Genomic DNA, 57,671 nt, shown 5'->3' with positions numbered 1-57,671 from the left:
AACGTTTTCCGTGGATGGAATCCAGAAGGAAAATAAAACTATAAACAACTAATTAACAAATAGTTAAAACAACAAACACTAGTAAAAAAGCCTTTTTCTTTGGCAACGATTGCATAGATTTTTCTTCTATTTTACCGTTAAAGACCGTACACTTGTTTTACAATAACCAAGTATAATTTAACGTAGCAACTAATGAAACATTTAATAGGTCGTTTACACCCCCGTAAAGCAGCTTTAGCCTCTCTAATTTTACTCTCTGTAAGTGTTTCGATGGTAAGAAGTCAAACTTTACCAGTAATTAAGCAGGTTACATTTAAAAAAGATACTACAAGCATTGTTAATTTCGGTGCCAAAGGCGATGGCGTAACTTTAAACACAGTTAGCATAAATAAAACAATTGCAACGGTTAGTCAAAAAGGTGGTGGTGTTGTATTAATCCCATCGGGTTTATGGTTAACTGGCCCTATTGAATTAAAAAGCAATGTTAACTTACATTTAAAACGCGATGCGATTCTTCAGTTCACTGATGATTTCAATCAATATAAACTAGTAGAAGGCAACTGGGAAGGCCAGCCAGCCTGGCGCAATCAAAGTCCTATTTCTGGAACTAATCTCGAAAACATAGCCATTACAGGTTCAGGCATTATAGATGGAAACGGCGGCGCTTGGCGCATGGTTAAAAAAGATAAACTTACTGAAACACAATGGAAGAAATTGGTTTCTGGTGGCGGGATAATTAGTGAAGACGGCAAATTATGGTATCCATCTGCAAAAACTGTAAAAGGTTCTAAAACCAAAAATGCAGGCGTTATTGTAGCAGGCAAAACAGCCGCGGATTATGAAGATATTAAAGATTTCTTAAGACCAAACTTATTGGTTTTAACCAGCTGTAAAAAAGTTCTTTTAGAGGGTGTTACTTTTCAAAACTCGCCCGCATGGAACTTGCATCCACTAATGTGCGAGGATTTAACTTTGAGGAATTTACAGGTTAAAAACCCATGGTTTGCACAAAACGGGGATGGTGTAGATGTAGAATCTTGCAAAAATGTATTAATAGAAGGCAGCACGTTTGATGTTGGCGATGATGGGATCTGCATTAAATCGGGCAGAGACGAATCTGGCCGAAAACGAGGTATGCCAACAGAGAACGTGATCATCAGAAATAATGTTGTTTACCATGCGCATGGTGGCTTCGTAATTGGAAGCGAAATGAGTGGTGGTGCAAGAAATATTTGGGTTTACGATTGCTCTTTTATTGGTACTGATATTGGTTTACGCTTTAAAACAACCCGCGGTCGTGGTGGTGTAGTCGAAAATATTTATGTAAACAACATTAATATGATCGATATTCCAGGTGAAGCCATTCTATTTGATATGTACTATGCAGCTGTAGATCCAGTTCCATTAGCTGGTGAAAAAAGAGAGGCTATAAAAACGATAACGGTACCTGTTACAGAAGCAACACCTCAATTTAAAAATATGCACATTAAAAATGTAGTAGCCAATGGCGCCGAAAAGGCAATATTTTTTAGAGGATTACCTGAGATGAACATTAAAGATATCCATTTAGAAAATATAACTATTCAATCGAAAAAAGGAATTGAGATTATAGAAGCCTCTGGCATCTCCCTAAAAAATGTTAATGTAATTACTGAAGATACCAATCCGATTTTAAGTGTTCAAAATGGCACAAACATCAGCATCAATGGCTTAAAATATAAAAACGGGAGCGAGTTGCTTTTTAATATCAGTGGCGAAAAAACTAAGGGCATTAAAGTAAGTGGCACGGATGTTTCTAAAGCAAAAAAAACATCTGTATTTAGTGAGGAAGTAAATAAAACGGCATTAGAGATTTCTAAATAATATGAAAAAATTTATCATACAAGCCACTTCGATATTAACTGTTTTAACGGTTCTATGTACTGGCGTTTTTGCACAAAAAAAATTATCCGAGCAGTTAACCTTAACTGCAATGGAAACCCTGTTTCAAGATACAACAGTTCTTAAAGATGCCAAAGGCCCAAGATGGAGTTATGATATGGGCGTTGTTTTAGAAGGTGCCGCACAGGTTTGGCGCAATACTGGTAATGGCGATTATTTCAAATACATCCAATCTTCTATGGATGCTTATGTTGATAAAACTGGAAGTATTAGAACTTACAAAAGCGAAGATTTCAATATCGATAATATAAAAAATGGTCGATCTTTATTATTGCTTTATAAAGTTACGGGGCAACAGAAGTATTTAACTGCTGCTACTCAATTATACAATCAGTTGCAACAACAACCTCGCACAAAAGCGGGTGGTTTTTGGCACAAGAAAATTTATCCGAACCAAATGTGGTTGGATGGTTTATATATGGGCGAGCCCTTCTACGCAGAATACGCAGCATTAATGAGAAAAGATTCGGCTTTTAATGACATTGCCAATCAGTTTATTTTGATGGAAAAAGTTTCCAGAGATACAAAAACAGGCCTACTTTATCATGGTTACGATGAAAGTAGATTGGAGAAATGGGCAGACCCAACTACTGGTAAATCACCTAATTTTTGGGGTAGAGCAATGGGTTGGTACATTATGGCTCTTGTTGATGTTTTGGATAATTTCCCTAAAAACCATCCAAAAAAAGCAGAATTAATCGCAATTCTAAATCGTACGGCTATTGCAACAGTAAAGTATCAGGATTCGAAATCTGGCGTATGGTTCGATATTATGGATATGCCAACGCGTAAAGGCAATTATTTAGAGAGCTCTGCATCGAGCATGTTTGTTTATGGCTTGGCTAAAGGCGTTAGAAAAGGTTATTTACCACAATCTTTTATGGTAGCTGCAAATAAAGGCTATGCAGGTTTAAAGAAAGAATTTATAGAATCGGCAGGCGATGAAAGAGTAAATTTAACTAAAACGGTTTCTGTTTCGGGTTTAGGTGGAAAACCTAAATATCGTGATGGCAGCTTTGAATATTACATCAGTGAAAAAGTAATTACTAACGATCCGAAAGGCGTTGGTTCATTTATTTGTGCAGCGGCAGAAATGGAAATCGATGCTTTACCTAAACCTGGAAAAGGTTTAACTGTAACAGTAGATAACTTTTTCAATAATGAATATATGAATGGCCCTACCAGCGATAAAATTCCTTTTCATTACCTGTGGAATGAGGATGACAATAACGGCTTCTCTCTGTTTGGAAAAGTCTTTAACGATGCGGGCGTTAAAACCTCAACACTTTCAACTGCTCCAACTACTACAAATTTAAAGGGCTCGAACATTTATATCATTGTAGATCCAGATACAGAAAAGGAAACTGCAAATCCAAACTTTATGAATGCTGCACATGCAAAGCAGATTAGCGAATGGGTAAAAGCAGGTGGCGTTTTAGTGTTATTATTAAATGATGTTGGTAATTGCGAAATCACAAAGTTTAATGTTTTACCAGAAACTTTCGGCATCCATTTTAATGAAGATAGCCGCAACAAAGTACAAGGATTAAACTTTGAGCAGGGTGCAATAAAAATTCCTGCGGGAAACAGCATTTTCAAAACAGCAAAGAAAGTTTATATCAAAGAGATTTCTACAATTACCGTAAAAGCCCCTGCTGTTTCTGCATTGACAGATAATGGTGATGTAGTTATTGCTACTGCAAAATATGGCAAAGGAACAGTTTTCGCTGTTGGCGACCCTTGGTTTTACAATGAATATATCGATGGCAGAAAGCTACCAAAAGACCTTGAAAACTTTAAAGCAACCAACGATTTAGTAAACTGGTTAATTAAACAGGTTCCTGTAAAGAAATAGTAATCCACTACAACAATGAACAGATTAAAAACATTTCTCTTGTTTGCGTTAAGTATATTACTAACGTCTTGTTATGCACAAACGCCAACAGATTCTGTTGCTGATAAAATGCTGGCTTATCAATTAAGTAACGGTGGCTGGCCAAAGCAACTCGAAGATAAAAGTGTTGTGAACTATGGCGCCACCTTAACGCCCGAACTGAAAGAAAAAATAAAAGCAACAACCGATTTGCATGCAACTTTTGATAACAAAGCAACAAGTCGTGAGGTTATTTACCTGGTAAAAGCATATAAAAAAACGAACAATAAAGCCTATCTAACTGCTGCTGAAAAAGGTTTAGACTATATTTTAATTGCACAATACCCAAATGGTGGCTGGCCGCAATACTATCCTGATAAGGCTCTTTATCGTACTGAAATTACCTACAACGATGATGCGATGATTAATATTTTAAATATTCTTCAAGACATCGCCACAAAATCGAATGATTTTGATGTTGTAAATGCGAACTACATTAAAAAAGCCGAAAAAGCAGTTGCAAAAGGAGTTGATTGCATTTTGAAAACACAGGTTAAACAAAATGGAAATCTAACAATTTGGGGTGCGCAATATGATAAAGATTCTCTACTTCCAGCCAAAGCGAGGGCTTTCGAACCCGCCTCATTAAGTACAAGTGAATCTGCGAATATTGTTCGTTTCCTGATGCGTTTCAATAAACCATCAGCAGAGATAAAAAATGCGATTACTGCAGCCGTAAAATGGTTCGTAGATTATAAAATTACAGGTTACAGGTTTGATAGAGAAAAAACTTCATCGGGCTTAGTTGCTGATAATACGGCTACTTCCTGGGCTCGCTTTTATGATTTGAACAAGAACATTCCAATTTTTGGAGATCGCGATAATACCATAAAACTCAAACTTGAAGATTTAAGCCCAGAGCGCCGAAATGGCTATGCGTGGTATGGCAACTGGGGTCAAAAACTGATCGAAAAAGAATATCCGAAATGGTTAACCATGAACAGTACAAAATAATTAAAAACTCGTCGCAGACGGCAAAATGAAAAACAAATGATTTTAAGCAGAGAAAATTTAAAAAACATAAATGGGGAAAATGTTAAAGTACCTGCGGTAGAACTTTTAGAATTGCCTGAAAGAGTAATTCAATTTGGAACAGGTGTTTTACTTCGTGGCTTACCCGATTATTTTATTGATAAAGCCAATAGAAACGGTGTTTTTAACGGCCGCGTTTTAGTTGTAAAATCTACTTCTCAAGGCGGTGCAGATGCTTTTTCTAAACAAGATAATCTTTATACTCTTTGTGTAAAAGGAATTGAAGACGGCATAAATGTTGAAGAAAATACAATTAATTCTTCAATCAGTCGGGTTTTATCAGCAGCACAAGATTGGCCTGAAATTTTAAAAGCAGCACACAATCCTGATTTGCAAATTGTAATTTCAAATACAACTGAGGTTGGAATTGTTTTAAGTGAAGACAAAATAACGGATAATCCACCTCAATCTTATCCAGGTAAATTGCTTGCATTTTTACACGAAAGATATAAAGCTTTTAATGGTTCGGCAGAAAGTGGAATGGTTATCGTACCAACTGAATTAATAAGCGATAATGCAGATAAATTAAAAGACATATTATTAAAATTATCGGTTCAAAATAAGTTAAGCTGGGATTTCGAACAATGGTTAAAAACCTCGAATCACTTTTGCAAATCTTTGGTCGATCGCATTGTTCCAGGCAAACTTCCTGCAGCAGAACAAAAAGCAATTCAAACGCAATTGGGTTACGAAGATGAGTTGATGATTATGGCTGAGCCTTTCAGACTTTGGGCTATCGAATCATCAAATCCAAAAGTGAAGGAAATTCTATCTTTTGAAAAAGCAGACAAAGGAATTTTCATTGTTCCATCTATCAATAAATTTAAAGAGTTAAAGCTTCGATTATTGAACGGAACACATACGTTGAGCTGTGGCTTAGCCATTTTAGCAGGTTTTGATACCGTTAAAGAAGCAATGGCGAATGAGGCTTTTGCTAGCTATGTTTCCAACTTAATGCAACAAGAAATTGCACACTCTTTAGAAAACGACGACATTACTTATCAAGATGCAGTTGATTTTGCTTCAAGTGTAATCGATCGTTTCAGTAACCCATCTTTAGAACATAAATGGCAAGCAATTACGCTAAATTTCACTTCTAAAATGCAAATGCGTAATATGCCATTAATCAGAAAATATTATAGTCAAAAAAATGAAGTGCCACCACTTATTGCACTTGGTCTTTCTGCATATATTATCTTTATGAACACAACAAAAGACGGCGCAAATTACATTGCAAATGTAAAAGGTAAGGCTTATCCCATTCAGGATGAATTTGCCGAAATTTTATACGATTATTGGCAAAATCCTGAAACTGCAATTGATAATATTTTAGGCGACAGGCGTTTGTGGGATAAAAACTTAAACAACTATCCTGGCTTTAATGCTGCAATAAAAAATTACGTTGATTTACTACAAAACGCTGGAGCAGAAGAAACATTAAGTAACTTGCATACAGAAAGAACAATTTAAAAATGGTTACAAGAATTTTAAAAATTCACCCGAACGATAATGTGTTAGTTGCCTTACAGGATTTGGCAAAAGGAGAAACGATTATTCATGATGGGCATGAGTATACTTTACAGGATGATATTCAGGCAAAGCATAAATTTTTTATGCAGGATATGAATGCTGGCGATCACATTATTATGTATGGCGTGTTAGTTGGAAAAGCACAACACTTCATATTAAAAGGCGGTTTAATGGATACAGAGAACACGAAACATGCTTCTGATCCGTATGAATTTCGCCCCTATAATTACGAGTGGCACGCACCAGATGTTTCTAAATTCGAAGGCAGAACTTTCAATGGTTATGTCCGTAACGATGGTCGTGTTGGAACTGCAAATTACTGGCTTTTCATTCCAACAGTTTTTTGCGAAAACCGAAATTTAGATGTAATCCGTGAGGCTTTACACAATGAGTTGGGTTATGCTGTTACTGATAAATACAAATCATATACACATCAACTGGTTGATGCATACAAAAACGGCGAAAGTTTAGCTGAGGCAGATACAAGCGCCATCGGAAATGCAAATCCAGCTGCAAATAGAATCTTCAAAAATGTTGATGGAATCAAGTTTTTAAACCATCAAGGCGGATGTGGTGGTACACGCCAGGATGCAGCAGTTTTAAGCAAATTATTGGCGGCGTATGCCGATCATCCAAATGTAGCTGGTGTTACTGTTTTAAGTTTGGGTTGCCAGAATTTGCAGGTGCAAGATTTTATGGACGACTTAAAACACCGCAGTCCTAATTTCGATAAACCGCTTTTTATCTTCGAACAACAACAATCGCAAAGCGAAGAACAATTAGTTAAAGAAGCTATCCGTAAAACATTTATTGGTTTAACTGAAATCAACAAAATCGAGCGTCAGCCAGCACCATTAAGCAAGCTTGTTTTAGGCGTAAAATGTGGTGGCAGCGATGGCTTTAGTGGCATTAGCGCTAATCCAGCTGTTGGTTACACATCCGATTTATTGGTTGCATTAGGCGGAACCGTTTTACTTGCAGAATTTCCTGAGCTTTGCGGTGCCGAACAACAATTAATCGATCGTACAAAAGATGAAACTGCAGCTCGCAAATTTATCCAGTTAATGACTGCTTATAATCAGGCTGCGGAAAATGTTGGCTCAGGATTTTTCATGAATCCATCACCAGGAAATATTAAAGACGGTTTAATTACCGATGCAATAAAAAGCACTGGTGCAGCAAAAAAAGGCGGAACTTCTCCTGTAGAAGATGTTTTAGATTACACCGAACCTGCTACAAAACCAGGCTTAAATTTAGTTTGCACACCAGGAAATGATGTGGAAGCAACCACAGGAAAAGCAGCTTCTGGCGCTACATTGATTTTGTTTACTACAGGCTTAGGTACTCCCACAGGAAATCCAGTTTGCCCAACCATTAAAGTTGCAACAAACAACAAGTTAACCAAACGCATGGGCGACATCATCGACATTAATTGCGGACCAGTTATAGAAGGCGAAAAAACCATTGAGGAAATGGGAGCAGATATTCTGGAATATTGCATTAAAGCAGCCAGCGGTGAAGTTATTCCAAAAGCGGTTTTGCTTAATCAGGATGATTTTATACCATGGAAACGTGGTGTTAGTTTGTAAGAAAGCAAGCGCCGATGTATGAAGCAATCTTCCATAAAAACAGACTGCTTCATACTTCGTAATGAATAACCAAATAGAATATTAACAGATAGAATTCTTTATTAAGCACTATCTAAAACCTCATTTTAGAATGAAACCTTTCTTAGACGAAAATTTTCTTTTGCAAACAAAAACAGCTCAAAAGCTTTATCATGAATTTGCAAAATCAATGCCGATTATCGATTATCATAATCATTTAATTCCCGAGCAAATTGCAAACAATGTTCAATTTTCAAACATAAGCCAGGTTTGGCTTTATGGAGATCATTACAAATGGAGAGCAATGAGAGCAAATGGTGTAGATGAAAGATACATCACTGGAAATGCAACAGATTATGAGAAGTTTGAAAAATGGGCGGAAACTGTTCCTTATACACTTCGTAATCCTTTATACCATTGGACACATTTAGAATTACAGCGTTATTTTGATGTAAACGAAATTCTTTCTGGTAAAACAGCACAAAAAATTTACGATAACTGTTCATCAAAATTGCAAACTTCAGAATATTCTGTTCGTGGCTTACTAGCGAAAATGAATGTAGAAGCTGTTTGCACAACTGATGATCCTTTAGATAGCCTAAATTTTCACCAACAGTTAGCTGCTGAAGGTACAAATTTGAAAATGTTACCTGCATTTCGACCTGATAAGGCGATGAACAGCGATGATATTGATGGCTTAAATGAGTACATAAATAAGTTAGAAATAGTTGTAAATAAAACAATCGGCAATTTTCAAGATTATCTTGATGCTTTAAAAAGTCGCCACGATTACTTTGCTGCCAATGGTTGTTCAGTTTCTGATCATGGTTTAGAACAAATTTATGCTGAAGATTATACTGATGCAGAAATTACTTCGATCTTCGAAAAAATCAGGAATAAAAAAGGTATTTCTTATCAGGAAAATCTAAAGTTCAAATCTGCAATGTTAGTTTATTTTGCAGAATGGGATCATGAAAAAGGTTGGGTTCAGCAATATCACTTAGGTGCCTTACGTAACAACAACACGAGGATGTTAAGTCAACTAGGCCCCGATACGGGTTGGGATTCTATCGGCGATTTTAGTCAGGCAAGAATGCTTTCCAAATTTTTAAATCGTTTAGATACACAGGATAAATTGGCAAAAACAATTATCTACAATTTAAACCCAGCGGATAATGAATTGATCGCAACTATGATTGGAAATTTCAACGATGGTTCTGTAGCTGGAAAAGTTCAGTTTGGCTCTGCATGGTGGTTTTTAGATCAAAAAGATGGCATGATAAAACAGCTGAATGCATTATCAAACATGGGGCTTTTAAGTCGCTTAGTAGGTATGCTTACCGATTCTCGCAGTTTTCTTTCTTTTCCTCGGCACGAATATTTCAGAAGGATAGTTTGTAATCTCTTTGGAGATGACGTAGAGAATGGAGAATTGCCGAACGACTTAGAATGGATTGGCAAAATTGTGCAGGATATTTCGTATTTTAACGCAAAAAATTACTTTAAATTTTAACAAAATCGGTCTTTTTAATGGAAAATGATTGGAATCAAATCGTTTCAATCGTTTTCCTTTGGTTTTCTGCCTCGAATTAAAAATAAGCAGAAAAATGCCAGTTCAACATAAAAATGAGCAACCAGATATTACCACAATCAGAAAATAGAAAAAAAGTTTTAAGCTTCGGTGAAATTCTTTTACGCATTTGCCCAGATATGGATGGCGAATGGCTTAAAGAAAATAAATTACCCTTTTATGTTGGCGGTGCAGAACTAAATGTAGCTACAGCTTTGGCACTTTGGAATGTACCATCTGCTTACCTTTCGGCCGTGCCCGATAACTCAGTTACTAGAGAAATTATTGATTATCTCGATAAAAGAGATATTGATACATCGCATATGGTGTTCCATGGCGACCGCTTGGGTTTATATTATCTTCCGAAAGGAAAAGATTTGAAAAACGCCGGAGTAATTTACGATAGAGCAAACTCTGCCTATGCAGATTTGAAGGTTGACCAAATAAACTGGGATGAAGTATTTGAAGATGTTAGTTGGTTTCATTTTAGCGCAATCTGTCCTGCAATCAATCAATCAATCGCCGATATTTGTGTAGAGGCTTTAAAAGTAGCCAGCTCAAAAAACATTACCGTGTCATTAGATCTTAATTATCGAGCGAAGCTTTGGAAATACGGGAAAGAGCCTATCAATATTTTACCCGAATTAGCCAAATATTGCACCTTAATAATGGGAAATGTTTGGGCTGCAAATAAAATGCTTGGAACAGCGCTTCATGATGATTTAAAACCAACAGAAGGCTACGCAAAGGAAACGTTACTGCAACAAGCTACTGATACTTCGAAAGAAATATTAAGTTTGTTTACAGCATGCAAAGCTGTTGCAAATACTTTCCGTTTCGATAATGGAAAAGGTATAAGATATTATACCACAATTTATACAAATAACGAATTAACGGTTTCAGAAGAATATGTTTCTGACGAAATTTTAGATAAAGTAGGCAGTGGAGACTGTTTTATGGCAGGATTAATTTACGGTTTCTACAATCAATTACCTGTTAGCGAAACTTTAAATTTTGCTACCGCAGCAGCATACGATAAATTATATATTCCAAGTGATGCAACAACAAGTACGGTTGCCGAAATAGAAAAAAGAATAATAAGATGATAAGCAATAAGCATAAAATTTTAGATGCCATTTTAGAGCAAGGTATGTTACCACTTTTTTACCAGGATAGTGAAGAAGGTAGCGTGGAAATCCTTCGTACTTTATACAAAGCAGGTGTACGTGTTTTCGAATATACCAACCGTGGTAAATCGGCATTGCCGAATTTTAAAAAGTTGAAAGAAATCCGCGATGCGGAAATGCCTGATTTATATTTAGGTATAGGAACCATAAAAACACCTGCTGATGCAAATGCTTTTATTGAAGCTGGCACTGATTTTATTGTTGCACCAATTGTTAATCCTGCGGTTGCAGAAATTGCAAATAAAATTGGAATGCTTTGGATTCCTGGATGTATGACGCCAACTGAAATTAGTGTTGCGCAAGAACATAAAGCTATGCTAATTAAAATTTTCCCAGCAAATATTTTAGGCCCAGAGTTTATTTCATCAATTAAAGATTTATTTGCAGGACAGCTTTTTATGCCAACGGGCGGCGTTGAAATTAACTTGGAAAATTTAAAAACCTGGTTTAAATCGGGGGTTTGTGCAGTTGGAATGGGTAGCAAATTAATCAGTAAGGATGTGATGAGCAAAGGGCTTTATGACGAATTATTTGACAACACAAAATTGGCAATTGACTTAATTAAGCAGAGTAAGTAAAAGATTTTAATAACCTAACCAAATGAACCAACCAAAAACAAGCAAATACAGATGGACAATATGTTTACTCTTGTTTCTTGCTACTACGATAAATTATTTAGACAGACAAGTACTATCCTTAACATGGACTGATTTTATTAAACCAGAATTCCATTGGGATAACAACGACTACGGAAATATTACGGCCTTGTTTTCTATTTTCTATGCAATATCGATGCTTTTTGCAGGTCGTTTGGTTGATAAACTTGATACAAAAAAGGGTTTCTTGTGGGCAATTGGCGTTTGGTCAGTTGGTGCATGTTTACACGCTTTCTGTGGCATTGCAACAGCAGGGATAATAAATGGAAACTGGTTTTTAGGCTTTGAAGGTGCCAAAGAAATCATTTCAAAAATTAACAACACAGGAATGGTAGTTTCTGTTAGCGTTACCTTATTTATTTTCGCCCGATTTGTTTTAGCCGTTGGCGAGGCTGGAAATTTCCCAGCTGCAATTAAAGCAACAGCAGAGTATTTCCCTAAAAAAGATAGAGCTTTTGCAACAAGTATTTTTAATGCAGGTGCAACCGTTGGTGCATTAGCAGCACCAATTACAATTCCTTTCATTGCTAAAGCATATGGCTGGGAAATGTCCTTTATCATTATTGGTGCATTGGGTTTTGTATGGATGGGTTTATGGGTTTTTGTTTACAACAAGCCTGAACTACATAAAAGAGTTAGCGCTGAAGAATTAGCTTACATTCAGCAAGATGTTATTAACGATAGAAAACTTGTTGATTATGTAGAGGAAACTACAGAAAAAGTATCTTTTGTTGATTGCTTTAAATTTAAACAAACCTGGGCTTTTGCTTTCGGAAAATTTATGACTGATGGCGTTTGGTGGTTTTTCTTATTCTGGACACCAGCTTATTTAAAATCTGTTTATGGGATGGACTCTACTCAGAGTGCATTGCCATTATTTGTACTTTATATGATTACGCTATTATCAATAATTGGCGGTTGGTTACCAACATACTTCGTTGATAAAAAGGGCATGAATCCTTACGAGGGCAGAATGAGAGCGATGTTAATTTTTGCTTTTTTCCCGCTTTTGGCGCTAGCTGCGCAACCATTAGGTCACATTACTTATTGGATTCCAGTAATTATTATTGGTATCGCAGGTGCGGCGCACCAAGCCTGGTCGGCAAATATATTTTCTACTGTTGGCGATATGTTTCCGAAAAAAGCAATCGCAACCATTACTGGAATTGGCGGTATGGCTGGCGGGATCGGTTCATTCATCATCAATAAAGGATCCGGATTACTATTCGATTATACTGGTAAGAACAAAATTGTTTTCATGGGCTTTAAAGGCGAAGAAGCAGGATATTTTATCATATTCTCTATATGTGCGGTTTGCTACTTAATCGGGTGGACAGTAATGAAATCATTAGTACCAAAATACAAAGTTATAGAACTAAAATAATAAAGATTTAAAACATTTGGGGCTTATCGCCAGGCTCCAAATGTTAAATCAGTTTACATTAATACAATAAATCTATACTAAGACTATAGATTTACCTAACTATAAACCCTTTAAAACAAACCAAATTGAGCACAACTTTAAATCTCGAAGGTATTTTCGTTGATGAAAGCCAGATTCCTGAGGAATTCAGGCTCAAGGAAGAAATCAATCAAAAGGAATTTCTTTCTAACGGAGAAATGAAAACCTGGAGCGGACCTTTTAATGAAGTGTTTTCTCCAGTATGCGTAAAAACAGCAGATGGCTTGAAACGAAAGCGCATTGGTAGTTTCCCTGTTTGTACAGAAAAAGAATCTACTGAGGCTCTAGATGCTGCCGTAGCTGCGTACGACAATGGTCGCGGGCAATGGCCAACCATGAGTGTTGCCGACCGTATTACCTGCGTAGAAAATTTCACGCATAAAATGCTTGAGCAAAAAGAAATTGTTGCCAAACTAATTATGTGGGAAATTGGCAAGTCGTATGCCGATTCGCTTAAGGAATTCGATCGTACAGTTGAATATATTTATGCAACCATCGATGCCTTGAAAGATATTGATCGTCAATCTTCACGTTTCGAAATTGAGCAAGGTATTGTGGCGCAGGTTCGTCGTTCGCCACTTGGCGTTGTGCTTTGTATGGGGCCATTTAACTATCCGTTAAACGAAACTTTTACAACATTAATTCCAGCCCTGATAATGGGCAATACGCTTTTATTCAAACCACCAAAACACGGTACTTTATTGCATTATCCTTTGTTAGAAGCATTTCGTTCTAGCTTTCCAAAAGGTGTTGTAAATACAATTTATGGCCGTGGAAATACTATTGTTCCAGGCTTGATGAAATCAGGAAAAATTAATGTATTAACGCTTATTGGTTCGAGCAAGGTAGCCAATGAGTTAAAAAAACTACATCCAAAAGTTAATCGTTTACGAGCAATTTTAGGTTTAGATGCAAAAAATGCAGCCATCATTACAAAAGATGCTGATTTAGATTTAGCAGTTTCTGAAACAGTTTTAGGTTCGCTTTCTTTTAACGGTCAGCGTTGTACGGCAATTAAAATTGTTTATGTGCACCGCAGTTTAGCACAAGAGTTTTTAAAACGATTATCTACTGAAGTTGAGAAATTAAAATTCGGTATGCCTTGGGAAAAAGGAGTTTCCTTAACCCCTCTTCCTGAATTAAATAAACCTGAATACTTAAAAGAATGTATTGATGATGCAGTTGCTCATGGTGCAAAAGTGGTGAACAAAAACGGAGGGCAAACCTTAGAAACTTTTGTTTATCCTGCTATTGTTTACCCTGTAAACAGCAACATGAAATTGTATCGAGAAGAGCAGTTTGGGCCAATTGTTCCAGTGGTTCCTTTTGATGATTTGGAAGAACCAATTGAATATTTAATCGGCTCACCACACGGACAGCAAGTAAGTATTTTTAGCAATAATGCAGCTGTTATTTCATCGCTTATCGATCCTTTAGTCAATCAGGTAAGTCGTGTAAATATAAATTGTCAATGCCAGCGCGGTCCTGATGCATTTCCATTTACAGGCAGAAAAGACAGTGCAGAAGGAACGCTTTCTGTTGTAGATGCACTGCGTTCGTTCTCTATACGTTCGTTGGTTGCAACTAAACTTACCGAAAGCAACAAGAAATTATTAAACGAAATTGTTAGCGATAACGATTCGAATTTCTTGAGCACGAAGTATATTTTTTAAAATTATATCGCCTTTTCGACTGGAGTAAAGCGAAACGGAGAAATTTTTTCAAGTGGTTAATATCTACTTAAAAATTTCTCCGCTTCGGTCGAAATTACGATTCATATTATAAACTATAATGCTGAAACAGGTTTAGCATGACGAAAGTTTTTACTTCAATTTCTTAGCAATACCAAGTTTACGCTCTTTAATTCCATCTACAACCAAAGCCGCAATTTGCTTTGCTCCTTCTGGACTTAAATGTGTATCGTCTTTTTTTCCAGTGGGATAATTTACATTTCCCGAATCTACATAGTTAAATAATTTTATTGATGGCAAATCTCCAAGTTTGGTTAACAAGTTTTCGGTTTTAACCAACATATCGATTAAGGGAACCTTTAAAGAATCGGCGACTTTTCTGGTTACTTTGGGGTAATCGCCATGAGAATCTACTAATACCCCGTTCTTAAAACTTCTTCGGGAAATTGGCGTAAGTAAAACAGGTACTGCCTTTTTACTTCTTGTTTCATTAACGTAATTAATGAGATTAGTTTTAAACTCTGCTAATGATGTACCGATGCCTGGCTTCTCTATTTTTTCATCATTATGTCCAAACTCAATAAGTACGTAATCGCCAGGTGCAAGCTTTTCCAAAATAGGTTGCCATTGTTTTTCTGCTTTAAATGATTTGGTACTTCTTCCATTTAAAGCCCTGTTATCTACTACAATTTCTGAATTAAAAAAAAATTGCAATTCCATTCCCCAACCAGTTTCGGGATAAGCCTTAGGCTGTTTATTTGCCGCTGTAGAATCGCCGATAATATAAATTGTAGATTTCTTTTGGATAAAGGTAAATGATGCTAAAATACCTGACAACACGACCAAAGCTAAAAGCAGTTTTCTTTTCATTTTAAGTTTTTTATTTAAACAACTTCAAATATTATAAATAACAGAATCAGTTTTTAACAAAGAAAGGGCGGATAAAGTTATCGCCCTTTCTAAATAAATAGTTGTTTGTATTAATATATTTCACCAATTAGTAACCATACCACTGACCACCCAATTTTGGATTCGCATCGATAACTGTTTGAGGCAATGGCAATAATTCGCTTTTATTTGGTGTAAAGGCTACGGCATAATAAGCTAATAAAGTGCTGTTTATTGTTGCTGCGTTTACCCAAGCCACACTTGCAGAACCTGTTGGCGCTGCCGGAGATGCAGTATAAAATGAATTTAGCCAAACTACAGTTGTTTGATTTGGTGTGTAATACATCGTTGCTGGTAAAGTAGCATAAGGAGCAGCTTTTGCAGCCATTAATGCTAAATTCGCTTTAGTTTCGGCAATTTTAGAAGCCAACATATTCCATCTGATTAAATCGTACTTTCTAATACCTTCGCCACCAAATTCAAATTGACGTTCTTTTACCAAAGCGTTAAAGAAACCAGTATAATCAGAAGGTGTAGTACCTATCAAAGATGCAGTACCACCAAAACCTCGGGTTCTAACTTGTTCAAAAGCACTTTTCGCTGCTGCAGTTGGTCCAGAGCTTAGCTCATTATCAGCTTCTGCAAACATTAATAACACATCGGAGAAACGAATAACTGGCCAGTTAACACCAAAATATTGTGCAGCACTTGTTAAAACTGAAGGACTTTGCCAATCTCTTCTAAATTTACCATCAAGCATGGTAACCATACTACGTGGGCGTAAGGTTAAATCCAGGTTATTATCGTAAGGAGCACAAGTAACATCACGGCGTTTATCATTCGCATCAAATGCATAGAAATAAGTTGGAAGAATGGTTAAGGCTGCATTACCAACCGCTGTTGTTCCTGGTGTAGCAACCGTAAACTGACGTGGTCCATTATAATAACCTAATTTACTATCTCCAACACCCGAGCTGCCACCCGTCATACCAACTTCCCATAAAACCTCGCCGTTAGCTTCAAATTTGTGTGCATTAACCCCATCTTTAAAAACAGATTGGAAACTCGGATTAAGTTTATGATCAGCCCTTGCCATAATAATTGCGCACTCATCTTTAGCAATTTGATAAAATGTTTTGTAATCTGCATTACGCTTCATTGTTTTATCTTGTCTCAAAGAATATCCGCCTCTAAACAATGCATATCTCGCACGCAAGGCTCTGATAGCACCCTGACTAAGTCGATCACTGGTAACTGATGATTCTGTACGCCAAGGCACTAAAGGCGCTGCTACAGCTAAATCTCTAATTATATGATTGTAAATTGTATCTCTATCGGTTCTTGAATTGTAAGGATCGCTTACATTTATAGATGAAGTAAACTGAGCAGGAACATCGCCCCAGTTTCTAATTACTTCAAAATAAAACTGAGCTCTTAAAGCCAAAGCTTCACCATAAAGACGTTTCAGTTCTTTTTGATCAGCTGTACTACCATTTGTATAAGCATCCATTTTCGGAATGTTATCTATACAAATATTCGCACGTTCTATACCTACGTATAACTGGTTAAACGGACCTGCAAGCTGCGTATTTGCTGGCTGAACATTAAAGTGAGCAATGTCTCTACGTTCGTTATCTGGATAAGGCGTTCCGCCCTGCCCCATCATTTCATCATTATCGTAAGGATAATACATGCTCAATCGAATGCCATAACCCTGATCTCCGCCAAGCGATGAATAAACACCTAACAATGCCTTTTGCGCATTGGTAACATTACTAAAAACGTAATCGTTACCAAAAGATGAAATTGGTTCTACTTCTAAGAATTTCTTACACGAAGAAATTGTGAAAATTGATGCGGTGATAAAAATTCCGCCTATAATTAATTTTAAATTAGTTTTCATTCTTGCTCTAATTAGTTTATAGCGTAAAATTGATACCGAAAATAAATGCTCTGCTACGTGGATATGCCGAATAATCTACACCTGGAGTGGTACCTGTTGCACGGCGTGTATTTACTTCAGGATCATAGCCTGAATAGTTTGTAATTACCGCCAGATTATTTACAGTAGCATATAAACGCATTCTGTTTATTTTAAATTTCCTCAATAAATCTGCTGGTAAAGTATAACCAAGAGTAATATTATTGATTCTTAGGAATGAGCCATCTTCAATCGCGTATGAATTTACGAAGAAAGAACTATTACTGGTTAACGGACTCCAAAGTGTTGCATTTGCATTTAAGGCAGCTAGCTCTGTCGGATCTGTAACCACAACGCCCTGATCGTTTACATTTCTCCATCTTCCATTCATTGTGGCCAATAAGTTACCGTTTGCGGTATATCCGCTTGTAAATTCAAGTTTGTTTGCATTTAAAATATCGTTCCCAACCTGGAAGTTAACAAACACATTTAAGTCCCAGTTTTTGTAAGTAAACGATTGGTTAAAACCACCCGTAAATTTCGGATTTGCATCGCCAATTATTGTACGGTCGTTGGTAATATCAACAACACCATCGCCATTTAAATCTTTAAATTTAATAACCCCTGGTTTTGGCGTTAATGAGGTTACACTTGAATTATTAGGAACACCTGGTTTTAAAGTGTAAACACCGTTAGCATAATTAAAATCTTCTATTTTGTAAAAGCCATCGTTAACCAATCCGTACATTTTACCTACCGCTTGCCCTACTGCTACCTGATAATCTGCAGGTACGTTTGTTCCTGCCCATCCAGAATTAATTAAAAACGATTTTTGGTAATCGCCTAAGCTTTCAACTTTGTTTTTATTAAACGAGATATTGAAGTTAGTTGACCATGAAAAGTTTTTAGTTTGAACAGGTGTACCATTAATCTGGAACTCGATACCTTTATTGCTAGTTGAACCAATATTTTGCAACTGGAATGCATAACCACTAGTAGAAGGGAATGGGTTATTTACTAAAAGTCCTTTGGTTTTATTGCTGTAAACATCAAATGAGAATTGTAATCTGTTGTTTAAGAAACCAGCATCTAATCCTAAATTTCTAGAAACTGTTGTTTCCCATTTCAAATTAGGATTTGAAAGTTCAGTAGCTACTAATGCGGTTACCAAAGTGTTATTTATATCGTAAAATGCACTTGGTTTAAATTGGGTTGTATATAAGAAATCGGCGATACGATTATTACCTGCTTCACCATAACTTACTCTAAGTTTTAAATCATTTAAGCGAATAGTAGATTTAATTTTATCCATAAATTTCTCATCAGAAATTCTCCAGGCCACAGACCCAGATGGGAAGTAGCCCCATTTATTTCCTTCGGCAAATTTTGATGAACCATCGGCACGTACACTTAACGTTAACAAGTATTTCTTATCGAACGAATAATTAAATCTACTAAACACTGAAAATAATCTTGCGGTTAAATCGCTCGAAGTTGCTGCACCCGCTGGTGTAGTACCTAAAGCCATGTTTGCCAAAGCGCGTTCGGCAGTAATCCCGATTGGAAATAATCTGTTTTCGATATAATAGGCCTTAACTCTATCCTGATAAAGTTCCTGCCCGATTAAGGCATCGAAACTGTGGTGTTTGCTAAATTCTGTTTTTGAACCAGAGTTTGAATATGAAATAACGTTAGAATTATTTAGCGTTTGCCTGTTACTGGTTGCAATAGAAGCAATTGGTTGAGAAGAACCAACTAATCTGGATTCGTTCGTAATGATATCGTTAAAAACATCAGAACGGTTATTGCTAAAATCTAACCCCAATGTACTTTTAAATGTTATGCCTTTAAAAAGATTATAGCTAAAATAACCATTAAAGTTAGTTACGTTGGTAAAAACCTTTTTGTACTCTGCATCATTCAATAACAACGGATTAACTAGTGAAAGACTATTTCCATTGGTTTCACTTGCGTAATCAGGGTCGTAAGCATAAATATCTTGTCCTTTAACCAGTAATGGTCTATATTTAACGGCCTGACGTAATCTGTTAAGCGAAGAAGAACCCTCGCTACTTGTACCAGCACCGTTTACAACCGTGTTATTGTATCTAACATTAAAACCAACTTTTAATTTATCGTTAAACTTGTGGTCGAATTTGAAGTTGATCAACTTTCTATCAAAATCCGAAGCTAACATTACGCCATCTTCTGTATTCGATGTAACACTTAAGTTAAAAGTCGATTTTGCATCGCCACCTGTAACGCTTACATTATGAGTTTGCATTAAAGCATTTCTGCCGAATAATTCTTCCTGCCAATCTACAAAAGGAACGCTTTTAAAGCTTTCCAAATCACTAAAATTACCGTAATAACCTGAATACAAACTTTCTGCTGTAGCATTACCACGACTGGCTTCATATTGATATTTAACAAAATCGTAAGGATTCATCACTTCCAATTTGTTAGCCAATTGTCTGAAACCGACTAAGCCATTATAGTTAATTTGGGTTTTCATTTCCCTTCCGCCTTTGGTAGTAATTAAAACCACACCGTTAGCGCCTCTCGAACCGTAAATTGCCGTAGCTGATGCGTCTTTTAAAACATCAATACTTTCAATATCCTGAGGAGATAAAACAGATAAAGCATTTTCTACCTGAATACCATCTACAACATAAAGGGGCGTATTGTCTTGTGTAATTGAGCCGCCACCACGCACTCTAATTTGAGCGCTTGCATTTGGCGTACCTTCTGAAACTGTAATCTGAACACCAGCCAAGCGACCAGCGATTGATTCTGCCAATGAATTATTTGGAATATCTTTTAATTGTTTTGCACCTACAGATGAAACAGATCCAGTTAAATCTCTACGGTTTACAGTAGCGTAACCGATTGCAACCACCTCATCCAAATCAGTTGAGTTTGATGCTAAACTAACTTTAATATTGGTTTGATTTCCTACTGAAACTTCTTTTGTTTTATAGCCAATGTAGTTAAAAACCAAAATGGTACCAGGAGCTACCGAAATCGAAAACCTTCCATTATTGTCTGTTTGCGTTCCTGTTTTGGTTCCTTTAATTAAAACGCTAACGCCTGGGATAGACTCGCCTCCTTCTTCTGATACAGTACCTGTTACTTGTTTGGTTTGACCCAGTGCTGTACTGAAATAAAAAGCGAATACACTAAAAAAGAGTAAAATTCTGCTCATAACTGTTCTTTGTTTGAATATTTGGTTTTATAGAAACGTGTACAAACGCTTACTTTTAGAATATTATTCTTAGTTATAGAAATATTCTTGGTTAATATTTGGCTACGTTGATGTAACAATTTTACAAACTAAAAACCGTTTGAATACAGTTTTAACTAAAAATCTGTGCAAACGTTCCCAAAAACGTAGTTTCAACGTTTATTAAAAATCGTGTTCAAAACGGTCAGGAGATATATTTTTCGTAACTTGGGGGGCAAGTACAAAAAATGAGATTCGAAACTTCAACTATAAAAGATATTGCAAAAGCTTTAGGACTTTCTACTTCTACAGTTTCCAGAGCTTTACGAGATCGTTATGAAATTAGCGAAGAAACTAAAAAAACAGTTCTGGCTTATGCCGAAAAGGTAAATTACAGAGCTAATCCTATTGCCCGAAGCTTAAAAGAAAGAAGGAGTTATTCTATCGGGATTATTGTAAGTGAAATTGCAAATAATTTCTTTTCGCAGGTAATCAATGGTATCGAATCCATTGCTTACGCTAAAGATTATCATGTAATCATTTCTCAAAGCCACGAGTCTTACAAGCAGGAAAAGCTGAACGTTGAGCATCTCGCATCCCGTTCTATTGATGGTTTATTAATTGCACTATCATCAGAAACACAAGACATCGATTACCTACGCGATTTATATTCAAAAGGCTTACCAATTGTTTTTTTTGATCGTGTTCCCGATAATTTCGAAACCCATAAAGTTATTGCCAATAATTTCAAGGGCTCTTTTGATGCTACTGAACATCTTATTTTATCAGGAAAAAGAGTTATTGCGCATTTAACCAATTCAGAAACGCTTTCGAACACTAAAGAAAGATTAGAAGGTTACAAAGCCGCTCTAGCTAAATACCATATCGAATTTAGGCCCGAACTCGTTAAATATTGCCAGCATGGCGGCATGCACAGCATCGAATTAGAACAAGCTGTTAAAGAACTTTTACCTTTGAAGCCTGATGGAATTTTTATATCGAGCGATCGCTTAACAACAGGTTGTATTATGGCCTTAAGAAAAACAAATCCAGAAGTGGCCCATAAAATTGCTATTGCTGGCTTTACCAACTCCAATCTTGTCGAGTTGTTTAGCCCATCCTTAACAACAGTTAAACAACCCGCATTCGAAATCGGTCAGGTAGCAACAGAATTACTAATTTCTATGATTGAAGCCAAAAGGCCAATTACCGAATTTGAAACAAAAGTTTTGGATACAGAACTCATCAGAATGCAAAAACAATTGGGAAACAGGTTTTTGTAAAAAGCAATATATTTTTACTGAACGCATCAGGTCTCATCTGCCGAAGACTTGCAAGAAATAAATTATTACCTTTGCGCTATGGTAGAAATCGTATTAAAAAAGGGCAAAGAGAAAGCAGCATTACAAAGGCATCCCTGGGTATTTTCGGGCGCTTTAGAAAAAGTTAAAGGGAAACCAGAAGATGGAGATGTTGTAAAGTTATTTGCTTTTGATAATGAATTTCTTGCCTACGGTTATTACAATAGCAATTCTCGTGTTGCCGTTCGGCTTTTAGAATGGGATGAAGAACAAACTATCGATAAAGAATGGTATCAAAATCGCTTGCACCAGGCTATTGCATCTCGTCAATTTATTTTATCTGATAAAACGAATACTTGCAGATTAGTTTTCAGCGAAGCCGATTTTCTACCTGGCTTAATCGTTGATAAATATGCCGATTTTCTTTCATTACAAATCCTGAGTTCTGGTATTGAAAAGGTAAAGAATGATATTGTTGAGATTTTAAAAGCAGAATTACAACCCAAGGGGATTTTCGATAAAAGTGATGCAACGGCTCGTGGTCATGAAGGTTTAGCGGTAGAAAATGGCTTGTTGTGGGGCGAAAACCCGCCAGAATTTTTAGAGGTTAAAGAAAATGGAATTGCCTACAACATTAATATCGCCGAAGGACAAAAATCTGGCTTTTATTGCGATCAACGCGATAACAGAAGTATTTTAGCAAGCTATACTAAGGACAAGAAAGTTCTAGATTGCTTTAGTTATAGCGGAGGTTTTAGCTTGAATAGCTTAGCTAATGGAGCGAGAAGTATCACCAGTGTAGATAGCTCGGCCTTAGCCCTTGAAACCCTAAAACAAAATGTAGGATTAAATAAATTCGACTCCGACAAAATTACAGCTATACAATCTGATGTAAACAAGCAATTACGAGCTTTCAAAGAAACGGGCGAATTGTTCGATATTGTGGTTTTAGATCCACCAAAATATGCACCATCACGTTCTGCATTAGATCGTGCTGCAAGAGCATATAAAGATTTAAATCGCCTAGGAATGCTGCTTTTAGAAAAAGGCGGCTTACTTGCAACCTTCTCGTGTTCAGGTGCTGTAGATATCGAAACCTTTAAACAAATTATTGCCTGGGCAGCATTAGATGCAGGTAAAGAAGTTCAAATTATTAAACAATTCTGTCAACCAGAAGATCATCCAGTTCGAATTTCTTTCCCCGAAGGAGAATATTTAAAAGGATTACTATTAAGAGTTTTATAATTTAGATTAATCATTTATACCCTGTCAGTCTGAGCCTGTCGAAGGACTTAAATTTGAGAAATTTTTCTTCTACAAGCTCAAATAGGACTATGTATTAACTAAATTTCTTCAGAATTTTCTGGGAGTTTTTCATATTCGCCCTTCCAGGCGTAGAATCCAAATATCATTAAACCCAGGCAAATTGGGAAGAAAATGAACAGAATAATGCTCCATTGTAAAATGGTATTTGTTCTTTCTATGCTGGTGTGGGTTAAGCCTATTTTATCTATCGCCTGAATAAATAAAAAAGTCATGGCTAACGGCCCTAAAACCATCCAGGCTAAACCTAAAGTTTTCTTTAACGCATTCATAATATTTAATCGTTAATGTTTTCGTCTCTTTTGTTTGATAAATAAACCGTTCCAATAATTAAACTTAGTGCTGCAATTCCTATCGGATACCAAAGTCCTGATAATGGCGTAGATCCACTAAAACTTGCGATTAAGGTTGCGATAAATGGTACTAATCCACCAAAAACACCATTACCTATATGGTAAGGTAACGACATTGAAGTATAGCGAATTTTAGTTGGGAAAAGTTCTACTAAAAATGCAGCAATTGGTCCATAAACCATTGTAACCAATAAAATCTGGAAGAAAATTAACCCCACAAATTTCCAAAAAATTGGATTTGGCAGCACTTTGTCTTTAATTAAATCTTTAGCGCTTAAAATTCCTTTCGAAGTTGAAATCGTATCGGTTTGAACTTTGGTATAACTTGAACCATTTTCAAAAGCAAATTTGTTTTCTACTGTTCTTAGCGTATCACTGGTATTTGCGATAGCCGTAAATTTAGGTGAACCAACAACAGAAGATGTTTGCTTTGATTGATTGAAGTTTTCAATACTTGTATCGTCTAAAAAAGTTTGATAAATCGGGCGGTAAAAAACAATTCCTAAAAGCATACCCGCAAGCATAATCCATTTACGGCCAACCTTATCGCTCCATGCTCCAAAAACAACGAAAAAAGGTGTGGCAAAAGCAATTCCCCAAAGCAAAATGTATCTCGAATCGTTAAAATCGAGTTTACAGGTATTTTCTAAAAAAGATTGCGCATAAAACTGGCCTGTATACCAAATTACGCCCTGCCCCATTGTTGCACCAAATAATGCCAGCAAAACCATTTTAAAATTTGCCTTATTATTGAAACTTTCTTTAAGCGGGTTTTTAGAAACTTTTCCTTCTGCTTTCAATTTGGAAAACATGGGCGATTCGTGCATTTTCATTCGAATGTAAATCGATACACCTACCAAAACAATTGATAACAAAAATGGAATCCGCCAACCCCAATCGCTAAAGGTCTCTGCTCCTAAAATATTTTTTGTAATTACAATTATGCCCAACGATAAAAACAAACCCAAAGTTGCAGTAGTTTGAATCCAGCTCGTAAAAAAGCCTCGCCTGTTTTTTGGTGCATGTTCGGCAACATAAGTTGCTGCGCCGCCATACTCTCCGCCAAGCGCTAAGCCTTGTATCAATCTTAAAATTAAAACTAATATGGGTGCAGCGTAACCGATTGTTTTGTATGATGGAATTAAGCCAATTAGAAATGTAGAGCCACCCATCAAAACGAGTGTTAACAAAAATGTATATTTCCTACCTATTAAATCGCCTAACCTGCCAAAAACCAATGCACCAAAAGGGCGAACAATAAAACCTGCAGCAAAGATTGCTAAAGTGTTAATTAGGGCTGATGCACCTGCATCTTCAGGAAATAACTGATGACCGATAATAACGGCAAGACTTCCAAAAATATAGAAATCGTACCATTCGATTAGCGTACCTAAAGACGATGCGCCAATAACTTTAAAAATATTGTTCTTTGGAAGAGCTTCACTCATAATTACTCGGAATATTTGGTTTTCTAAGATAAACATTTGTGTCACAAAACAATAAGATCAATTACACTGATTTAAATTGTTACAATAAAACATTTTCGCATTACTTTTGTATTTTCATACAGAAAACCGAACATATGCTTTTAGTACAAAACATTAGAATAAGTAGAATTTTAAGGAATACATGGCAAGTTGATCTTATTATGATTGCTTCTTGTACCGCAGCATACCTTGTTCGAGAATATTTAATAGCCCACCATTTCGAAATCCCAGCGATAATTCCAACGGTTTTAGGTACAGCTATTGCTTTTTTTATTGGCTTTAACAACAATCAGGCTTACGATAGATGGTGGGAGGCAAGAAAAGTGTGGGGCGCTTTAGTTAACGATTCCAGGTCGTTTACCAGATCTTTAATTAACTACGTAGATCATGATGATGAAAGTGTTAAAAAAATGGTTTACAGGCACATTGCTTTCTTGTATGCATTAAAAGCAAATTTACGTGGAACTGTTGATGAAATCTACACTAAATATTTATCGGCAGAAGATTTAGCAGAGATAGAAAAGCACAAGAACATTCACAACGCATTGCTAAATATTCAATCAAGAGATTTACAAAAATTATCGAAAGCAAATGCAATTGATGGTTTTAGGTTTATAGAAATTAATGAAATGCTTACCCGGTTTTCTGATTCGATGGGCATGAGCGAGCGTATAAAAAACACCATTTTCCCAACAACTTACACCTATTTAACCAAAGTATTTATCTGGTTATTTGTAGTTACTTTCACTTTGGTTATTAGCCAATCGGCTGGCATTGCATCAATATTTTTAGGCTGGATGATCGGTTTTGTGTTCGTATCTACGCAAATAAACGGAATGAGTTTGGTTAATCCGTTCGAAAATAATTCAGCAGGTGTTCCATTAAACCAGATTACGAGAACCATCGAAATTAACCTTTTACAGATGCTTAAAGAAGAAGATATTCCAGAACCTGTAAAACCAATTAACGAAGAATATATTCTCTAAGCTTTAGATTGCCTTTTTCCTGCGAAAATAAAGAGCACAGAAACAAGATAGAAAACAATTAGAATTATAAGCGTATTTAGCAGTGCTTTTGGATAACCTAACTTTACAACATTAATAAATGGGTAGGGATATTTATTAATCATGATTCCACGGACAATAATCATAATTATATAAAGCAATGGGTACAACAACCAGGTAAATGCATTCTTATATTCCAAATTAGATTTATTTGCAAAGAAGATCCAGTAAACTAAAACAAGCAGAGGATTTACCACATGTAACAACTCATTAGCAACGCTATGCCAACCACTCGGAACCTCTAATCCACGTAAAGCTAGATTATAAATTATTCCTACAATAACAATATAAACAGTTATTGCTGCTTTTGTAGATGATTTCTCAAAAAACTGCCCCACACTAGAATTTTTAAATAACAATATAACCGTTAAAGCTATTGCACATAAAATATTAGAAAGCACGGTAAAAAAAGATAACATTATTTTCAAAGTTGCCCATACATCGCCATTTAAAGTATTTAAACTCAAATTAAATTGAAGACCAATTGCAAACCACAATACAATTACTGCAATTGTTAAATAGACCTTTTCACTTAATGAAGATTTCATAACTAAATTTATGGGATGAGAAGCCTGATTATTATTAAGCAAAATAATACTTATCTAAAACTAAGATAAGCATATTTAAATTCTATATCGTTTACTAGAATTTTCTCTTTGAGATATTTTAATGCCTGCTGATGAATCTAATTCGAGCCTTTATTTATTTCCGCTTTAAGCTTTTCTTCAAAAACTAAGGTTTGTTCTTTTATTGATGGGATTTCATTATTAAAAGAGACAGCATTAATCGCTTTAATGATCTTACCATCTTTACCAATTAAAATATTTGTTGGATAACCGTGATTGATATTCAACTTCCTGATCTCATCATGAGTTAATGAAACAATTTCATATTTATAACCACTTTGGTTTTGAAACTTCTTGGCCGATTTAGGTAAATCATAGGTTATGGCAATGAAACGAACACCAGCTTTTCCATATTTATCTACCAGTTTATTTAGTTCGGGCATTTCCTTAACACAAGGCGGACAAGCCTCAAACCAAAAATTAATTACTACAATTTTACCCTTTAAACGGCTTGATAAAAATTGTTTATTATTTATGTTAGCCCCTTTGAAATCTGGCAAATCTTTACCTATTAATTCTTCAAAAAAGGTTTCTTGCGTAGCCCATTTAACTGGTTTTGTTTGTGCATTTGCAAAAGAAGCTGAACATAAAATAATAAGTAATAAGAAAGTTTTCATGGTAGGCTAAATATAAAAAAAGTCTTGCCAAAATTTTGGCAAGACTCTAATTTGTTTGGTTAAAATCTTTTATTTAAAGGTTATTGCACCATACTCCGACCTAATATTTATACTACCTCCGCTACCATTACCAACCTTACCCGAATATCTTTTAGTTTCATCATCATCGCTATTTTTAGTTGCAGAAACATTCGAACCGTATTTAAAACCAGCATAAGTAGTGGTAATATTAAAATTAGCGTTATAATTGCTTGCAAAGCCAATTCCAGCGCTTGCATATTCGCCATTAAAAATAAAGCTCTTACAAGCTGGTGTAAGTTCAGCAACGCTTAATCTGTTATAATCCATTTTAATGTTTGCATCGCCATTCAATGTACCCAAAGTAACATTCGTATATTCCGAATTAATCGAAAGCTTACCCGCATTTGCAATAGATAAACTTCCATAACCCTGTTTTATGACAGTATTTCCTTTAACACTATTGATATTTACTTTAGCATATTCGCTATTTAAAAGCAGGTTACCTGCAATAGAACCAACGGTTAAACCCGAACCATACTGGATCTTTATATTTGCCGATTTCGAAATCGTATTAACATTAACAGGAACATATTCTGCATCTAATTGTAAAGTACCAACCGATCCGATGCTTACGCCACCGCCATACTCGTGTTTTACCACAGCTGTGTTAATATCCTGAATAGTTGCTTTACCGTATTGTACATAAATGTAATTGTTACCGCTATTTAAGTTACCAGCCGTTAAATTTCCGTATTGAACTTTTAAAGATGTCGGACCAGAGTAATCAGCCAATTCGATATTGCCATATTGTTGTTGAGCCGTTAATGCATTTACTGCGGGCATATAAACTACGTAGTTTACCTTTATTTCTCTTCTCCACTTTGTGCTACCATTGGTAATTACTCTACCGTAACGACCATTTCTATCACTCATATTAGTTTTAACAGAAACCTGGTCGCCAGTTTTGTTCGCATCTATAGTAACTTCATCAATTAGTTTCTGAACATCACTATCCGAGTTGCTGTAGGCTTTGATTTCTACATCTACTTTAACTTCTTTCCTGTCCCAGGTTTTAATTACCATAGAACCATACTGGTTATTAAAACTAACTTTATCACCGTTATCAACACTAAAAGTTTTGCTAAACGACTTAGAACGTTCAGCATCGCCACCTGTTTGATTACTTACGGTAATACTTATTGGTGCATTTTTCGATGAACTAACTGAACTAGTGGTTATAGTGTTAACAGCATAATTTTCTGATGGGCTGCTAACCACAATGCCCTGTTGAGCGTAAGTTTTTACGGCGATTAAAGCCATAAAGGCTAAAAATAATTTTATCGTTTTCATATTATTAATTATTAAACACTTACCTGCTTAAATCCTGCCGACCGATTTTAAGCCCGATAAATGTGTTGAGCGCATGTTTCTAGTCTAAATCTGATTAACTTTTTTATAATCGTCAACCTGGTTTATAATCATTAATTGTTGTCTTAATAAATTCAGCTGAAGCTCTCTGTTTTTTACCATTGCCTTAACCAAAAAAAGTTGATTGGGCGTGCTAGGCAGCTCAGATTTTAATCTTTCGTAATCTTCATCAAGCTTTTTTAAATCTGCCGTAAATTTTTTATACAGCTCTGGATTTGCCGAAGCAAAAATGGCCAAGCTGTCTCTTTTATCGGTAATTAGATTCGTAAAATGAACTTCCTTTTGAGCCGCAGCCGCATTAACATCTGCTATTTCGATTGCCTCATTTTGCGTTCTTCCTGCGTATAACCAAACTAAACCGAAAACAACCACGATAGATGCTGCCGCACTCATCCATAAATACAGCTTTATCGACTTTTTTTCTTTTTTACCATCCAGTTCTTGTTCAATCTTTGCCCAAAGCCCTGCCGATGGCTCCATTACATCAAATGCCTTACGGTTATCCTTAACAAAGGTTTCTAATCTATTATTCATCTCTCATCCCTTTCTGTTCTAAAATACTTTTTAACTTTTTTTTCGCCCTCATGTATTGGGTGCGACTTGTGTTTTCACTAATTTTTAAAATATGCGATATCTCTTCATGGTCGTAACCTTCTAGCAAGTATAAACTCAGTACAACCCGATAACCATCTGACAGTTCGGTAATGGCTTTTCGAATATCTTCAGCCTGTAATTGCACCTCATATTCATCAAAACTAACCTCGTCGGGCACTTCGCTAATTTCATCCGTACTTACAAACTCCATTTTACGCTTACGCAAATAATTAATCGATTTGTTAATTACGATTTGCTTTAACCAAAGCCCAAAAGTGGTTTCCTGCCTAAAATCTATAATTCTTGTAAAAGCGTCTAAAAAAGCCTCCTGTAAAACATCTTCAGCTTCTTCTTCGTAATTTAAAATGCGCAACGCCACATTGTACATAGCCTTGGCGTACAATTTGTATAATTCAAACTGCGCTGCCCTGCTGCCCTGCATGCATGCTTTTACCAATTCCAGGTTTTTATCGACGTATACCGCTTCCAATTTTTTGATGATTCTGATTATAAGACATAAGAGATTTTAAAACGTTGCATCAAGGTATAAAAAAAGTTTATAACCCTTTAAAAACTACATGCTCTGAAAAGCACTTACAAAAGCTATTCGGTTACTTCAGTCCCGCTTTTCGTTTCAATCTTTTTAATAATTTACTGTCATGCTGTGGCACGAAGCTTCTGTTTCATCGGTTGCAGATGCTTCGTGCCTCAGCATTACGGCTTAATCAGGGTTGCTGCAAATTAAAAAGTATTTTCACTTCAATCGGGTTTAATATGGAAAGCAATCATTCTAATCATCATAAATTTGAAATCCCTGAAACAAACAATTAACTTCATACCATGGAAACCGATTTAATTATAAAAGAAATTGATGCAATACATAAGAAAGCAGATGTAGCTTTCGAGAATAAAAACATTTCAGATTACATTGTTCAATTTGATGAAAGTATCACATACAAAAATGCTGATGCCACCACTTTCGATAAAAAGGAATTGATTAATGAAACAGAAAAGTATTTCAGAAAAACAAAAGGCATAAGCACAACTTACTACCGCATAAAATCATCTGTAGAAAATGATATTTTCATAGAGAAAATCGCCCGAAAATCTATTATCTATATCAAAGGTTTATTATTTACAAAAAAACAAACCATCCAAACCGAAGAAATTTTTAACTGGAAAAAATTAAACGCACAATGGAAAGTTGTTGAAGTTGAAATTACTTTAGAGGAAAAATATTGAGATGAATGAAGATAATGATGATTTTGTAAAAGTACTTTTCAAATTCTACAGCGACGTTTTAGAAGAATGGACTGTAGAAACAATGTGGGCGGAAATCATTGATTTAGATAAAGGCTACTTCAGAATTGAGAACATTCCTTTCTACGCTTCATTTGCGTGTGGTGATATCATCTTCGCAGAACATGACTATGACGAAGAAATGCTTACCTATAGAGAATTAATTGAAGCTTCGGATAATTCGACAATACAAGTCGTAATCACCAAAAAGTCAACCCAAACAAATAATATTAGAGAAATCTTTAATCTCTTGGGTTGCGAATCGGAAAAGCTTTCAGAAGGTTATTTCGTAATTAATATTCCTGGAGAAATAAATTACGCACTTGTCAAACGTGACCTTTCGACATTGAAGCTGGATAAAATAATTGATTATGCTGAATCTTGTTTATCAGAAAAGCATAAGACCCAATTAAATTAGTATTTAAGCGCAAAACTGCTAGAGGACTTAATTATATGTTTTCAGTACTTCTGTGACTAACAAAATAGCAACATAAATTTCCTCGAATCTTCTATTCAAAAGTTTAAAACAAAATCGGTATTTTTGCCGCTCAATTTAGATTACAATATATGTTAAGAACAGTAACTTGTGGTGCACTAACCCTTAATAACTTAGGCGAAAGTGTAACCCTATGTGGTTGGGTACAAAAATCAAGAGATTTAGGCGGGATGACTTTCATCGATATCCGCGATCGTTATGGTATTACTCAGTTGGTTTTTAACATGGACGATAATCGTGAACTTTGCGAAGCTGCACGTGCGTTAGGTCGTGAGTTTGTAATTAAAGCAATTGGTACGGTTGTAGAAAGAAGCAACAAAAACCCTAAAATGTCAACTGGCGATGTAGAGATTAAAATCACTGCATTAGAAATTTTAAATGCTGCAAAATTACCTCCTTTCTTAATCGACGATGAAACAGATGGCGGTGATGAATTGCGTATGAAATACCGCTATTTAGATTTACGTCGTAATCCAGTTCGTAATAATCTGGTTTTACGTCATAAAATGGCGCAATCGGTTCGTCGTTATTTAGATGCCTTAGATTTTATTGAAGTAGAAACACCCGTTTTAATTAAATCTACACCAGAAGGGGCAAGAGATTTCGTTGTACCAAGCCGTATGAACGCGGGTGAATTTTATGCCTTACCGCAATCGCCGCAAACTTTTAAGCAACTGCTTATGGTTTCAGGTTTTGATAGGTACTTCCAAATTGTGAAATGTTTCAGAGATGAAGATTTAAGAGCTGATCGTCAGCCAGAATTTACTCAAATTGATTGCGAGATGTCTTTCATTGAGCAAGAAGATATTTTAAACACTTTTGAAGGCTTAATTCGTACTTTATTTAAAGAAGTTCGCAATTATGATTTACCAGAAGTACCACGTATGCAATATGCAGACGCCATGCGTTTATATGGTTCAGATAAACCAGATACTCGCTTTGATATGCAATTTGTTGAATTAAACGAACTGGTAAAAGGAAAAGGTTTCCCTGTTTTTGATAATGCAGAATTAGTTGTCGGTATTAATGCAAAAGGTGCTGCTAGCTACACACGTAAACAATTAGATGAGTTAACTGATTTCATAAAGCGCCCTCAAATTGGCGCTACTGGATTAATTTACGCTCGCCATAACGACGATGGAACAATTAAATCATCTGTAGATAAATTCTTCAACGAAGAAGATTTAAAACAGTGGAGCGAGGCTTTTGCAACTGAAAAAGGAGATTTAATTCTAATTCTTGCTGGCTCAACAGATAAAGTTCGTAAGCAATTAAACGAGCTTCGTTTAGAAATGGGTAACCGTTTAGGTTTACGCGATAAAAATAAATTTGCAGCACTTTGGGTATTGGATTTCCCGCTTTTGGAGTGGGATGAAGAAACAGAGCGTTACCATGCCATGCACCATCCGTTCACTTCGCCAAAACCAGAAGATATCGAATTACTAGACACTGATCCTAAAAATGTTCGTGCAAATGCTTATGATATGGTTGTAAACGGAACCGAGATTGGTGGTGGTTCTATTCGTATTCACGATAGAGCTTTACAAGCTTTAATGTTTAAGCATTTAGGCTTTAGTGCCGAAGAAGCTCAAAAACAGTTTGGCTTCTTAATGGACGCATTCGAATTTGGCGCACCGCCACACGGTGGTATCGCTTTTGGTTTCGACCGTTTAACTTCGATTTTTGCAGGTTTAGATTCAATTCGCGATGTAATTGCTTTCCCTAAAAATAATTCAGGAAGAGATGTAATGATTGATAGTCCGAGTACTATTGATGATAAACAGTTAAAGGAATTGAAAATTAAGACAGATTTGTAATTGGTTCAATGGTTCATCAGCCATTAACTCACCAATGGCGTTGAGCCTAAATAAAAAACATAAATCATAAGAAAGGCGTCCAAAAATATTTTCGGACGCCTTTTCTATATATTTTACTTTCGATGAAATTATTTAGGTTAAACACCCAAACAAATAAACCGATTCCTGGTAAATCTTCGAACTAAAATGTTTCACTATCGGGCGGAATGCCATAATCGACAAACTTTTTGTCCTTTTTCTCTTTTTTCTTGCCGAAAAAACCTTTAACTGAGTTAAAAATCGCAGAGATATGTTCCGCATCTAAAGATTTACCTACTTTGCCAGAAACTAAACCAACAGCTGCTTTAGTTAAAAAACCCGCACCTCTAAAAAGGGTTTTATTCATAAACATTGGCAAAAGCAAAGACATTGCTGTTCCACTTAAATTTAGTTTATCATCAACCTTAAAAAGATTACTCGGTGTAGCATATTTTTTAATTAATGCGCCTAAAGTAAATTGATGCAAATATGTTTTCGCATCAGCTTTAAGCATATTTTGCTTTAAGGTATAGTCTACTTTAAGCTCGAGTTTTTTAGCTTGTAAATCCGTGAGATTTCTGATGTTTTTATAACTTCTCATCATCTTCCTCCTTATCTGCTAGTTTATCAAAATACTTTCTGATAGCCACGTTAATAATAGCCTTTTCAATGTATTTATCTTTGGTTAAATAAACTATTACTGCCAATAAAATATAGAATAATGAAACGCAACCGAAACCACCAGCATAACTTCCTAAAACATCGGAAAGGTAAAGTGCAAGTGTTACAGACCCAAACAAAAATGCCAATATAAAACAAACAATAACTGCGGTACTGGTTACTAAATCGGCAAAAATTTTAGATACTTTTTCTACAAGATAAAGTCTGGTGTATTCTACCCTGGCTTCTAAAAAGCCCTTGGCATCATCTACCAAATCTTCAATACTCTTATCATTATTTTCCTGCATAATTCAGATGATATTTAACCAGATTCAATATGAATCTGGTTATTATTTATTTTTTACGCGTGCTCTACGTCGTCGCTATATTCTTCTTCTACACTTCTCAATTTGGTTTTAATCGAGCTTACTACTTTTTCTTTCAAGCTTGATAAATTGTTAATTTCATCAGCAGCTTTATCTCTTATCGAATCACCTAAATCTTTTAAAGATTGGCTTAATTTATCACGCGTTTCTTCGCCTTTTTCTGGTGCAAATAAAATTCCTAGTGCAGCTCCAGCCGCTAATCCCGCTAAAAGGGCAACTACAACTTTTGAGTTATCATTCATAATAATGTATTTTAAGGGTTTGACATTTACAAAATAATATTGCCAAATTATTTTTGTTAAGCTATAAATTATAACTCATTTTGCCCATTATTTGTTTTAATTCTTTCCAATCTTTCTGATGCCAGTGTACTGGTTTCATAAATTTTAACGAGCAAAATAAAATAAGATAACAATAGTGGACCAAAAACCAAGCCCAATATTCCGAATAAAGGGATACCAATAATTACGCCAATTACTGTAATTATGGGATGAATGTTACCTACTTTTTTCGCTATTATAAATCTAAGAACATTATCGATATTAATAATAACAACAAAGCCAAAAATTAACATGGCCCAACCCGCGAAATTATTTCCATTTGCAATTTGTAAAATAGCCGCTGGTACAAATACCACAGGGGGTCCTAAAACGGGCACAAACGATATAAATGTAGTAATCACGCCCCAAAAAACAGGATCCTTATATCCCAGGACATAAAATGACAAACTCACTAAAGAACCCTGAACCAGGCAGATTAATCCTTGTCCGATAACATTCGCATAGGTTGTATTTCTCATCTCATCGCCAAAACGCAAGGCATTTTGCTCTCTAAGTGGTGCATATTTTATTAGGGAATGTTCGAATTTTTTTCGCTCTATCAACATAAAGTAGAGTAAAAAGTACATCACCAGTAAACCTAGTATAATATTTACAGCACTCGAAATAAGGGAAGGAAAAAGCTGCGTTGCCCAATTTCCAATACGGTTCATGCCGTCTTGAATTAAAGTTTCATTTATTTTAATTGGTAGAAGATGCTGAAGCTTTACAAGCAGGTTTTTAAAGAAAATTTCGTTATTTCTCAGTTCAGATATTTTGCTAATCACCATGCTGCTTAAAGCATAAAAAGGCAAAACGATTAAAACAATACTAACCGCTATAATAAATAAGGCAGCCAGCCTCTTGTTCCATCCTTTAGTTTCGGCTAGATAAATGTAAACAGGACGCATAATCGTATACAAAACAAGTGTACTTAAAATAGCACTAAAAATACCTTGTAAAGAGTACGCAATTAATAGCCCAAGTGCTATAATAATTACAAGATTAATATTATTACGCTGCTTAAACGAGAATACCGACATAATTTAATTGCTTGGTATTCTTTTAAAGATAGAAAAGAGCTATTTTGTTTGAGTTTGCGAAAATTTTTTCTTTACCTTCAATTTTTTGTAAAGTGTTTTCGCTATCGATATTTGAAATTTGTGCTGCCTTCGTTTGATTAACGCTAATTTTACATGATATCTTGATAGCCTGCAGTAATGATTACAGCTGTTGTTGAATAATTTTCCTTGATTTTTATTAAAACATCCCGCCCATCGGTATCATCACATCTGTAATCTCAAGGCACCAGATCAAAAGTATGTGTCTTTATAATCGATAGCAGAATAACCAGTTATACTATTTTAAACTTCCAAACCATTTATGGTTATAAAGTTGGATAGTAAAAGTCATCGAATATCAGGAGAGAATTCAGGGTGCATAATTAGTAAAAAAATTCTATTGGTAAATGTGTTCTAAATTTTTTAAAATAAAACCTGAATTAATCAAACATAAATATTATTCTCCTGCAAAAATCGCTTTTCGTTTTTCTACAAATGCGGAAACACCTTCTTTAAAATCTTTGGTCTCAAAGCACTTTCCAAACTCCTCAATCTCAACACCATAGCCATCTTCATCATTTATTGAAGCGATAACAGATTTTATTGCAGCAGCAACCGCTAATGGCGCACGTTGCTTAATCACATTCAAAATCTCTTCTGCTTTAGAAATCAAGCCTTCTTGCGGCACAACATAATTTACCAGGCCTACTTTTTCTGCATCAACAGAGCTAATCATACTTGCTGTAGTGATCATTTCTATCGCTTTTCCTTTACCTACCAATTGAGTTAAACGTTGTGTACCGCCATAACCTGGAATTAGACCCAGTGTTACTTCTGGCAATCCTAATTTGGCATGCTCAACGGCCACTCTCATGTGGCAAGCCATAGCCAATTCTAAACCTCCACCTAAAGCAAATCCATTTATGGCAGCAATAAAAGGCTTTGGCGAATTTTCTATCGCATTGAAGACTTTTTCGTGCCCATTTCTCGCTAATTCCTCACCTTGTTTACCACTGTAATCAGAAAATTCTTTAATATCAGCACCAGCCACAAATGCCTTTTCGCCTGCACCAGTTAAAATTACACCTCTAACTTCGTCGGTTTTTGCAGCAAATTCAACTACATCAGCAAGTTCTGCCAATGTTGCTGCATTTAAAGCATTTAATGCCTTCTCGCGGTTTATGGTAACGTATAAAATGTTTTCTTTTACTTCTGATATTAAATTTTGATATGACATAGCTTAAAAGTTTCTGTTTTCTGTAACCCAATTTTGAATATATTCTACAATGCTTGCCATCGTTGTTCCTGGAGGAAATAATTCTCCAACACCAAGTTCAGCTAGTTTAGTCCTGTCTCCTTCTGGAATAATTCCGCCTCCTGTTAATAGCACATCATCCATCTGTTTTTCTTTCATAAAATGAATTATTTTTGGAAAAACCGTCATATGTGCCCCCGAAAGGATTGAAACCCCAATTGCATCAACATCTTCCTGCAGTGCAGTATTAACAACCATTTCGGGCGTTTGACGCAAGCCAGTGTATATCACTTCCATACCAGCATCGCGTAAAGAAGTTGCGATTACTTTAGCCCCTCTGTCGTGCCCATCAAGCCCAACTTTGGCTACTAAAACGCGTATCGGGCGGTTTAATTCTTTGCTCATAGTGAATATTAAGTTGATGTAAATGTATCGAATTTTCTTTTTAAAGGATTATGGAATTGGAAATAGAGAACGGATTGTGGGTTACATAGATTTGGGGAATTGAAAATAGGAAATAGATTGAAGGTTTAAGTCATTGAAAATTTTATTCAATCTATTTCCGATTCTCTATTCCCCCATTTCCTACCTCAAATTATTCTATTCACTATTCCTTATATAATTACGCTCAATCTTTTTACATTTGCATTCCTAATTTACAGGTTTTTATGAGTGAAGAAAAGTCATTGAACTTTATTGAAGAAATTGTTGAGAACGACTTAAATAGTGGTAAGTATGAAACTTTGGTTACGCGTTTTCCGCCAGAACCTAATGGTTATCTACACATCGGCCACGCGAAAGCGATTTGCTTAAACTTCGGACTAACACAAAAATACGGCGGGTATACAAACTTGCGTTTTGACGATACTAATCCAGTTACGGAGAAAACAGAGTATGTAAACAGCCAGCAAGAAGATATTAAATGGTTAGGTTTTAGCTGGAAAAACGAATTATTTGCATCAGATTATTTTGATGAATTGTATTCTTTTGCCGTAAAACTAATCGAAAAGGGCTTGGCTTATGTTGATGAAAGTTCTGCAGAAGAAATTGCAAACCTAAAAGGCACACCTACCGAACCTGGAAAAGATAGCCCTCATCGTAATCGCAGCGTTGAAGAAAACTTAGACATTTTCACTAGAATGAAAAATGGTGAGTTTGCGGATGGCGCTTATATTTTGAGAGCAAAAATCGATATGGCAAGTCCGAATATGTTAATGCGTGATCCGATTATTTATCGTATTAAACATGCAGAACATCACCGTACAGGCAACAAATGGTGCATTTACCCAATGTACGATTTTGCTCACGGCCAAAGTGATAGTATCGAAAACATCACCCATTCGATTTGTACATTAGAATATGTTTCGCATCGCGAACTATACGATTGGTTTATCGATAAATTAGAAATTTTCCCTTCAAAACAATATGAATTTGCCCGCTTAAACCTTACTTCAACCGTAATGAGTAAGCGTAAATTATTGCAATTGGTAAACGAAAATTTAGTTAGTGGATGGGATGATCCACGTATGCCTACAATTTCTGGCTTACGCAGAAGAGGTTTTACACCAAAAAGTGTTCGCGAATTTTGCGAGCGTATTGGTATTGCAAAACGCGAAAACCTGATCGAATTAAGTTTATTAGAATTTTGCATCCGTGAGGATTTAAATAAAACAGCTAATCGTGTGATGGCCGTTTTAGATCCAATTAAATTAGTGATAACCAATTACGAAAAAGGAAGTGAAGATTTAATCGGCGAGAACAATCCTGAAGCAGAAGATGGCGGAGGCACACGTGTTATTCCATTCAGCAACGAACTTTGGATTGAGCGTGAAGATTTCATGGAGGTACCTGCAAAAAAATGGTTCCGTTTAGCGCCAGGTGCAATGGTTCGTTTAAAATTTGCCTATATCGTTAAATGCGAAGATTTTGTTAAGGATGAAAATGGTAACGTGACCGAAATTCATTGTACTTACATTCCCGAATCGAAAAGCGGAAATGATACAAGTGGAATTAATGTAAAAGGAACCATTCATTGGGTTAGTGCAGCACATGCAAAAACTGCAGAAATTCGTTTGTACGATCGCTTATTTACTTCCGAAACGCCAGATGCTGAGGAAGGAGACTTTAAGGATTATTTAAATCCTGAAAGCTTAACCGTATTGCCTAATGCATACATCGAACCAGCTTTGGCTGATGCTGATTTAGATGGTCGTTACCAGTTCATCAGAAAAGGGTATTACTGCTTAGATAGAGATTCTACACCTGAAAAACTTGTTTTCAATAGAACAGTTACATTAAAAGATACCTTTAAGAAACCGAACTAAATAGTTTAGCTTTCTTAATAAACACGGATAGACCAGTTTTATCCGTGTTTTTTTATGCCAAGATTGTTGCCATAGAAAGTAATCTTGCAGATGATATGCGATGCTAATCCGCGATATTGACGGAATTTAAGAACATTCTATTATTCCGCAATCTCATTGGCTAAACGGCAAACCTATTTAATATTTTGTATAAACATTATACAAAACCAAAATATCTACAGGCGTTAGTTTTGGTTTTAGATCTGTTTGAATAAAATGACGCTTAAAAGCTATAATTGCAGCACCTAAATCACTTGTATCGTAGCCCATAAGCTTTAATGCATTAGTGGTATCGAAATCAACTGGTGGGTTTTGAAGTACATCATCGTACCAATACCCAAAACCCTTAACTGCTAATTTTTTCCATGGAAAATTGTTCGGGTCTGGTTTACGTTTTGGGGCAATATCTGCGTGCCCAATAAAGTTTGCGGTTGGGATTCCGTATTTCTTTTTCAGCGTTGTTAAAAGTTTTATCAAGCTGTTAATCTGTGCATCAGGCCAAATATCGGTTGTGCCGTTATTGTCTAACTCAATCCCAATCGATGAAGAATTCAAATCGGTATCTTTACCCCACTTACTTACCCCTGCATGGTTAGAACGAAGATAATCGTTAACCATCTGAACTACTTTCCCATCGCGGCTAACCACATAATGTGCACTAGTTCCTGCTTTTGTAGAGTGAAATGTTTTTATAGTTTGGGCTAAACTATCTTGGGCAGTATGGTGAATAATTACAAAATTAGGCTTACGAATGCCAAAATTTACAGAGCCAATCCATTGCTGGTTTGCAGCATTTACTGAATCATAAAGCTGACCTTCGGGCGGCGTTGCCAATATAATCTTTGAAAAACCCTTAACCTTTTCTTTATAAATTTTTTCGGTTGCAGCATACTTATTTGTGCTACAGGCAGAAATTAAAAAAATTAAAACAATTGAAAGTGATAAACGATTTTTTGTAAGACTTGTTAACAACATAATGTATTTTATTAATGCATCGAAGTTACAAAGTTAGGTTAAAGTTCATCCTTTACATCAAACTTTATACAATGCTTTTAAATTTTATTAATTTTGGCTCGATATAATTTAATAATGAAGAATTTATACAAAACAAAGATATTATTACCAGCTATTGCATTATCGGCAACACTGTTTTCAGCATGTAACAATGCTAATCCCCCAGCAGGCGACAAAGCGGCAGTTGTTATCCAAAAAGATAGTTTAACTGAATATGTTGCACAACGCCTACCCATTTACGAACGCGTAAAATTAACAACCAATATTAATCAGCTTAGTGTAAACGACCGTAAGGTTTTGCCTCTTTTAATTCAAGCGGCAGAAATTATGGATGAATTATACTGGAAACAAGCTTATCCGCAACGCGATAGTTTACTGGCAACCATTAAGGATGAAAAAACGAGAGATTTCGTTAACATTAATTATGGCCCATGGGATAGATTAAATAACGACAAACCTTTTGTTGCAGGAGTTGGGGTTAAACCTGAAGGTGCATCATTTTATCCTTATGGCATAACTAAGGAAGAAATTGAAAAATCGACACTGTCTGACAAATTTGGTGCTTATTCGGTAATTAAAAAAGACAGCACTGGAAAATTAAGCACAGTACCTTATCATGTTTTATTTGCTGCTGAGTTACAAAAAGCATCATCATTATTAAAACAAGCAGCTTTAATAGCAGAAGACGCTGGTTTAAAAAAGTACCTAAACCTACGAGCTGATGCATTGGTATCGGATAATTTTACCGCAAGCGATTATGCCTGGTTAGATATGAAAACCAATGGGCTGGACATTATTATCGGCCCCATTGAAAACTACGAAGACAAACTTTTCAATGCCCGCACAAGCTATGAGTCTTACGTTTTAATTAAGGATGCAGCATGGAGCAAGCGTTTGGCAAAATATGTAAAAATGCTTCCAGAATTACAGAAAAACTTACCTGTTGCTGCAAAATACAAAGCAGAAACACCAGGTACCGATTCTGAACTAAATGCTTATGATGTTGTTTATTACGCAGGAGATTGTAACGCTGGATCTAAAACCATTGCGGTTAATTTACCAAACGACGAGAAAATTCAACAAGAAAAAGGAACCCGCCGCTCTCAGCTTAAAAATGCAATGCAAGCAAAATTCGAGAAAATTTTAATGCCAATTTCTAAAGAGTTAATTGATGCGGAGCAACAAAAATATATCAAGTTTGATGCGTTTTTTGCAAACGTAATGTTTCATGAAGTTGCCCACGGATTAGGGATTAAAAAAACCATAACAGGAAAAGGCTTTGTTCGTGCCGCTTTGAAAGAGCAATACAGCTGGCTTGAAGAGGGCAAAGCTGATATTTTAGGCTTATATATGGTGACAGGTTTACTTAAAAAGGGCGAACTACAAGGTGATATTAAAGAGTATTACACTACTTTTATGGCTGGCATTTTACGCTCAGTTCGCTTTGGGGCATCAGAAGCGCATGGAAAGGCTAATATGCAATGCTTTAATTACTTTAAAGAAAAAGGTGCATTTGAACGTACACCACAAGGAACTTACAAGGTAAATTTCGATAAATTTGCTTCTACCATGAATGATTTAAGTGCATTTATCATTACCCTGCAGGGAAATGGCGATAAAATAGCTGTAGAAAAAGCCCAAAAAGAAAAAGCTAATATCTCTTCAGAATTACAAAAAGATTTAGATCGGTTAACCAGAAAAAACATTCCTGTTGACCTTGTTTTTGAGCAAGGTGTAGATGTTCTTGGCGTGAAATAATTTTAAAATTCGATATTTTGAGAAGGTTTGTAATGCAAAATGCTTACAAACCTTTTTTTATGGGTAGAATTTTTATTTAATAAGCCTGACAGCAGCGGAAATACTTTTTTTTTGCAACCACTGAATTGAATACCGCACGGAAAGATGGTGTAGACCATTTAATACTCCGCATTACCGAAGCCTAAAAAGATTGGAGCAAATGGCAGGGCTACATTAGCCATAACCTACCAACATTCACTTTCAAATTATGATTACATTAATGTTTTTATTCTTTTTTTGAAAACCTTGTAACCTTTTAAAAAAACGGTCGTCTTATTAATAACTAAACCACGGAAACCGTTCGTTTTCGTGCTAAACTTTAAAACAGGAAGGTAAAATTCTGGAAAACGTATGCACATACGTTATAGAAATCGTTTTGCCTAAATTTTTTAAATTATTAAAACCTAAAACCAATGAAAACTATCTACAAAATATCGTTATTAATAATCGCCACTTTTTCTTCGGGTTATCTCTTTGCGCAAACATCGTCGAAGGCAAACATTACAGGGACTATACTGGATGAGAACAAAAAACCTGCAGATTATGCAACTGTTGTTCTTTATAAGGCTGCAGACTCTAGCATAGTAAAAACTGGCTTTACAGATCCGAACGGTGCTTTTGGCTTTACGGTACCAACCAAAGGAAATTATTTCTATAAGGCCAGCAACATGGGCTATAAAACTTTAAAAAGTAAAGTTATTACCCTTGCTGAAGATAATCAGAAAGTAGATTTCGGTTCGGCGCAGTTGGTTTCTACAAGTCAGAATTTAAAAGAAGTTACCATTGCAGTAACTAAACCATTAATCGAAAGAAAGATGGATAAAGTTGTAATGAATGTTTCGAGTAGTGCGGTGATGACAGGCTCCAATGCACTCGAAGTTTTACAAAAAGCTCCAGGTGTTTCAGTCGATCAGAATGATAATATTTCTATGCAGGGAAAGCAAGGCGTATTGATTCAATTGGATGGAAAACAAACTTATATGAGTAGCGCTGATGTGGCAAATTTGTTGCGTAACATGCAAAGTTCTGAAATTGAAACGATTGAATTAATTACCAATCCATCTTCAAAATACGATGCATCTGGCAACTCAGGCATAATTAATATTAAAACTAAGAAAAGTAAAGCAGGCGGTACAAACGGAAGTGTAAATGCAACCGCTGGATATGGCAAAAACTTTAGAGGTAATGCAGGATTAAATCTTAACCATAGAACAGAGAAGTTAAACATTTTTGGAAATTATAATTATGGTAGAACCAAACGCGAAAATACAATTGCTATCGACAGGATCTCGAACGGTACACCCGATACTTATTTTATGCAAGAAGGTTTAAGTAATAGAAAACAACAAAACAATAACTTTAAAGCAGGTTTAGACTATTTTATCGATAAGAAAAACACAATCGGTGTGTTAGTAAATGGTTACTTCAACAACGGGACAGAATTTGCTACAAATAACACGTTAATTGGCCCGTCTTTCCAAACAACAGATTCTACGTTAAGATCTACTAGTTTGCAAACCAATAAGTATAACAATATTGCTTATAACCTAAATTATAAGTCGATTTTGGATACTGCTGGTTCGGAAATTTCTGCAGATTTCGATTATTCAAAATATAGTGGCAATGATGGCTCTGATTACACAAACGACTATATGTTTGCAAATGGAAATAGAATTCGTCCGATTAGTTATACTAGAAATAATACACCTTCGAAAATTGATATTAAAGCATTTAAAGTAGATTACAATGTTGCTTTAAGCAAAACGGTAAAGCTTGAAGCTGGATTAAAAAGTAGCTGGGTAAAAACAGATAACGATTTGCAGGCAGAAGAACTTATAAACAATAACTGGCAAAATGATGTTCGCAGAAGCAACCAGTTTGTTTACGATGAAAATGTAAATGCCGCTTATACAAATATTAATAAACAGTTTAAAAATACCAGTATTCAACTTGGTTTAAGAGTAGAGCAAACCAACTCGAAAGGAAATTTAATTACAACAAATACAATTGTAGAAAGAAGTTATTGGGATTTCTTTCCAACGCTATTTGTTCAACAGACACTTTCAAAAAACAACCAGTTAGGTTTTTCGTACAGCCGAAGAATTGACCGCCCGAGTTACGATGCCTTAAATCCTTTCATTTACTACTTAGACCAGTACACCTACAATCAAGGTAATCCGTTTCTAAAGCCTCAATACACTAACAATTTTGAGTTGAGTTATACCTTAATGCAAAAGTATATGTTATCGGTAGGTTACAGCAGAACAACTGATGTAATTACCGAAGTTCTGTTACCAAACGAGGCTCAAAAAGCGTTATACCAAACCAATGAAAATCTTGCGAAAAACATCAGTTATAATGCTAATTTGAATATTCCAGTTAAGGTTGCAAAATGGTGGTCGATGAACAATAATTTAAATGTTTTCTACTTGAGTTTCGAGGCACCGAATTTAGCTGGTCAGGCATTGAAAACAGGTAAAACATCATTTCAATTTAAATCGCAACAAAGTTTTACCATAGTTAGTGGGTTAACAGCAGAGTTAAATGGCAGCTACGAATCACCATTAGATTATGGCACGTTAAAACTAAAAGAAAGATATTCTATTGATGCTGGTTTGAGTAAATCTTTAATGAATAAAAAAGCAAGTTTAAAGCTGGCTTTATCAGATATATTTAACACGTACAAAAATAATCTATCGAGTGGTTATCCTGGTTTAAAATATGAGGTTCGCCAGAAAAACGAAAGCCAGATTGGCAGAATAAGTTTCACTTATCGTTTTGGTAAAAATGAGATAAAACCCGCCCGTCGTCGCTCTACAGGTACAGAATCTGAACAAGGAAGGATGAAAAACTAAATTACAAATCCTTTGAAAAGCAAAAGCCTGGCTACGAATATCGTTAGTCGGGCTTTTTGCTTAATCTTTTAAATTATTCTGTCATGCTGAGGCACGAAGCATCTGTTTCATCGGTTGCAGATTCTTCGTACCTCAGAATGACAATGTGAACGAAGCCGCTTCTAATTTAAAAGGATATCGCTTCAATCCCGTTTATAAACAAAATTTCCTGCTACTATTAACAGTTGCAAATTGGCAATCTATTTTTTATAATTACTTTAGTTTGAAACATCTAAACTCTCAATCTCATTAAACAATTACTTTTCATTATTCTACTATTATCTTCATGCAAAACCTATTCTCAATTTGATATAAATGGCAGTTTTGAGAATCTTGATAAAAACAGGGAACCAAAAGGTTGGTTAGTTAAATTTAGTGAAGCACAAAATAAAGCTTACCAAATTTCTTTAGATAGCACCATAAAACAGCATGAAAAATATAGCATCTTACTCGAAAAGAAAGGCTCCCAATCTTCTTTTGGTGTAATAACCCATCCCATAACACAAGTTTTCGAAGGCAGAACGATAGAATTAAAAGCATATTTAAAAACCGAAGGCGTGTCAACAGGTTACGCTGGCTTATATATGCGGATTGATGATGAAAATTCTAAAATGATAGCCTTTGATAATATGGGCACCAGAGGTGTAAAAGGAACTACTGACTGGAAACAATATTCTATAAAACTTGATTATAATAGCGAAGAAGTTAAAACGCTCTACATCGGCGGACTTCTTTCGGGAGATGGAAAAGCCTGGTTTGATAATTTTGAAATTTTTATTGATGGTATACCAATTACCAGCAACGAATTAAAAAAATTAGCATTAGCAAAGGCAAAAACCGACACCGCTTTTATAAATAGCTCAAAAATAAAAGACTTTAAACTTGATGATCAAACCACTAACAATTTAATAGCAACTGGTCAATTTTGGGGGTTTCTAAAATACCATCATCCAGCTATTGCCAAAGGAGATTACAATTGGGATGCCGAGCTGTTCAGATTGCTGCCAACCGTAATTAATGCAAAGAATAATTCTGAACTGAGTTTGGCATTGGAAAAATTTTTAGACAAATTGCCAAAGCCTGAATTATGTAAGGATTGTAAAACGATTGCGAACGAATCTTACGAAATTAAACCAGACTATGGCTTATTGTTTGATAAAAAAATTTTCAGAGCCTCCCTTTTAGAAAAATTAGAATACATCAAAGAGAATAGAAATACAGGTAGAAATTATTATGTCATAATGAATCCAAGCACATCTAACCCCATTTTTAAAAATGAGAATCCATATTTAAAAATGAGTTATTCAGATGTTGGTTACCGCATATTAGCACTTTATCGCTACTGGGCGATGATTAATTATTTTTTCCCATACAAGGATGCTATTGGCCAGGATTGGAACAATGTTTTAAAAAAATCATTACCAGAGTTTGTTGATGTAAAAAATGAGTTAGATTATTCTAAAGCTGTCTTAAAACTAATTGCATCGGTAAACGATACACATGCAAATCTTTGGAGTGGAAGTAAAGCGCTAAACCAATTTAAAGGAAAATATGGCGCTCCGCTTCAAGCTAAATTTATTGAGCAAAAATTAGTTATAACAGCATTGCATACCGATACGCTTGATGTTAAGGGCAAACTAAAAGTTGGGGATATAATTACATCCATACAAAACAAAGATGTCGCTGAACTTATAAAAGAATATTTACCATTAACGGCAGCATCAAATTACGATACACAACTTCGGGATCTACCTAATAATTACTTACTCAGAAGTAACGAAAACAGCTTAAAAATCAAAGTCGAGCGAGATGGCAAAAGCTTTGAATATGATCTGCCAATGGGTAAATTAATGCAGGTTTATAAAGATCCAGATTTCGAAAAGGCAGAAGCCTTTAGGTTAATAAATGAAAACATAGGGTACGTGTTTCCAGGAAAATATAAAAATGCTAAGTTGCGCGAAATTATTAAACTTTTTGCCAACACTAAGGGCATCATAATCGATATGCGTTGTTATCCATCTGATTTTATGCCTTTTACTTTTGGCAACTACATCAAAAGCGCTTCAACACCATTTGTAAAATTTAGTATCGGGAACCCAGCATATCCTGGCGCTTTTAAATTTAGCAATGCGATAAACAATGGCGAGATGAATCATGATAATTATAAGGGAAAAGTTGTAATTATTGTTAATTCAACTTCGCAAAGCCAGGCTGAATATACAACAATGGCATTTCAAAGTTCGCCAAACGTTAAGGTTATAGGTAGTAAAACAGCTGGGGCTGATGGAGATGTATCTCCAATAGTTTTACCTGGAGGATTAAGAACAATGATATCAGGGATTGGCGTTTTTTATCCTGATGGGAAACCAACACAAAGGGTTGGTGTAAGGATTGATGAGGTAATTTACCCAACAATTAATGGGATAAAAGAAGGAAAAGATGAGTTGCTCGAAAAAGCTATCGAAACGTTAAACAAAGGATGGTAGCAATCATTTAAATTAAAAAGGGCGATATTTCATGAGGCACTAAAAACTATCACTAATATTTGCAGGCTTTGTGTTTATTTCAAACATATAATTTTAATCTTTCTCTAAAAAATTTTGGAGGTTTAGTTGCTAAATAGTCTTTGGCGAGCTGTGCTCGCTCTTCTTTATTAGCTTTGCTATAAGCCAATTCAAATGAATTTGATGTGATTAATGCATTTACGTATTTATCGTTTAAATACTTGACCCTTTCAGCGAATGAGAGTTGTATGTCGGCTTTTTCTTCAAGGAAAAGTTCAACATTCTTAACAATGGGATTAAAGCTCTCGAAATATGAATTTTCTTTTTGAGCAAATATTAAGACATACCAAAGCAAAACTACATGTTTTTTAGCGAAGCTATCATCCTGTGTATTTAGAAATGCTTCTGCATAAGGTATTATTTCAATCTTGCGGCCTAAGTTATCACTGGTAGCTACAGCCCTGGAAATAACACCCCAATAACTAGCTGTTTCTGGTGGATTCTCTTTTAACAATCTTAAATCTATATCAAAGGATTTTTCGAAAAAACCAGTATGCTTATAAATCATACTCATTAGGCTTTCACATTCAAATCGAACTCTTACATATTCTCCTTTTCCTTCATATTGTTTATAGAATGTATGGAGCTCATCTATCCAGATCAAAGAAGATAGATTGGAAGCTACTTTTAAAAGTAGTTTTTCGAATTCAGGCATCCAATACGGAATCTCTTTCATGTTTAGTTGACTAATTTGAGTTTGTTAATCAAATATCTTAAAACTAAATATCGTCATTTAAATTAAAAAGGGCGGTGTTTCCATCGCCCTTAAATTCTTTACTATTTAATTCGTTCAATAAAAGATATGCTGAATCCACTAAAACAATCATCTGCACAATTTTTGGGCACATAGCCACAGCTTGATATCATTCCATTATTTTTGGATCCAAAACTTACTTCGGCATCAGCCCTTTTTATTAATAATTCAGTTTTTGCCTTCTCGTAAATTTCATCAAGCGTTAAAATTGCACCATAATTTTTATGACTATATAGCAATTGCCCATTCTCCACCCAATCTTCATGTATCGTGATGACATTGCCTGGTTGTTTAACCGTTTTAGAAATATATTCCCGCTGTACAACTTTACCATCTTTTACCGTAATTGTAGTTTGTGTAGAGGAGCCTGACCATGAATTGGTAACCAGTTGATACTTATAATTATTGCTGGCCGAAGCTTTAAAATCAAGCCAGGTTTTAAAGCTTTTATCAAAATCCTTTTGAAACTCAATTGCTTCCTTTTTACAGCCACTTATTGCAAAAACTAGCAATAATACTAATACAGTAAGATTTCTTTTCATAGTTGTTTTTTTTTAATGAAAACGTGAATTTTCAGCTAAACGCTACAAAAGAAATTTTAGGTCAAATCCCAACCTCCTAAAATCAAAAAGGGCGATGTTTCCATCGCCCTTTGCTATTATTTACTCAAGTACATTGATTTATCTTTGTAAAGCTTGCGGAAATAAGGATCTTCTAAATCTTTGATGAAACGAATGGCCTCACCAGTCGATTTCATTTCAGGACCTAATTCCTTTGCAACCTCAGGGAATTTCTCGTAAGAGAAAACAGGTTCTTTAATTGCGTATCCTTTTAACTTACGTTCGATAGTAAAATCTTTCAACTTCGCTACACCTAACATAATTTTTGCAGCGATATTAATATAAGGAACATCGTAAGCTTTAGCGATAAAGGGAACGGTACGGGAAGCTCTTGGATTTGCTTCAATCACGTAAACTTTCTCGTCTTTAATGGCAAACTGAATGTTTAACAAACCACGTACATCTAAAGCCTTTGCAATTTTAATAGAGTATTCCTCCATCGATTTGGTAACAGATTCTGGTAAGCTAAATGTTGGCAAAACTGCGAAGGAATCTCCTGAGTGGATACCTGCAGGTTCAATGTGTTCCATCATACCTACAATGTGAACATCATCACCGTCAGAAATCGAATCCGATTCTGCTTCTTCTGCTCGATCTAAAAAGTGATCGATTAACACACGGTTACCTGGCAAATCGCCCAATAATTTAACTACAGCTTTTTCAAGGTCTTCATCGTTAATTACGATACTCATGCCTTGTCCGCCTAATACATAACTCGGACGAACCAATACTGGATAACCCACTTCGTTTGCTACAACAATTGCTTCTTCAGCATTTTCTGCAACACCATAACGAGGATAAGGAATATCCAATTCTTTTAACAAATCAGAGAAACGGCCACGATCCTCAGCGATATCCATATTTTCGAAAGAAGTACCGATAATTTTGATACCATGCTCTGTTAATTTTTCAGCCATTTTTAAAGCGGTTTGACCACCTAACTGAACAATAACACCCATTGGTTTTTCTAACTCGATAATTTCGCGTACATGTTCCCAGAAAACTGGCTCAAAGTAAAGTTTATCGGCCATATTAAAATCGGTAGAAACCGTTTCAGGATTACAGTTAACCATAATCGCTTCAATACCCGATTCTTTAGCTGCCAACAAGCCATGTACACAAGAGTAGTCGAACTCAATACCTTGACCAATACGGTTTGGACCAGAACCTAAAACAATTACTTTTTTTCTATCTGAAGAAATAGATTCGTTTTCTTCATCAAATGATGAGTAGTAATAAGGTGTTTTCGCTGGGAACTCCGCAGCGCAGGTATCAACCATTTTATATACCCGGTTTATGCCTAAAGCTTTACGCCTGTCGTAAACCTCATCCTCAGTAACATTTCCCAATAACCAGGCAATTTGAATATCAGAGAAACCTTTTTGTTTCAACGTGAAGAAGAAATCCTGAGGGATGTTGTTTAATGAATATCTTTTTAACTCAACTTCTAAAGCTACAAGATCCTGAATTTGATTTAAGAACCATTTATCAATTTTAGTAACCTTACGGATCGATTCCAAAGGCACACCCATTGTCATGGCATCTTTTATTAAGAATAAACGGTTCCATGAAGCATGCTCCAAACCATCCATAATTTCTTCTATGTTGCGAACTTGTCTGCCATCTGCACCTAATCCTGATCGACCAATTTCCAAACTCTGACAAGCTTTTTGCAAAGCCTCGATGAACGTACGGCCAATGGCCATTACTTCACCCACCGATTTCATTTGTAAACCTAATTCTTTATTAGCGCCTTTAAATTTATCAAAATTCCAACGAGGGATTTTAACGATAACGTAATCTAAAGTAGGTTCGAAATATGCTGAAGTTGTTTTAGTAATCTGATTTTCAATTTCATCTAAGTTGTAACCAATTGCCAATTTAGCCGCAATTTTTGCGATTGGATAACCAGTTGCCTTACTTGCTAACGCTGATGAACGCGAAACACGTGGGTTAATTTCGATGGCAATAATATCATCATTGGCAGGATTAACCGAAAACTGAACGTTACAACCACCCGCAAAAGTACCGATGGCACGCATCATTTTAATCGCCTGGTTACGCATTTCCTGATAACAACGATCAGATAATGTCATCGCAGGTGCAACCGTAATCGAATCTCCTGTGTGGATACCCATTGGATCGAAGTTTTCGATTGAACAGATAATGATTACGTTATCATTACTATCTCTCAATAACTCCAATTCATATTCTTTCCAGCCCAAAACAGCTTGTTCTACTAAAACTTCATGCGTTGGCGAAGCTTCTAAACCGCGTTTAAGTGCGGCATCAAATTCTTCCTTTTTGTGCACAAAACCGCCACCAGAACCACCTAAAGTGTACGATGGACGAATTACCAATGGAAAACCGATTTCTTGAGCAGCTTCTTTACCTTCTAAAAAGGAGTTGGCAATTTTAGAAGGCGCTACACCAACACCTATATCAACCATTAACTGGCGGAAAGATTCACGATTTTCAGTTTTCTCGATTGCATCAACATCAACACCGATTACTTTAACGCCATATTTTTCCCAAATTCCACGTTCCGAAGCTTCTACACATAGATTTAATGCAGTTTGGCCACCCATAGTTGGCAATACCGCGTCAATTCTAGGTAAATCAGCAGAGTCTATATGCTCTTGAAGAATAGCTTCAATTGAATCAACAGTTAAAGGATGAAGATAAACATGATCACCAATAACTTTATCCGTCATAATTGTTGCCGGATTAGAGTTGATAATTGAAACGGTAATACCTTCTTCTTTTAAAGAAAGTGCCGCTTGCGAACCTGCATAATCAAATTCGCAGGCTTGGCCAATAATAATTGGGCCTGATCCGATAATTAGTACTGAGCGTATGGAAGTGTCTTTAGGCATGATAAAGCTTAAACAATAATTAAAATTCTAAAGTTTTGTAACCCTTACGGGTGAAGAAGCAAGAAGGTTTTTTGCTTTTTTGAAGAAAATCCCAACTGTTCTGTCGGGATGCAAAGATACATCTTTAGATGTATTTTAAGCTGCTTTTTTTAAAATAAAAAAGAGCGTCTAACGAGCGCTCTTTTTAGTTTTTTCTTTTGCTTAAACCGTTATTGTTGCAATTTAATTTCGCCTAAATCTGTTGTAGAACTATCTTTTACTGCAACGTTTTCTATTGTCGCATCTTTATAGGGAGCATTACCTTTAATCCAAACTTTATAAACGCCTTCTTTAAGGTTAACAAATGTGAAAGCTCCTTTACTAATTTCAGCTCTCAAAGTATCGGTACCTGCAACCAATGCAACCTGAGCTACACCTTCTGGCGGTGTAATTTTTCCAGTAATACCACCAAGCCTTATTTTGGTAAACCCAAAAACAACAAGCGTTAATATCATCATTGTGGCCATAATTAAATTCAATTTTTTCATAGCGATAAATATTTATTAGGGATAAATTAATTGTTATTACTGAAAAAGTTAAATAGTGTTAAAGTGTAAACGATAACTGGCACAAAAAGTTTCAAAAACTGAACAATTATATAAACACTGTATATTTACTTGAACAAAATTGAATACATACTAAATCCATTTAGTTGTATATTGTTAAAGCTTTTAAGCAAAAAGCCAGTCTGATTTTCGATACAAGTCATGTTTACGTCACGAAACTGTTATTGTCTGATATTTGGCAATAATGTTGTAATAACGAGTATGTATTTACGTTTTGTAAATACTTTAGTTAGATCTAAAGCTTCCTCGCGGAGTAGTTAACCGCAATGAGGATTTCTTCATAAATAGTTTGTTTGGTTTATTATCCGGTTAGAGGAGCCCTCCTCAACCGGATTTTTTCTTTAATTTTGTTTATCTTTTTAAGTGATAGGGCAATTTGTTTCTATTGTCTAACCCACTTTGAATTACCATATTTTGAATAAATTAATAAAAAAAATAGCCATAGTTGGCCCAGAGAGTACAGGAAAATCTACTTTATCCCTACTATTAGCTAAGCATTACAATGTTTCGTGGGTGCCAGAGTATGCTCGTTATTATTGTGCAAATTTAACGGCCCCTTATACCTTACAAGATGAGGTAAATATGTATTACGGCCAAATATCGCTTGAAGATGCTGTTTTAACGATTGCGAAGGATGATTTCGTGATCTGTGACACCACATTTATTACGGTTAAAATCTGGAGCGATGAGGTTTTAGGCGTAACACCAGAAGTTGTTTTAGGAGCACTGCAGCAAAGAACCTATGATTTATATTTACTCATGGATATAGATTTGCCATGGCAAGACGATCCTTTAAGAGATTTCCCTAACCAAAGAGAATATTTTATGGAGGTTTGGCACAAAGAATTAAAGGCCCTTAACGCAACCTACAAAGTTGTAGGCGGAGTTGCCGATGAGCGAGTTAAAAATGCAATCGATGTAATTGATGCTTTTTTAAAAATTCCCTAAAAAGCAGAGAATCCCGATTTCAAAAATTGAGTTGAAAAACAATCTCCATTACTTCGCTCCTTATACAATACCATAGCGTTTTCTAAAAAACAATATAAACTAAATTGAAATCCAGATCTAAGGTCGGTCGCTCTAGCTTGCAAATCCTCTTCTTTCGACCATATTCACAATACGTTTTGCATATAGTCTGCTGTTAACATGCGTATGTTTTGTGTATGTTCCGTTAACTAATAATTCTGATTTGAGACGCATTTGATTCGGAGTTGGTTCGGATGTGTGACAATTCTACCCGAATAAACTGCGGTCTAATTACGATATAAATTCATCAAAAAGGTAACGCTGTTGTAAGTCTTGAGTTGCCCTCTTATACACGAAAACAACAGCCTGTATAGTAAAGTCAAATCATAGAATAAAAAGATAAATTTTTCTTTTGAATATATTTTCTACATTTGTCGCATCATTAGGGGTGCCTTGTTTGTTATAAACACAAAAACGGGCTGAGATCATACCCATTTTAAGTAGAAAGTGAAAAGTAGAAAGTGAAAAGTTTGGATCATGCAAACTTTCAACTTTTAACCCTCAACTTTTAACTTGAATGCACCTGATCCGGGTAATGCCGGCGTAGGGATTGGAGTTATGGAAGTTTAACTGAAATCGGGAGTACCCCTATTTCCGATGGGTTTAACTAAAACAATTAAAAATTGAAAAAATTACTTTTTGCAGTTATCGCTGCAATGCTGCCATTCTTTGCTTTGGCCCAAATTTCTGTTACTGGAAAAGTTACAGATAACAATCAAAAAGCCTTACCTGGCGCAACCATTCGGTTAAAAAATTTAAAAACTGCAGTACTTAGCGACGCTGAAGGAAACTTTAGTTTAAGCAATCTTAACGCTGGAAAGTACGTTATCAATGTAAGTTATTTAGGTTACAAATCGATTGAGAAATCGATTGAACTTAGCCAAAATCAAGCGCTAAATTTTAGCCTCGCTCCACAAAATTTCTTAGCAGATGAAGTTGTGGTTAGGGCAACAAGAGCTAATGAAAAATCGGCCACTACATACAAAAATGTAAGTAAGGAGGAGATTCAACAAAATAACTTCGGGCAAGATTTACCCTTTATTTTGCAGAATACCCCTGGAGTTGTGGTTAACTCGGATGCTGGTGCTGGTGTAGGTTACACTGGAATTCGTATCCGCGGGAGCGACAATAGCCGTATAAATGTAACGGTAAATGGAATCCCGATGAATGACAGCGAGAGTCAGGGTACTTTTTATGTTAACATGCCTGATTTCGCTTCGTCGGTTGATAATATTCAGATTCAGCGTGGCGTTGGTACTTCTACAAATGGCGCTGGCGCTTTTGGCGCAAGTTTAAATATTCAAACAACTGCCAGCGAGTTAGAACCCTATGCAGAAGTAAACAGCACTTATGGCAGCTTCGATACCTGGAAAAACACAATAAAAGTTGGAACAGGTTTAATTAACAATCGCTTTAGTTTTGATGGTCGCCTATCAAGAATTAGCTCTGATGGTTATGTTGACAGAGGTTCCTCGTTATTGAAATCGTATTTCCTTTCTGGTGCTTATCATGGCAATAAGGATTTGCTGCGCTTAAATGTATTTGCGGGAACGGAAAAAACCTACCAATCCTGGAACGGTATTCCTGAATCAAGATTAACAAACGATGTTGCGGGTATGCAGGCATATATAGACAGGAATGCGCTGAATGCAGAAGATGCGGCCAATTTGCTTAACTCTGGCAGAACTTATAACAGTTTCTTATATAACAATCAAACGGATAATTATACTCAAAGTCATTATCAGCTACTATACGCCCGACAGTTTTCTGATCAATTCTCTTTTAATGGCGCTTTACATTACACACAAGGTGCTGGGTATTACGAGGAATACAGGGTAAATAATAAGCTAAGCGATTATGGCTTAAACCCAGTAGTTATTGGTGGCTCAACCATTACAAGAACAGATTTGATTCGTCGCCGATGGTTAGATAATGATTTTTATGGCGTTACCTATGCGTTTAATTATGTACCTGAAAAGAATTTGAATTTTACTTTAGGTGGCGCTTATAACGAATATAAAGGCGCTCACTTTGGTCAAATTATCTGGGCTCAATATGCTTCAAACGGAAATATAGATAGACATTATTACGATAATGATGGATTTAAAACAGATTTTAACACCTATGGTAAGATAAATTACAGCCCTGTTGAAGCCTTAAGTTTATTTGCCGATTTGCAATACCGCCGTGTTTATTATGATATTGCCGGAACAGAGAATAAGTTAAATACTTTAGCGATTAATGAAACACTCAACTTCTTCAATCCAAAGTTTGGCGCAACCTACTTTATTAATACACAAAGTAATTTATATGCATCTTTTAGTATTGCAAATAAAGAACCTAATCGAAATGATTATACCGATGCGCCTGTTGGCGTTTCGCCGAAACCTGAACGATTAAATGATGTTGAATTAGGTTATCGCTTTAAAAACCAACAGCTAAATATAGGTGCAAATGCTTATGGCATGTTCTATAAAAATCAATTGGTAGAAACTGGAAAAATTAACGATACGGGTGGGAATTTCCGTCAGAATGTTGACAATAGCTATCGTTTAGGAATTGAGTTAGATGGTTCGTACATCATTAGTAAATCTTTTGTTTTAAATGCGAATGCGGCATTGAGCAGAAATAAAATTAAAAACTTTACCGAGTATTATGATGACTATGATAATGGCGGGCAAGTGGTTAACAACTACACGCTAACCAATATTTCATTTTCTCCAAGCGCAGTACTTTTTGGCGAACTCGTTTACAAACCAGCTGCGGGTTTTGCAATTGCTTTACAAAGTAAATATGTAAGCAAGCAATATTTAGATAATACACAAAACAACGATAGAACCATTAATGGTTATTGGGTTAGCAATGCCCGTTTAGGTTACGATTTCAAATTGGCAGGCATTAAAAATATAAACCTAGGTTTCTTGGTAAATAATCTCTTCGATAAAAAATATGAAAGCAATGGCTATACTTATGGTTACCTTTCGGGAGGCAGCAGAACTACAGAAAATTTCTACTATCCTCAGGCTGGAACCAATTTTTTATTAAGTTTAAACGTTAAGTTTTAATAAAGCTAATAGACTAAAGCAGAAAACCTATTTTCAACTGCGAGGCACGGACTTAATCTTTACATGAAACAGATTACTTCGTGCTTCGCAATGCTATTTATGGGTAATTTAGTTTATGTTGGCAATAATTAAATCGACAATACAAAATCCTGGTAATCCTTAAATCTTAAAAAATCCTGGCATGAAATACATAGAAAAGTTCCATTACATCACACATGATATTCCACAGCTTACGCATATTGAGCAAGTACAAAATGCTTGCGAAGCTGGTGCAAAGTGGATACAATATCGTTGTTTAAGTAAACCCGATGATGAGCTTTTAAAAGACATTAATGCCATTGCCGAAATTTGCGACGATTGGGGCACGACGCTCATCGTTACCGATCATATTCATTTAAATGGCAAAGCCGATATTCAAGGTTTTCATATTGAAGACATGAACGCAGATTTTACTGCCTTACGCAAGCAAGTTGGTAATGATATTACTTTAGGCGGCTCGGCAAATACAGTACAAAATCTGATTCGCTTAGCAAAAGAAGGCGCTGATTATACAGGATTTGGCCCATTTTTTACTACGGAAACTAAGCCAAACAATTATCCGCTTTTGAGTATTGAAGACTATACCTTAGCCTTAAGACAGTTAAAAGACTTAAATATTGAGCTCCCCGTTTTAGCCGTTGGTGGCATAAAGATTTATGATGTAGAAGCCTTAATGCAAACAGGAATTTACGGTATTGCAGTTTCTGGAGCTGTAAATTTTGCTGATGACTTTATTGAAGCCTATCAGGATTTTTACGAGGCGGTAAAGAGTTAAAAATTAGAGAAGTAAATTTTTTTTTAGATTTGGAAACACTCAAATCTAAATTATGTCCACATCTTCTCTCGAAAAAGATTTAAACTGGAGTCTATCAAAGAAAATAGCTTTCAGATTTTTTTTCATTCTATTAGTTCTAATTATATTCTTAAACAACAATGGTGCATTTCCCTATGCTAGACAGATTTTTTTCTATCCTACAGAACTATTGCATCAAATAATACCTTGGATAGCGATAAATGTACTCAAACATGAATATAATTTAACCATATTCACAAATGGAAGTGGAGATACAACCTACGATTATATTCTTCTACTTTTGTTTGTTATTTTTTCAGCATTTGGGTGTTTGGTTTGGTCAATATTAGATAGCAAAAGCAAAGACTATAATAAACTCTACTATTGGCTTATCGTATTGGTAAGATTCTATCTTGGTTTTACGCTTATACTTTACGGTTCAGTAAAAGTAATTCAGTTACAGTTTCCACAGCCTTATTTAAACCGCTTAATACAGC

General features: G+C 35.6%; 46 protein-coding genes (2 of these 46 only partly in view). 25 read left to right on the top strand and 21 right to left on the bottom strand.

Annotated features, from left to right (window positions below; genetic code table 11):
* The 11 genes from ACZZZI_RS11115 to ACZZZI_RS11065 all read left to right on the top strand — a co-directional run.
* Nucleotides 1–36 carry the 3' end of a pectinesterase family protein gene (locus ACZZZI_RS11115; protein ID WP_463489460.1) on the top strand. The gene continues 921 nt to the left of window position 1, outside the view, so 36 of the gene's 957 nt are visible here — the last part of the coding sequence; its start codon lies off the left edge, out of view; it ends in the stop codon at nt 34–36.
* A gap of 156 nt (nt 37–192) precedes the next feature.
* Nucleotides 193–1,863 carry a glycoside hydrolase family 28 protein gene (locus ACZZZI_RS11110; protein WP_463489459.1) on the top strand — a complete coding sequence of 557 codons (1,671 nt, stop codon included), beginning with the start codon at nt 193–195 and terminating at the stop codon, nt 1,861–1,863.
* 1 nt (nt 1,864) lies between these two features.
* Nucleotides 1,865–3,796 carry a glycoside hydrolase family 88 protein gene (locus ACZZZI_RS11105; RefSeq protein ID WP_463489458.1) on the top strand — a complete coding sequence of 644 codons (1,932 nt, stop codon included), beginning with the start codon at nt 1,865–1,867 and terminating at the stop codon, nt 3,794–3,796.
* Nucleotides 3,797–3,811: 15 nt separating this feature from the next.
* Nucleotides 3,812–4,828, top strand: coding sequence for a pectate lyase (pelA, locus tag ACZZZI_RS11100; RefSeq protein ID WP_463489457.1), 1,017 nt, complete (start codon nt 3,812–3,814; stop codon nt 4,826–4,828).
* Between the two features lie 36 nt (nt 4,829–4,864).
* The gene (locus tag ACZZZI_RS11095; RefSeq protein ID WP_463489456.1) at nt 4,865–6,376 is read left to right on the top strand and encodes a tagaturonate reductase; all 1,512 of its coding nucleotides are present in this window, start codon (nt 4,865–4,867) and stop codon (nt 6,374–6,376) included.
* Between the two features lie 2 nt (nt 6,377–6,378).
* Nucleotides 6,379–8,025, top strand: coding sequence for a UxaA family hydrolase (locus tag ACZZZI_RS11090; protein ID WP_344768062.1), 1,647 nt, complete (start codon nt 6,379–6,381; stop codon nt 8,023–8,025).
* 130 nt (nt 8,026–8,155) lie between these two features.
* The gene (gene uxaC, locus ACZZZI_RS11085; RefSeq protein WP_463489455.1) at nt 8,156–9,556 is read left to right on the top strand and encodes a glucuronate isomerase; all 1,401 of its coding nucleotides are present in this window, start codon (nt 8,156–8,158) and stop codon (nt 9,554–9,556) included.
* A 113-nt stretch (nt 9,557–9,669) separates the two neighbouring features.
* Nucleotides 9,670–10,719 (top strand): PfkB family carbohydrate kinase, encoded by a 1,050-nt coding sequence (locus ACZZZI_RS11080; RefSeq protein ID WP_463489454.1) that lies wholly within the window; start codon nt 9,670–9,672, stop codon nt 10,717–10,719.
* On the top strand, nt 10,716–11,378 hold the full coding sequence (locus ACZZZI_RS11075) for a bifunctional 4-hydroxy-2-oxoglutarate aldolase/2-dehydro-3-deoxy-phosphogluconate aldolase (protein WP_316755157.1): 663 nt from the start codon (nt 10,716–10,718) through the stop codon (nt 11,376–11,378). The genes ACZZZI_RS11080 and ACZZZI_RS11075 overlap by 4 nt, the downstream gene beginning before the upstream one ends.
* 22 nt (nt 11,379–11,400) lie before the next feature.
* Nucleotides 11,401–12,840, top strand: coding sequence for an MFS transporter (locus ACZZZI_RS11070; RefSeq protein WP_316755155.1), 1,440 nt, complete (start codon nt 11,401–11,403; stop codon nt 12,838–12,840).
* 125 nt (nt 12,841–12,965) lie between these two features.
* Nucleotides 12,966–14,591 (top strand): NADP-dependent glyceraldehyde-3-phosphate dehydrogenase, encoded by a 1,626-nt coding sequence (locus ACZZZI_RS11065; RefSeq protein WP_344768070.1) that lies wholly within the window; start codon nt 12,966–12,968, stop codon nt 14,589–14,591.
* A 150-nt stretch (nt 14,592–14,741) separates the two neighbouring features.
* Here ACZZZI_RS11065 and ACZZZI_RS11060 read toward each other — a convergent pair whose 3' ends face one another.
* The 3 genes from ACZZZI_RS11060 to ACZZZI_RS11050 all read right to left on the bottom strand — a co-directional run bounded on the left by ACZZZI_RS11060 (nt 14,742) and on the right by ACZZZI_RS11050 (nt 20,623).
* Entirely contained in the window at nt 14,742–15,479 is a 738-nt protein-coding gene (locus ACZZZI_RS11060) for a rhamnogalacturonan acetylesterase (RefSeq protein WP_463489453.1), read from the bottom strand.
* A gap of 127 nt (nt 15,480–15,606) precedes the next feature.
* Nucleotides 15,607–17,400 (bottom strand): RagB/SusD family nutrient uptake outer membrane protein, encoded by a 1,794-nt coding sequence (locus tag ACZZZI_RS11055; RefSeq protein WP_344768074.1) that lies wholly within the window; start codon nt 17,398–17,400, stop codon nt 15,607–15,609.
* 16 nt (nt 17,401–17,416) lie between these two features.
* Nucleotides 17,417–20,623, bottom strand: coding sequence for a SusC/RagA family TonB-linked outer membrane protein (locus ACZZZI_RS11050; RefSeq protein WP_463489452.1), 3,207 nt, complete (start codon nt 20,621–20,623; stop codon nt 17,417–17,419).
* Between the two features lie 266 nt (nt 20,624–20,889).
* Between ACZZZI_RS11050 and ACZZZI_RS11045 the strand changes: the two genes are divergently transcribed.
* Nucleotides 20,890–21,924, top strand: coding sequence for a LacI family DNA-binding transcriptional regulator (locus tag ACZZZI_RS11045; RefSeq protein ID WP_344768078.1), 1,035 nt, complete (start codon nt 20,890–20,892; stop codon nt 21,922–21,924).
* 78 nt (nt 21,925–22,002) lie between these two features.
* Nucleotides 22,003–23,187 (top strand): class I SAM-dependent rRNA methyltransferase, encoded by a 1,185-nt coding sequence (locus tag ACZZZI_RS11040; RefSeq protein ID WP_463489451.1) that lies wholly within the window; start codon nt 22,003–22,005, stop codon nt 23,185–23,187.
* Between the two features lie 98 nt (nt 23,188–23,285).
* Here ACZZZI_RS11040 and ACZZZI_RS11035 read toward each other — a convergent pair whose 3' ends face one another.
* Both ACZZZI_RS11035 and ACZZZI_RS11030 read right to left on the bottom strand, forming a co-directional pair.
* Complete coding sequence (locus ACZZZI_RS11035; protein ID WP_344768080.1) at nt 23,286–23,537, bottom strand: DUF6814 family protein; 252 nt, start codon at nt 23,535–23,537, stop codon at nt 23,286–23,288.
* A gap of 5 nt (nt 23,538–23,542) precedes the next feature.
* Nucleotides 23,543–25,066, bottom strand: coding sequence for an MFS transporter (locus ACZZZI_RS11030; RefSeq protein WP_344768082.1), 1,524 nt, complete (start codon nt 25,064–25,066; stop codon nt 23,543–23,545).
* Between the two features lie 134 nt (nt 25,067–25,200).
* Between ACZZZI_RS11030 and ACZZZI_RS11025 the strand changes: the two genes are divergently transcribed.
* Nucleotides 25,201–26,091, top strand: a complete 891-nt coding sequence (locus ACZZZI_RS11025) for a bestrophin family protein (protein ID WP_316755139.1) — start codon at nt 25,201–25,203, stop codon at nt 26,089–26,091.
* Here the strand turns inward: ACZZZI_RS11025 and ACZZZI_RS11020 are convergent.
* The 5 genes from ACZZZI_RS11020 to ACZZZI_RS11000 form a co-directional block, all read right to left on the bottom strand.
* Entirely contained in the window at nt 26,088–26,717 is a 630-nt protein-coding gene (locus tag ACZZZI_RS11020) for a Pr6Pr family membrane protein (protein WP_463489450.1), read from the bottom strand. The two genes, ACZZZI_RS11025 and ACZZZI_RS11020, sit on opposite strands and share 4 nt — an antisense overlap.
* Before the next feature lie 137 nt (nt 26,718–26,854).
* Entirely contained in the window at nt 26,855–27,412 is a 558-nt protein-coding gene (locus tag ACZZZI_RS11015; protein ID WP_463489449.1) for a peroxiredoxin family protein, read from the bottom strand.
* A gap of 69 nt (nt 27,413–27,481) precedes the next feature.
* Nucleotides 27,482–28,783 carry a hypothetical protein gene (locus ACZZZI_RS11010; protein WP_344768088.1) on the bottom strand — a complete coding sequence of 434 codons (1,302 nt, stop codon included), beginning with the start codon at nt 28,781–28,783 and terminating at the stop codon, nt 27,482–27,484.
* An 84-nt stretch (nt 28,784–28,867) separates the two neighbouring features.
* Complete coding sequence (locus tag ACZZZI_RS11005; protein ID WP_463489448.1) at nt 28,868–29,395, bottom strand: hypothetical protein; 528 nt, start codon at nt 29,393–29,395, stop codon at nt 28,868–28,870.
* Nucleotides 29,388–29,945: an RNA polymerase sigma factor gene (locus ACZZZI_RS11000; protein WP_463489447.1), complete on the bottom strand. Its 558-nt coding sequence runs from the start codon at nt 29,943–29,945 to the stop codon at nt 29,388–29,390. Before ACZZZI_RS11000 ends, ACZZZI_RS11005 begins: the two co-directional genes overlap by 8 nt.
* 350 nt (nt 29,946–30,295) lie before the next feature.
* Here ACZZZI_RS11000 and ACZZZI_RS10995 point away from each other — a divergent pair, with 350 nt between their 5' ends.
* The 3 genes from ACZZZI_RS10995 to aspS all read left to right on the top strand — a co-directional run bounded on the left by ACZZZI_RS10995 (nt 30,296) and on the right by aspS (nt 33,067).
* Nucleotides 30,296–30,697 carry a hypothetical protein gene (locus ACZZZI_RS10995; RefSeq protein ID WP_463489446.1) on the top strand — a complete coding sequence of 134 codons (402 nt, stop codon included), beginning with the start codon at nt 30,296–30,298 and terminating at the stop codon, nt 30,695–30,697.
* Nucleotide 30,698: 1 nt separating this feature from the next.
* Complete coding sequence (locus tag ACZZZI_RS10990) at nt 30,699–31,172, top strand: DUF4265 domain-containing protein (RefSeq protein ID WP_463489445.1); 474 nt, start codon at nt 30,699–30,701, stop codon at nt 31,170–31,172.
* Nucleotides 31,173–31,321: 149 nt separating this feature from the next.
* Nucleotides 31,322–33,067, top strand: coding sequence for an aspartate--tRNA ligase (gene aspS, locus ACZZZI_RS10985; protein ID WP_463489444.1), 1,746 nt, complete (start codon nt 31,322–31,324; stop codon nt 33,065–33,067).
* A gap of 181 nt (nt 33,068–33,248) precedes the next feature.
* On the opposite strand, the gene ACZZZI_RS10980 is transcribed toward aspS, so the two are convergent.
* From ACZZZI_RS10980 to ACZZZI_RS10955, 6 genes are all read right to left on the bottom strand, one after another.
* Nucleotides 33,249–33,689 (bottom strand): hypothetical protein, encoded by a 441-nt coding sequence (locus tag ACZZZI_RS10980; protein ID WP_424057960.1) that lies wholly within the window; start codon nt 33,687–33,689, stop codon nt 33,249–33,251.
* A complete protein-coding gene (locus tag ACZZZI_RS10975; protein ID WP_316755122.1) occupies nt 33,673–34,053 on the bottom strand; it encodes a phage holin family protein in 381 nt (126 codons plus the stop codon). Before ACZZZI_RS10975 ends, ACZZZI_RS10980 begins: the two co-directional genes overlap by 17 nt.
* A gap of 53 nt (nt 34,054–34,106) precedes the next feature.
* The gene (locus ACZZZI_RS10970) at nt 34,107–34,373 is read right to left on the bottom strand and encodes a YtxH domain-containing protein (RefSeq protein WP_316738034.1); all 267 of its coding nucleotides are present in this window, start codon (nt 34,371–34,373) and stop codon (nt 34,107–34,109) included.
* Between the two features lie 68 nt (nt 34,374–34,441).
* Entirely contained in the window at nt 34,442–35,491 is a 1,050-nt protein-coding gene (locus ACZZZI_RS10965) for an AI-2E family transporter (protein ID WP_463489443.1), read from the bottom strand.
* Between the two features lie 475 nt (nt 35,492–35,966).
* Nucleotides 35,967–36,746 carry an enoyl-CoA hydratase/isomerase family protein gene (locus ACZZZI_RS10960; protein WP_463489442.1) on the bottom strand — a complete coding sequence of 260 codons (780 nt, stop codon included), beginning with the start codon at nt 36,744–36,746 and terminating at the stop codon, nt 35,967–35,969.
* A 3-nt stretch (nt 36,747–36,749) separates the two neighbouring features.
* Entirely contained in the window at nt 36,750–37,169 is a 420-nt protein-coding gene (locus tag ACZZZI_RS10955) for a cobalamin B12-binding domain-containing protein (protein WP_463489441.1), read from the bottom strand.
* Nucleotides 37,170–37,432: 263 nt separating this feature from the next.
* Between ACZZZI_RS10955 and ACZZZI_RS10950 the strand changes: the two genes are divergently transcribed.
* Nucleotides 37,433–39,088, top strand: coding sequence for a glutamine--tRNA ligase/YqeY domain fusion protein (locus ACZZZI_RS10950; RefSeq protein ID WP_463489440.1), 1,656 nt, complete (start codon nt 37,433–37,435; stop codon nt 39,086–39,088).
* Between the two features lie 177 nt (nt 39,089–39,265).
* Here ACZZZI_RS10950 and ACZZZI_RS10945 read toward each other — a convergent pair whose 3' ends face one another.
* Complete coding sequence (locus ACZZZI_RS10945; protein ID WP_344768103.1) at nt 39,266–40,102, bottom strand: N-acetylmuramoyl-L-alanine amidase; 837 nt, start codon at nt 40,100–40,102, stop codon at nt 39,266–39,268.
* A 114-nt stretch (nt 40,103–40,216) separates the two neighbouring features.
* Between ACZZZI_RS10945 and ACZZZI_RS10940 the strand changes: the two genes are divergently transcribed.
* The 3 genes from ACZZZI_RS10940 (at nt 40,217) to ACZZZI_RS10930 (ending at nt 47,318) form a co-directional block, all read left to right on the top strand.
* Complete coding sequence (locus ACZZZI_RS10940) at nt 40,217–41,899, top strand: dipeptidyl-peptidase 3 family protein (protein WP_316755110.1); 1,683 nt, start codon at nt 40,217–40,219, stop codon at nt 41,897–41,899.
* A gap of 452 nt (nt 41,900–42,351) precedes the next feature.
* Nucleotides 42,352–44,793, top strand: a complete 2,442-nt coding sequence (locus ACZZZI_RS10935; protein ID WP_463489439.1) for a TonB-dependent receptor domain-containing protein — start codon at nt 42,352–42,354, stop codon at nt 44,791–44,793.
* 596 nt (nt 44,794–45,389) lie between these two features.
* Nucleotides 45,390–47,318: a S41 family peptidase gene (locus ACZZZI_RS10930; RefSeq protein WP_463489438.1), complete on the top strand. Its 1,929-nt coding sequence runs from the start codon at nt 45,390–45,392 to the stop codon at nt 47,316–47,318.
* 79 nt (nt 47,319–47,397) lie between these two features.
* On the opposite strand, the gene ACZZZI_RS10925 is transcribed toward ACZZZI_RS10930, so the two are convergent.
* The 4 genes from ACZZZI_RS10925 to ACZZZI_RS10910 all read right to left on the bottom strand — a co-directional run bounded on the left by ACZZZI_RS10925 (nt 47,398) and on the right by ACZZZI_RS10910 (nt 52,173).
* Nucleotides 47,398–48,072 (bottom strand): hypothetical protein, encoded by a 675-nt coding sequence (locus ACZZZI_RS10925; RefSeq protein WP_463489437.1) that lies wholly within the window; start codon nt 48,070–48,072, stop codon nt 47,398–47,400.
* Nucleotides 48,073–48,173: 101 nt separating this feature from the next.
* Nucleotides 48,174–48,692: a hypothetical protein gene (locus ACZZZI_RS10920; RefSeq protein WP_463489436.1), complete on the bottom strand. Its 519-nt coding sequence runs from the start codon at nt 48,690–48,692 to the stop codon at nt 48,174–48,176.
* Nucleotides 48,693–48,808: 116 nt separating this feature from the next.
* Nucleotides 48,809–51,646, bottom strand: a complete 2,838-nt coding sequence (gene carB / locus ACZZZI_RS10915; RefSeq protein ID WP_344768115.1) for a carbamoyl-phosphate synthase large subunit — start codon at nt 51,644–51,646, stop codon at nt 48,809–48,811.
* 209 nt (nt 51,647–51,855) lie between these two features.
* Nucleotides 51,856–52,173: a carboxypeptidase regulatory-like domain-containing protein gene (locus ACZZZI_RS10910; protein ID WP_316755101.1), complete on the bottom strand. Its 318-nt coding sequence runs from the start codon at nt 52,171–52,173 to the stop codon at nt 51,856–51,858.
* A gap of 492 nt (nt 52,174–52,665) precedes the next feature.
* Between ACZZZI_RS10910 and ACZZZI_RS10905 the strand changes: the two genes are divergently transcribed.
* The 4 genes from ACZZZI_RS10905 to ACZZZI_RS10890 all read left to right on the top strand — a co-directional run.
* The gene (locus ACZZZI_RS10905) at nt 52,666–53,199 is read left to right on the top strand and encodes an ATP-binding protein (RefSeq protein WP_316755099.1); all 534 of its coding nucleotides are present in this window, start codon (nt 52,666–52,668) and stop codon (nt 53,197–53,199) included.
* A 701-nt stretch (nt 53,200–53,900) separates the two neighbouring features.
* On the top strand, nt 53,901–56,342 hold the full coding sequence (locus ACZZZI_RS10900; protein ID WP_463489435.1) for a TonB-dependent receptor: 2,442 nt from the start codon (nt 53,901–53,903) through the stop codon (nt 56,340–56,342).
* 181 nt (nt 56,343–56,523) lie between these two features.
* The gene (locus ACZZZI_RS10895; protein WP_344768120.1) at nt 56,524–57,156 is read left to right on the top strand and encodes a thiamine phosphate synthase; all 633 of its coding nucleotides are present in this window, start codon (nt 56,524–56,526) and stop codon (nt 57,154–57,156) included.
* A gap of 52 nt (nt 57,157–57,208) precedes the next feature.
* Nucleotides 57,209–57,671 carry the beginning of a hypothetical protein gene (locus tag ACZZZI_RS10890; protein WP_463489434.1) on the top strand. Its footprint extends 830 nt past the window's final position, so only the first 463 of its 1,293 coding nucleotides appear in the window; it begins with the start codon at nt 57,209–57,211; the stop codon falls past the right edge of the window.

The sequence above is a fragment of the Pedobacter sp. AC190 genome (assembly GCF_979258025.1).
The sequence above is the reverse complement of the archived record's forward strand: the minus strand, read 5'-3'. Positions and strand labels throughout refer to the sequence as shown.

Bases quoted from the DNA above. Each gene is read 5' to 3' on its own strand.
- ACZZZI_RS11110 (WP_463489459.1), top strand. From the start codon at position 193: ATGAAACATTTAATAGGTCGTTTACACCCCCGTAAAGCAGCTTTAGCC.
- ACZZZI_RS11105 (WP_463489458.1), top strand. From the start codon at position 1,865: ATGAAAAAATTTATCATACAAGCCACTTCGATATTAACTGTTTTAACG.
- pelA (WP_463489457.1), top strand. From the start codon at position 3,812: ATGAACAGATTAAAAACATTTCTCTTGTTTGCGTTAAGTATATTACTA.
- ACZZZI_RS11095 (WP_463489456.1), top strand. From the start codon at position 4,865: ATGATTTTAAGCAGAGAAAATTTAAAAAACATAAATGGGGAAAATGTT.
- ACZZZI_RS11090 (WP_344768062.1), top strand. From the start codon at position 6,379: ATGGTTACAAGAATTTTAAAAATTCACCCGAACGATAATGTGTTAGTT.
- uxaC (WP_463489455.1), top strand. From the start codon at position 8,156: ATGAAACCTTTCTTAGACGAAAATTTTCTTTTGCAAACAAAAACAGCT.
- ACZZZI_RS11080 (WP_463489454.1), top strand. From the start codon at position 9,670: ATGAGCAACCAGATATTACCACAATCAGAAAATAGAAAAAAAGTTTTA.
- ACZZZI_RS11075 (WP_316755157.1), top strand. From the start codon at position 10,716: ATGATAAGCAATAAGCATAAAATTTTAGATGCCATTTTAGAGCAAGGT.
- ACZZZI_RS11070 (WP_316755155.1), top strand. From the start codon at position 11,401: ATGAACCAACCAAAAACAAGCAAATACAGATGGACAATATGTTTACTC.
- ACZZZI_RS11060 (WP_463489453.1), bottom strand. From the start codon at position 15,479: ATGAAAAGAAAACTGCTTTTAGCTTTGGTCGTGTTGTCAGGTATTTTA.
- ACZZZI_RS11055 (WP_344768074.1), bottom strand. From the start codon at position 17,400: ATGAAAACTAATTTAAAATTAATTATAGGCGGAATTTTTATCACCGCA.
- ACZZZI_RS11050 (WP_463489452.1), bottom strand. From the start codon at position 20,623: ATGAGCAGAATTTTACTCTTTTTTAGTGTATTCGCTTTTTATTTCAGT.
- ACZZZI_RS11045 (WP_344768078.1), top strand. From the start codon at position 20,890: ATGAGATTCGAAACTTCAACTATAAAAGATATTGCAAAAGCTTTAGGA.
- ACZZZI_RS11040 (WP_463489451.1), top strand. From the start codon at position 22,003: ATGGTAGAAATCGTATTAAAAAAGGGCAAAGAGAAAGCAGCATTACAA.
- ACZZZI_RS11035 (WP_344768080.1), bottom strand. From the start codon at position 23,537: ATGAATGCGTTAAAGAAAACTTTAGGTTTAGCCTGGATGGTTTTAGGG.
- ACZZZI_RS11030 (WP_344768082.1), bottom strand. From the start codon at position 25,066: ATGAGTGAAGCTCTTCCAAAGAACAATATTTTTAAAGTTATTGGCGCA.
- ACZZZI_RS11025 (WP_316755139.1), top strand. From the start codon at position 25,201: ATGCTTTTAGTACAAAACATTAGAATAAGTAGAATTTTAAGGAATACA.
- ACZZZI_RS11020 (WP_463489450.1), bottom strand. From the start codon at position 26,717: ATGAAATCTTCATTAAGTGAAAAGGTCTATTTAACAATTGCAGTAATT.
- ACZZZI_RS11015 (WP_463489449.1), bottom strand. From the start codon at position 27,412: ATGAAAACTTTCTTATTACTTATTATTTTATGTTCAGCTTCTTTTGCA.
- ACZZZI_RS11010 (WP_344768088.1), bottom strand. From the start codon at position 28,783: ATGAAAACGATAAAATTATTTTTAGCCTTTATGGCTTTAATCGCCGTA.
- ACZZZI_RS11005 (WP_463489448.1), bottom strand. From the start codon at position 29,395: ATGAATAATAGATTAGAAACCTTTGTTAAGGATAACCGTAAGGCATTT.
- ACZZZI_RS10995 (WP_463489446.1), top strand. From the start codon at position 30,296: ATGGAAACCGATTTAATTATAAAAGAAATTGATGCAATACATAAGAAA.
- ACZZZI_RS10990 (WP_463489445.1), top strand. From the start codon at position 30,699: ATGAATGAAGATAATGATGATTTTGTAAAAGTACTTTTCAAATTCTAC.
- aspS (WP_463489444.1), top strand. From the start codon at position 31,322: ATGTTAAGAACAGTAACTTGTGGTGCACTAACCCTTAATAACTTAGGC.
- ACZZZI_RS10980 (WP_424057960.1), bottom strand. From the start codon at position 33,689: ATGATGAGAAGTTATAAAAACATCAGAAATCTCACGGATTTACAAGCT.
- ACZZZI_RS10975 (WP_316755122.1), bottom strand. From the start codon at position 34,053: ATGCAGGAAAATAATGATAAGAGTATTGAAGATTTGGTAGATGATGCC.
- ACZZZI_RS10970 (WP_316738034.1), bottom strand. From the start codon at position 34,373: ATGAATGATAACTCAAAAGTTGTAGTTGCCCTTTTAGCGGGATTAGCG.
- ACZZZI_RS10965 (WP_463489443.1), bottom strand. From the start codon at position 35,491: ATGTCGGTATTCTCGTTTAAGCAGCGTAATAATATTAATCTTGTAATT.
- ACZZZI_RS10960 (WP_463489442.1), bottom strand. From the start codon at position 36,746: ATGTCATATCAAAATTTAATATCAGAAGTAAAAGAAAACATTTTATAC.
- ACZZZI_RS10955 (WP_463489441.1), bottom strand. From the start codon at position 37,169: ATGAGCAAAGAATTAAACCGCCCGATACGCGTTTTAGTAGCCAAAGTT.
- ACZZZI_RS10950 (WP_463489440.1), top strand. From the start codon at position 37,433: ATGAGTGAAGAAAAGTCATTGAACTTTATTGAAGAAATTGTTGAGAAC.
- ACZZZI_RS10945 (WP_344768103.1), bottom strand. From the start codon at position 40,102: ATGTTGTTAACAAGTCTTACAAAAAATCGTTTATCACTTTCAATTGTT.
- ACZZZI_RS10940 (WP_316755110.1), top strand. From the start codon at position 40,217: ATGAAGAATTTATACAAAACAAAGATATTATTACCAGCTATTGCATTA.
- ACZZZI_RS10935 (WP_463489439.1), top strand. From the start codon at position 42,352: ATGAAAACTATCTACAAAATATCGTTATTAATAATCGCCACTTTTTCT.
- ACZZZI_RS10925 (WP_463489437.1), bottom strand. From the start codon at position 48,072: ATGAAAGAGATTCCGTATTGGATGCCTGAATTCGAAAAACTACTTTTA.
- ACZZZI_RS10920 (WP_463489436.1), bottom strand. From the start codon at position 48,692: ATGAAAAGAAATCTTACTGTATTAGTATTATTGCTAGTTTTTGCAATA.
- carB (WP_344768115.1), bottom strand. From the start codon at position 51,646: ATGCCTAAAGACACTTCCATACGCTCAGTACTAATTATCGGATCAGGC.
- ACZZZI_RS10910 (WP_316755101.1), bottom strand. From the start codon at position 52,173: ATGAAAAAATTGAATTTAATTATGGCCACAATGATGATATTAACGCTT.
- ACZZZI_RS10895 (WP_344768120.1), top strand. From the start codon at position 56,524: ATGAAATACATAGAAAAGTTCCATTACATCACACATGATATTCCACAG.